A 57671-nucleotide genomic window follows, 5' to 3' on the forward strand; every position below is an offset into this window, starting at 1 on the left:
TGTCAGGCTGCCACCGGGCAATTCATCGTTATTGCCAGTGCTCACGTTTATCCCATCTACCAAGATTGGATTGAAAAGCTGTTAGCTCCCTTTAAAGATCCTAAGATTGCTTTAACCTACGGAAAACAACGCGGTAACGAAACAAGCAAGTATTCAGAACACCAGATATTTGCTACTTGGTTTCCCGATCAGTCGGTTCATGTCAGGAATCAAGACTATCCTTTCTGTAACAATGCTAATGCTGCGATCCGGCGATCATTGTGGGAAGACGTTCCCTACGACGAAACCCTCACAGGCTTAGAGGATTTGGACTGGGCAAAACGGATTATGCCCCTAGGCTACCGCATTGCTTACGTTCCCGCAGCTGAAATTATTCATGTTCATGAGGAAACCCCTAAACGCATTTACAACCGCTATCGACGAGAAGCCATTGCTCTTAAACAGATTTATCCCCAAGAAGACTTCCATTTTTGGGATTTTTTGCGCCTGTTTACCACAAATGTTGTCAGTGACTACTATCATGCATGGCATGACGGTGTTTTCAAACCAAATTTGCAATCAATTCCTATATTCCGCTTAATGCAATTCTGGGGTACCTACCAAGGCTTTGCCCAAAGGGGACTAGTGAGCAACCGCCTGCGACAAACCTTTTATTATCCACGCAGCCTATCACGTTACCAGAACACCTTTTCTTATGACAATCGACGACTCATTGACTATGGCTCCTCTGCAAAATCCTCCGAGCAAGTATATTGACATTTCAGTACCCGTATCCCCATACCTTCCCACCTGGCCTGGTAGCCCAGCAATTGAATTTCACCGTCACCTCGATTTAGAACATGGTGATATTGCTACCGATACAACACTGCATTTTAGTGTACATACGGGGACTCACGTTGATGCTCCAATGCATTTCATCCCAGGGAAAGTGTGGAACAGCTACCTCTGGATGTTCTAATCGGAGAGGTTTACGTTGTAGTTGTGCCCGATGATGTGGATGTCATCACCGCAGAGGTATTAAAGCAGTTAACTCTACCTGCCAACACACAGCGTTTGCTTTTGCACACGCGAAACTCTCGGCTGTGGCGATCGCAAGTGCGGGAATTTCAGCCGGACTTTGTGGCGCTCACAGCAGATGCCGCTGAATGGGTAGTTGAACGGGGAATTAGGTTAATTGGGGTGGATTATTTGTCAGTCCAAGGTTTTTATGATGGTCCGGAAACTCATCAAATTCTGCTAAAATCCGAGGTTGTTATTATTGAAGGCTTGAATTTAACGGATATTTCAACTGGAAAGTATGAGTTGTTATGTTTACCAATTAAGCTCAAGGGAGTATAAGGAGCTCCAGCTAGGGTAGTTTTACGTAACTTATCTGACTAAGTTTGCTACAAAATTTTTAGATATTAGTTTTTAATGAATTATTTTAATACTGAACCGAAAATTATTGCTCTCTTGCCAATGAAAGCTAACAGCGAGCGAGTCAAGGGTAAAAATTTTAAGCCATTGAATGGTAACCCTTTATTCAAGTGGATTTTAAATGCACTTATTGAGCTAAACGAAGTCTCAAAAGTGATTATAAATACAGATGCTCGCTCTATTCTGGCAGAACACGGATTGGTCGATTCAGATCGAGTTCAGATTCGCGATCGCAAACCAGAATTGTGTGGTGATTTCGTCAGCATGAACCGGATTCTGGCAGATGACATAGCAAATGAACCTGCCGATATTTACTTGATGACCCACACTACAAATCCCCTCCTCAGTGGGACAACAATTCGCAAGGCACTTCAGCAGTTTCTGGAGGCTAGGGCTAGGGGAACTGCTGATTCGCTATTTACAGTTAATCGCTTCCAAACTCGCTTCTACCGTCAAGATGGTTCTGCCATTAACCACAATCCCAATAACCTAATTAGAACTCAGGACTTGGAACCCTGGTACGAATAAAATTCTAATCTCTACATTTTTACACCTTTAAGCTTCGCTGCCACCCAAGCTAGGATTGGCAAGCAACCTATGATGTTTGAAACTCCTCCCTTAGAGTCGATTGATATTGACGATCAAGTGGACTGGCAAATGGCTGAAGCAGTTGCCCAGTATCTCTACCCTTCTTCTGTTGTACAAGCGGCATGAGCAATGAAAGTATTAATTACCTGTCCACCCATGTTAGGTTTGATGGATGAATTCAAACCACTTTTTGCAGCGAAAGGCATTGAAGTTGATTGTCCTCCAGTAGTGCAAACCCTATCCGTGGAAGAACTAAAGTCCCTCATTCCTCAGTATGACGGTTGGATTATTGGCGACGATCCTGCCACTCGCGAAGTGTTTGAGAACGGGAAATCTGGGAAGCTAAAAGCAGCAGTAAAGTGGGGTGTTGGGGTTGATAATGTGGACTTTACAGCAGCGAATGATAATGGTATCTTAGTAGCAAATACCCCTCGTATGTTTGGTGCGGAAGTAGCCGATATTGCCATGGGCTATGTAATTGCCCTAGCACGACAGACTTTCATGATTGACCGAGCCGTTAGAGCAGGAACATGGCTAAAACCAGCAGGCATTTCTCTAGGGGATAAGACGGTTGCTTTAGTTGGGTTTGGGGATATTGGGCGCAATACGGCGAAGCGGCTGTTAGCAGCTGACATGGGGGTAATTGCTTACGATCCTTATTTCCAAGCAGTGGAGGGATTAGAAGCAGTACAACCTGCTGCTTGGCCCGCACGCTTGGAAGAAGCCGACTTGATTGTGCTGACCTGTGCGTTAACTAGTGAAAATCATCATATACTGAATTCAGAAACATTTGCTAAGGCAAAGCGAGGGGTGCGGGTGATCAATGTTGCCCGAGGTCCATTGATTGATGAAGCAGCATTGGTGGAGGCATTGTCTTCACGACAGGTGCATTCGGCAGCCTTAGATGTTTTTGAAATGGAACCATTACCGGAAGCCTCTGCGCTACGGCCTTTTGAACAGTGTATTTTTGGCTCCCATAATGCTTCTAATACGGTGGATGCTGTGCGTCGTGCTAGTTATCAGGCAATGCATTTGCTATTTGATTTTCTTGGATGTGCCTAGGAATTGAGATCGTGAAAAGTGCTTTAATTACTGGAGCTGCGGGTGGCATTGGGCAAGCTTTGTGCCAGGTTTTTAAAGAAGCTAATCACTTTGTGATTGGTCTTGATGTAGTTTCAGCGGCTGCATCCTGCGATGTTATGATTGTCGGCAATTTGCAGAAAATGTGCAGTGATGCAGCTTATTGTTCAGAAATTGTTGAGCAAGTGCGATCGCACTTGCAAAGCAGAGGTTTGACTACCTTAATTAACAATGCAGCAGTGCAAATCCTCAAGCCCACAAACCAACTCACAGTAGAAGATTGGCATCAGACACTAGATGTTAATTTGGTAGCTCCTTTTGTGTTAACTCAGGCATTGCTGCCAGAGTTGGAACAAGCGGTCGGCTCAGTAGTAAATATTGCCAGTATTCACGCCAGCCTTACCAAGCCTGGGTTTGTGTGTTATGCAACCAGTAAGGCAGCTTTGGTCGGTTTGACTAGAAGTATGGCAGTGGATCTCAATCAGAGAGTACGGGTCAACGCGATTTGTCCAGCAGCAGTAGCGACACCAATGTTAATGGCTGGGTTTGAAGGGAAGAAGGAAGAGTTTGAGAACTTGTCTCAAATGCATCCTTTAGGGCGGATTGCAGAACCAGCAGAAGTAGCAAAAGTGGCATTGTTTCTATCTTTGCCTGAAGCAAGTTTCATAACCGGTGCAACTTTAAGCGTTGATGGTGGCATTGGAGGACGTTTACACGATCCTATATAGGTTAACAATAAAGATTTATTCGCATATCTAAAGCCCAAACTAGTTAACCAGCTAATTAGCCCTTTTACGGCTGAATTGATTATGCTTCAAAAACAATTACGAGTAGCAATAGATTCAATTGTTGAGTATCTTAATAATTACTCAGATCCAGTGTACATTCAATGGTACTTTAATGAGTCTAAGCGACTTTTAGACTTTAAAAAAATTCATAAAAAAGAGGACTGTTTTATTATTGGTAATGGTCCTTCCCTTAATAAAATTGATTTATCATTACTGAACAAGTATTATACGTTTGGCTTAAACAAAATCTACTTAATTTTTGATAAAGTTAATTTAAATATTAGCTATCATGTTGCAGTAAACTCTTTGGTAATCGAGCAAAGCGCGAGAGAGTTTTAAAAGTTAAACTGTCCATCATTTTTATCAGCTAGAGCAGCTGATAATGTGGTTGATAAAAGGGATCATATTTATAAAATATTTACAGCAGGTAGTCCTTTCGTTTTTCAGACAGATGCATCGAAGTTAATTTGCGAAGGATACACTGTAACTTATGTAGCAATGCAGCTAGCATTCTATATGGGCTTTAAGAGAATTTTCTTGATAGGAGTCGATCATAACTTTACTGCTGTAGGTAATCCTAACGAAAAACAGTTCCTAAAAGGAGATGACCCAAACCATTTTACTCCTGGGTATTTTGGGAATAAAGAATGGCATCTGCCAGACTTAGAAGGCTCTGAATTAGCCTATCATATGGCTCGATTTAACTTTAATAGATCTGGTAGAGAGATTTATGATGCTACAGTTGATGGTAAACTACAAATTTTTACAAAAATTACCTTTGAACAAGCTTTAGATATGTGTAAAAAAAAGGTAGTGGTAAAGATGTAGTGATGTAGGCGTTGGTCTGGTCAAGGTAACGGGAGCTAAAATCACGAATTGTGTACCACTACCGTTTCGCCGAGTCGTTTTTCATCCCCCGCTAAAGTACACGGGCTTTCAAACTCCCGTCTTCTTTTAGGTAAGAATATTAAAATAAGCGGACTTAATGGAATCAGCATGAACAGTAATCTTACCTTTCTTGGTCTCGGCGTTATGGGTGGATATATGGCAGCTAATCTTGCCCGTAGTGATTACTCCACCAGTAATTACCCCACTATGGCTTGGAATCGCACCCCCGATCGTCCAGGAGTCAAGATTGCTGCTGATGCTGGAGCCAAGGTAGTTTCATCCATCCGGGAAGCCGTCGAGTCAGCTGACATAATTTTTTCTTGCTTGGGGGATGTCCCAGATGTGGAAGCGGTTATGCTGGGAGCTGAGGGAGTGGCTGAGTATGCCAAACCCGGTAGCCTAATTGTGGATTTCACCACCATTGGACCAAATGCAGCCCAGGAAATCAGTGGGGAACTAAAGAAGCACAACCTACGTTTTCTCGATGCACCAGTTTCCGGTGGGGATATCGGAGCCAAAAATGGTACCCTAACAATTATGCTTGGAGGTGAGCAGACGGACTTCGAGGAGTGTAAACCCCTACTGGAAATCCTTGGCAAAACCATTCGCCTGTGTGGTCCGGTAGGCAGCGGTCAAGCAGTTAAACTGTGCAACCAGGTGCTTTGTTCTGTCCATATGGTAGCCCTATGCGAGGCAATGAAGTTGGCAGAACATCAAGGAATTGACCCTAATTTAGTTATTGAAGTTTGTAGCACAGGTGCGGCTGGGTCATGGGCGTTATCCAACTTAGGGCAACAAGTGGCTGAGTCTGACTTTGAGCCTGGTTTCATGATTAAGCACATGGTCAAAGACCTCAGGCTTGTACTCGAAAGCCTCCAGTCTTCTAGTCTGGATTTAGCTGGAGTTGAATTAGCTGACCGTCTTTTCAAAGTTGTTCAACAACTTGACACTGGTACAGGAGGTGAACAGGGAACTCAAGCAATGATCCGTGCTTACGGTGAACTCAGAAGCTGAAGGATGATGGATTTAGTTATACTGCTATCCACTTAAGCCGGGACAGTAGATTAGTTATTGGGAAATTGGTGATGGCTAGGAAAATCTGTCCTGCTTTCAGCTAGTAGCGGTGATACCAAGTATTTCTTGAGATTTTTCCAACACTTGATCAGGGTCAAAGGGTTTAGTGAGGTACATATCTGTGCCGACTTCTTTGCCCTTTTGTTTATCAAACTCTTGTCCCTTAGCCGTTAGCATGATCACATAAACATCGTTCATATACAGAACATTTTTGATCTGATTACAGACATCAAACCCACTCATTTTCGGCATCATTAAATCCAGAAATACCAGATTAGGTTGCTCTGACTTAACTTGCTCTAGAGCATCTTCACCATCCTCAGCGGTGAGTAATTCTACCCCTTCATCTTCCAGGTCTTCCAGGGTTTGCTCGATCAGTAGTCTCATATAAGGTTCATCATCAACGATCAAGATTTTTTTAGTCATAGAGCAGTCTGCTGGGTAAAGCATTACCTGTTTCTACACCAATTAATTTACTTGATCAAGTTAGCTATTCCGGATGCTTTGCTGCTAAGTTAGAGCATTTACGCATTTATTAATTAATTAAAAATAAGTATTCAAGCGGACAGGATGTGAGAGTAGCTGTAGCTAAAGTAGGACAAAAAAGTCCCCACACCAAATGGTAATGGGGACATACTGGAGTTGTTCTAGTTGCCGGAAGCTAATAATACCCTGTATAAAAACCTGATCAAGCCAACAGTCTTTTCAGTGTTTAAAACACAACCCTTGCATCTGAGGAAAACTTTTTTATAACACTACTTTAGAAGACTACAGCGGAATTGGTTCTGGTAAAGACGTCTATATCTAACCCCCTATTTAATACTGCAACTTCCGATCCATCAACGGATAAAAAGCCAGTGAAGGCATCGTAACTTACATCAGTGCTGCCTACAACTACGATCGCATCACTTCCTACCTCGAAGTCGAGGATAATATCCAAGTCTCCTTCTAAGAACTGATCTGCGAAAAACTCGTAGATATCGCTGCCGCCGCCACTGATCAGAACATCGGATCCTTCATTGCCAACAACAACATCATCTCCTAAGCCGCCTCGAACAATATCATCTCCCAGACCGCCGAAGACAAAGTCAGTTCCTCCAGCACCCATGATGTTATCGTCTCCTGCTCCAGCCATGAGTATATCTACTTCATCGCCGCCAGCTGCTACATCATTACCGTCGCCAAAAATAAAAATGTTAGTTTGATCTTCTTGTCCTACGGCGAATACACCTCCACCTTCTTGAGGGCTATCAAAAAACATTGCACCCTCAAAGTCGCTTATAAATAGCGGAGCTGTGCTACCTGGACTTAATGTTGCTGCCATTTAATTCTCTCCTTGTTTTAGCTTGAATTTTCTCTAACAGTTGATGTAGGGTGGGCAGTGCACCAGACAGATAATGAAGCTTGCAAAGCGCGTTGGTAGGCACTGCCCACCCTACGATTAATGACAATGGTGCAAGATCTCGGTTAATCACGTTGTATTCAGGTAAATCGTTAATTGTTAATGGTAGTTCATGGGAATTAATGGGAATTAATGGAAGTTACCATCAACAATTAACTATGAGTAAACAGTCTCAAATACTACCTGATTGGATGAGTGTTTAACCGGAATTGATATCAACTATAATTTTTTATAATTGAATAAAAATTATAAAAAATTATAAAAAAGTTAGACTTGCTTGATTAAAATCAAGTGTTATACGGAGCGATTATAAATTCTTATTCAAGGATAAAAATTATAAACAAATTAGACTTACTTGATTCAAATCAAGTTTTACACAGGTCATAGCTTGTCCGGTGAATCACTTCATATTCACGGCAATAGTTAATGCTTAATGGTTAATTTACTCTTGACAATTAACCATTAAGCATTAACCATTTTCAATTTTTAATTTTCAATTAAGGTAATCAAACGCCTCTTACGAGTAATTGCTCCTGCTTTCTCCAGTTGCATCAAAGCTCGTGATACAGTTTCGGGAGTCAAACCTAGCTCAGCAGCAATTTCTTTGAAGGGTTGGTCTAAGCTGAGAACGGTTTGATTACGGAACTGAGCTAAGTAGTGTAGATATTGAAGTACCCGGTCGTGAGCAGTCCGAATTTCTCGCCACTCTAAACGGACTCTGAGGGAGTGAATGTGTCTAACCAAAATGGTCATGAAATTCTCGGCCAAGTCAGGATAAAGGCAAAGGCTTGACAAAAGAAGTTGCTTGGGATAAACAATTACTCGTGAAGCTACCTTAGCAATTGCTGTGTAAGGATAGACCGTTGAGAAAAGAGCACTTTCAGCTAAGCTCTCACCGGCTCTAACAACCTGGAGTGTAACCATTTTCCCTGATTTAGTGTAGTGAACAATTTTGAATCGCCCTGTTTCCACTACAAAAAAAGACGATGCGGAATTTCCCTGGTAGAATAGCTTCTGTTCAGCAACCAGATTCTGGAATATGACACCCTGACTTAGAGCAGGGGGAAGGCTCTCAGGTTTCAATAGATTCATCAATAAGGCTTCTAGTACGGCAGGACATGTGAATAGTTTAAGCAATCATTTTTGGCGATGTCTGTTGGAAAAGATCGCCAAAAATCAGAACTTGAACACAGAAAATGTCCCAAGCAGCAACTAGGAGGAGGAAGATCGGGGGTGCATCTCATATTTGTAAAAAAGAAGGGGAAGTGTGGGAAGTGTGGGAAGTGTGGGAAGTGTGGGAAGTGTGGGAAGTGTGGGAAGTGTGGGAAGTGTGGGAATATTATTATAATTTTTGCCTAATTGCAACAGTGAGATGCAGCCCCTTAATAACACCCCCTAGAAGTATATTTACTACCTAAGTACTGATATAGCACTACGCATTAAGATTAGGACATTCCTAAACTCCGAAACTTAGTCATAGCTTACTTCTGACTTCTGACTTCTGACTTCTGACTTGCGCGTAGCGCTATAACAAGTAACAAGTAACAATTTATCTAAATACGAAATGATTTACTATCGGAGATATTAGGTAAACTGATGTGCTTTTAAATTGGTCATTCCCTGTTCCCTGTTCCCTGTTCCCTGTTCCCTTTGAGTAATTTAGATATCCCAAACTCAATGCTGAACATCGTATCAGTTAATCAGCTCAAATACATCTACTGTTTGCCGTTTTCCTTTGATTGAAACCTGACCCAATTCCCGATAGCTATACTGGTGCTTGGTCGCTTCATAGACACTACCACTGACGAGGATCTGACCCCCGTTGGCCATAGCTTGTAATCTGGCAGCGATATTGACTTCATCACCAATGGCTGTATAGTCCATATGCTGGGGAGAACCGATGTTTCCCACCACGACTTCTCCTGAACTAATCCCAATACCGGTTAGAAAATTCTCCCGGATCCAGGGGGTAGGCATAGTCTTAAGTTGATGTTGCATAGCAATAGCAGCTGCGATCGCTTGTCCCTGATTATCCTTTAGCTTAGAGGGCGCACCAAACATAGCCACAATCATATCCCCCACAAATTTATTGACTGTTCCCTCATGGCTGAAGATGACATCCACCATGGAGGTAAAATATTCGTTCAGGTATTCAACAATTTTATGGGCTTCTAATTCTTCACACCGAGTTGTGAAATTCCGAATATCAGAGAACAATATAGTAATAGGCTTCTTGGCTGGAGTCAGGGAGATATTGCCCTTGGCATCAATAATAGCTTGGACAAGTTGGGAAGGAATATAGCGTTCTAGTCGGCTTTTAATCCGCTCCTCCTGTAGTTTATTTCTATGGAGCAAGGCATTTTCAATAGCTCCTGCTGCTTGAGCTCCAAGAATCGTTAAAAATTTTAAGTCTTGAGCTGTATAATTAACTGGTTTCTCACTACAAAAGTTAATCACCCCCAGCAGACCTTTTTGGGTTTTTAGAGGAGCACAAACCAGAGAGTTGATAGACTTCACACTAGCAATAAACCTGGGATCATCTTGAACCTGATTTACAATCTCAGCCTTACCAATTCCTAACCCATTCTCTATATTACTATTGCTCAGTTGAAAAAATTCTGTTGGATTATACTGTTTGCCAAAAGCGGAGATTATATCTAGTTGCTCAGTTTCGGAATTAATTAACAAAACTGAACCACAATCTCCTGGAATCAGTCTTCTCGCTTCATCCAGGAAAAGCTGAGCAATAGCGGACAGCTCTAAACAGGATGGAATCCGTTCCGAAACTCTATAGAGTAAATTAATTTCTCGGTATTGATCTAAGATAGCACTGCCTAGATCTTTTTTTTCTAATTCTTGATTAGCCAAATAATTCAGCAGTTCTTTAATTGCGATCGCTTTCTGATCTCCCTTGACCCAGCCAATCACCTGACCTCTTGCTTCAACGGGATATTTATTGGCTAAGTTACAACCTCCCAATACCGGAATTTTCCTAGGATTATCCAACAGCAACTTTCCATGGATATCCTCAATCTGGACAGTGGTGTCTATGGCGTCAATCAGTTGACTTATGACCCCTAGCGCTTTTGGCTTAGAAATAATTTTTTTGAGACTGACAGATGCCATACTTTGTGCTACTATTATAAGTTGGCTTAAAAGTATCTATTCAAATTACTCCTCACCCGTTCTTCTCGAAGCATATTCTCATAGAGGATAGCATTAGATATGGCTGATGTGGCTTGAGATGCTAAAGCACTGATCAATTTCAAATCCCTGGCTGTATAGTCTACAGGTTGTTCACTACTGAGCTGAATCACACCAATTACCTGATCTTTGGTCTTGAGTGGGACACACATTAGGGAACTGATCGGATAATCAGATGGCACAAACCTGGGATCCGATGAGACATCGTTAACGATTTCTCCTACACCAGTCATAATCACACTGCGAACAATACCTGCTATCGATTGCTTCTGGGGTCTATACCCCATTTTTGGCTCAAAGCTAGCGAGTACTTCCAGTTGGGATTGGTCTTGGTCTAGCAAAAAGAGAAATCCCCGATTTACTGGAATTAATTCCCTAGTTTGATTAATCACAATTTGAGCAACGTCTTGAGGCATTAAGTTGGCAGTTAATTTCCCCGATAGATTGTAGAGTAAGTTTATTTCTCGATAGTTATCTAAGGTTTCTATAGCAATTGATCGGCGTTCTAGTTCTTGATTGGCTAAATAATTGATTAGAGCGGCAATAGGACGAGCATTCTCTCCTCCTCTAACCCACCCTAAAGTAGTTCCTTTCAGGTCTATCTTGTATTTTCCAGATGAATCATCAGGCTCATCTCCGAATAACAGTTGCTCATCAATGTCTTGAATACTAATATCTCCTCCCAGGGAAGTTATCAGGTTATTGAGCAGTGACGAGATGTCTTTTTTTGCAATTATTTTTTTAATTTTAATAGCGGCCATGCATGTATTAGTTTAGTATTAATCATCTAATAAAATAAAAAATGTCGTGGCTAAGTTATGTTCAAAACGCACATTTTTAACCAACGATTGTTCTTTCACAATCCCTGATTTAACCAGAATCATGTCAGGTTTTAAGGAAATTGCCTTAGAAATACAATCTTGCCCATTGCTGGCAGAAATTATACCGATTCCTCTTTTCCGTAATGCCTGAGTAATCATTTCAGCTTGAGGGAGATTTTCCTCCACTATCAAAACTTGCTTAGTCGGCTTTTCTTGAGAGGTCAGTCGAACAACCTCTTTGAGCAGTTCTTCGAGATTAATCGGTTTGCTCAAACATCGCTCAACTCCTAGAGCATTTTGCTCTTCAGTGATGGACAAAATGATAATCGGAATATCCATACTGTGCAAGTCATTTTTAACCACCGCTGCTGTCTCAAACCCATTCATTCTGGGCATCACTACATCCAAGATAATTAGGTCAGGACGTTCTTGTTTGATCTGTTCAATTGCGTCCCAACCATCTTTGGCTTCCTGAATTCTGTAACCTTCTGCTCTAAGATGCTGCTTGAGTAGTTCTCGAATCGGAGCTTCATCATCCACAATCAAAATGGTTTTATTCCTGGAATTTCTGGTAATTGTTGAGGTGGTCATAGATGACTTTAGTTGAGTGAGCAGGGTTTCAGCAGCTATGGTTTTTACTCCAGGTTCAGACTCAACCGGGATGGGTAACCTAAAGGAGAAGTTACTCCCTTTGCCCAGTTCGCTTTCGACCCAAATTTTTCCTCCATGATGTTCCACAATTTCCTTACAAATAGGGAGTCCTAACCCAGTACCTTGAGGTTTTTCAGTTAGAGTATTACCCGCCTGTTTGAATTTTTCAAATATCAGCGTCTGCTCGGCTTCAGAAATGCCTATACCGCTATCAATGATACTAACGGTAATCTCTGAACCAGTTCGCCTTACTTTACAGTATACAAACCCTTTATCCGTAAACTTAGCTGCATTAGAGATTAGATTAATCACCACCTGAATTAGTCTGTCTCGGTCACCAATTATCTGAGGTAAGCCCTCGTCTATACTCTTAATTAATTCCACATCATTCTGTTCAAACAGAGCAGTCGTCGCAATGATTGCTCGTTCTAGGACATCTACAACTGAGAGGGGTTGCATTTTCCACTCTACTCGACCAGCTTCTAACTTAGCCAGATCCAGGACATCATTGATCAAAGCTTTGAGACGCTCCCCTTCGGAGATAATGATATTAACATTTTCTGACACTTGCTTCAGGGTGCGCTGAATCTTGTGGTCATTGGTAGGAATTAAGGGAAATAGGGTTTTTTCCAGTTTTTTCTGAATCAGTTTGGCAAAACCCATTACTGAGGTTAGAGGAGTCCTCAATTCATGGGAAACTGTGGAAATAAAGTCTGTTTTCATCCGGTCTACTTCTTTTTCAAAGGTAATATCTCGGATCAGAATCACCGAACCCATAAAGCCATCCTGACTATTAGGATTATCTGTAGCCTTAGTATCTTTTAGAATAGCAGTGGCTACCGCTTTGCCAATCCGTTGATTGGTCAGTTCTACTTCAGCGGTAAAGACTTGTTGAGGGTTAGTCTTGGTAAGAGTGACTAGGTTTGCGATCGCATTCCCCAACACTCCCTGACACCCTTGACCGATTAACTCGATTTCCTCCAAATCAAACAAGCTCACCAAAGCTGGATTGATGCGAGTAATTTTGCCCTTGGTATCTGTTACCAGTAATCCATCTGCTAAGCTTCTAATCATCGCATCCACGTAAGCCAGAGTATGCTGTAATTGAGTCGTGGTGGTTTTGAGACACTGAGCTTGTTCACTGACAATTGTGTACTGTTCTTGAGTAGTGGTGTATAAATCTGCCTGGTTGATGGCGATCGCTAACTGATTGCTCACGGCTTGTAATAGCTCCAATTCCAAATCACTACAGCTCCAAGGCTTGCGGCGCATACAAATTAAATAGCCAGGAGGATGCAACCCCCGAATCATGACTGGTAACGCTAGATAGTTACCTGTCTGGCAGTAGATGAGTTGATCACCGCTATCATGGAAGTGAACCATCTGTCCTTGGCTTAAGCGATCGCATAAATCATCAGAAGATTCGATACTTATTAATCCCACTTGGGAGGGTAAATCAGCTTTTCGATGTTCACACAGAATTTCCAAACATTGTTGGTCTTGGTGATACCAGCCAAAAGTCACTCGGTCGAGACGCAAGAGGGTAGCAATTTCATTGACAGTAGTTTGCACAGTTGTTTCCAAATCCAGAGATTCACGAATACGAGTAGTAAGCCCATTCAGCAGCGCCTCCTGCTGAGCCCTAGCATTGGTCTGCTCGAAAGTTTGAATCTGTAGTAAAGCAATAACCATGGCGATGATCAGCATCACTCCCAACACCGATGCCAACAGATTGAGAGAATTGAGTTGTCGCTCCACATTAGCCCGGGGAATCACCAAAGCCACAGACCAATCCGCGTGTTGCAGAGGAGCATAGGCAACATACACCCACTGACCATCCAGTTCCAGTAGCGTTACCGACTCTACCGACTCTTGCGGGTTGGCTATTTTCCTAGCCTCCATCGCCTCCATCATCTCTTGAGCAATTTGCTTTAGATTGGGGTCAGGGGAGTCTAAAAAACTCCTACCAAATTGAATTACCTTTGGATCTCGATGGGCAATGGGTACTCCTTTCGAGTCCAAAGCAAAGGCATAACTCCCTTCGCCTAAGGTAGTATTGGTAATCACCTCTGAGAGTCGGTCTAAGGAAACCGGTCCAGCAAATTCTCCTATGGGGAAAGACAATAGACCAGGCAACTTTCCTGGTTTTGGCTGGTAAGTATCCCCGAGTTCCACATTCTCGTTGGTTAGGTTGGGCAAAGCCAGTTTTTCTGGAATAATTTCCGTGTCATTGTTGGGGGGAACTGACCAGATAGGAGCCGCAATATTGACTTGGCGAATAGCAGTAGAACGAGAGACTACCGGATTATCCACAAAGGTTTCTCCTTGCATCGCTCGTTGAAAGTGAATGCGATCGCTAAGATTCTTCCCCTCAATAAAACCTGCACGAGTGGTGTAGTAAGAGCCATTTCCCTTAGCCATGACAAACATATGAAAATCGGGCAATCGTTCTTGCTCGAGTTGCAGATAGGGTTGGGCAACCTCCCAGTCCAAAGACCGAACTTCGGGAGTATTCGCAATTGTTTCCACCTTCGCCATCAGAACCGCCAACCATTCATCAATTTGATGTCCCGCCATCTTGACCTTCAATTGAGCATTATCCTTCAGACTCTCAAGAATCAGACTCCGAACCACCCAATAACTGGTGAAAGCTGCTGTTCCCACTAGCGCAATGGTGCCACTAATTAACAACCGGGGAACAGAACGCCTTGGCTGCCATAGGGATTGATAACTATTGTGCTTAAGCCACCACTGGCGTCTAAACCAAGTTCCCATATCTCTTATGCAAAATCCTTCCTGTTGTTCCTGAGAAACTCCAGCAGCTTTGGCCTGGGGTTGGGCTAGGATAGTGGGGTCGGAGCAACTGGTGTCCACCTCTGATGCTAAAGGAATACCGCTCACCTGACAGTACCCGTGTGGGTAAACCTTGAGTGGGGAATTATCCGGAGGTGAGTTTCTCTGGGAACTAGCATTAAAACGATTAAGTCTCACTGTTCCGAAGATAGTCCTTAGGCTGGGTTGCCTACTGGTGGGATAAGATGACCATTGTTTACCTCCCCTTTCTCCCCTGATGCCCTCTGTTCCCCCTCTTGCATCGGAGTACAAATTATCCCTATTGTGGACAATACCCCAATCACTTCCAGGCTGGGGATTGACCTGGGTAGAGTACCTACCCTGCCTTCTTGGGTACAGTGCTTCTGGCTGATTGTCTCCCCGCCAATCCAGATAACCTTGTAGCAGTTGCCGCAACAGTTCCATACCATTGATCCAGAGGTTTTCTTCTATCTGGTAATAGGTGAGACGGTGCGCTTCCTCAGAACAGAGCCAATTAAGAATTTCTTCAAAGTACTCACGAGCCTGGAGAAATGGATTGAGCTGAGTGTATTCAGATGTTTCCATAATAAAATCGGATATAGCTTTGATATGATCTCGCCTAATCTCTACCAGGAAAATTATAGTCAGTCCGGGTAATTTTTTTTTTAGTGGTTAGTCGTTAGTGGTTAGTCGTTAGATCAAGTCCGGTTAATCACTTACTAAATAGTTCCTGTTTTGGAAATGGGCAATCGGTAATTGATAATCGTAAACTACCAAGTACCAATTACCAAGTACCAATTCCCCGATAAGAGATATGATAATTAGTCAAACCCATTGGGTATAATCGGTAATTTTTCCGTAATTATGAATTCAAACTTACGAATTATAAGTGTTCTTACGGTTGAGTTGTGGTTCTGTTATTTGATGAACTTAAAATAGGGCATACATACTAACTAATACCAATTTAATTTATTCGAGCTACAGATGCTGAACAGGTGTAGGTTATTCGGTTAGTCGGTTAGCCGGTGCTCGGGTTATCTTCTGAACCTTGGCCTTTCGGCCACGCTACGCGAACAACCTACCCTACAAGGGACCCTATCCGGCGAACAAGCAAATTAATGTGTAGCAATAGTTTTTTAAATTGGCATAATCGATTGTAATCCATGGACAATTGTAAACTGTAAGATAACAACAATTTAAAATTAATTGACTAGTTATTTTTTTAAAATTTATTGCTTTTATGAATAGTTATACTTTCCAAAATTCACCATCATAACCTACCAGATTAATCAAACAAATATATGCAAAAATACTCTTAATATAGTATTTTATTTGATAAACCAATTCAGCCAATACCACTCAAATTAGAACTAAACAAAGAAAAGGTAAAACTGGGCAAGACGCTTTTTCATGACCCCCAACTGTCACAGGATAACACTATCTCCTGTGCTAGCTGCCACAATCTAAATACCGGTGGTACAGACCAAATAGTGCGTTCAATTGGGATCAAGAATAGGATTGGCTTGATTAATGCACCCACAGTCTTCAAAATCTGATCAGCAATGCCATTAAATTTCAAGCACCAGGGAAATCCCCCCAAGTCAAGGTTTCAGTAAAGCCCGTAGACAACAGTGATGTTTGTGGTGGGGAAGACAGGGGGATGCTCGAATCCAGGGACAGTGAGCATGGGATATTGCCAGAGGTAGGAAGAGTTTCTAGTATCAATGCAACTGGGTTTCAGGAGAATGGGCGGAATAGTTTGGAGCATGGTGGTAACTACTGGCTGTTTGGGGTGCATGACAATGGCATTGGCATGGAACCCGATCAGCGATCGCATATCTTTGAGATATTTCAGCGTCTGCACAGCAATAAAGACTATCCTGGCACTGGTATTGGTCTAGCCACCTGCAAGAAGATTGTGGAAAATCACGGGGGACAGATTGGGGTAGAGTCTGAGCCTGGAGTGGGAAGTACGTTTTACTTTACCCTTCCTGCACAACACTGAACACTAAGCACTGAACACTAAGCTTTGCAATCATCTTATTCTTCCAAGGCGAGTAACAAGGGGATTAACATGGCAAGAACACAACTTGGTATAAGCAACCCCCAGAAATTATGGCGTTGCGTCAGTCTTTGAATGAATAGGAGTAGAGTGGGCATCCTGCCCGCCCGAAAATAAGCATGAAACTGGCAAGATGCCAGTTCCACCAAGATGCCTATTCCACCTCACTCTTAAAATCATTCCATTATTAAGGAACCCCCGGAAATTATCGGTATTTAATCGAATATGATACTATAGGAAAAACTTTTTCCTGATCGGTGTAATAGCTTGTAGGAAACGGTATCGCCTTGAAATTTTAAAGCTCTCTAATCTCCTTTCTATAAAAGATATTAGAGAGCTGATTATCGCGTCATGGCTAATCGTTAATTGGACGACCATTACCCATTACCAAAAGCGAATAAAAATTTGTGGCAGACATCCGGGAGAATTGAGTTCAGTTTTATCCCATAGTATTCATACATGGTATTCATCGCTTTGGAGTTCGCCAACCGGAGCAGTTAAACCTCAAAAACCTTAGATAAAAACTAATGGAATCAGGTATTACAATTTTCAGTTTTGGATTGTTTCTAGTAATTTTTTTGTGGATTGGGGCTCTAGCTGCTAAATCTTCCGATAATACAGAATCAGACTACTTACTTGGCTCACGCTCTTTTGGGAAAGTCTTTGTCGGTCTGAGTGCTGGAGCAACGGGAAACAGTGGATGGATTATGATCGGAACCGTGGGAATGGCTTACTCCATGGGAGTTTCTGCTCTGCTGATGGTAATTGCCTGGTTCTTAGGTGATTTAACCTTTTGGACTTTTTTCCCTGATAAAATAAACCAGATGTCCAGAGAGCAAAACTCCCAAACTATTCCGGAGTTCCTAGGCTCTACAGTCAAAAAACCTCAAGGCAGACGAATAATCACGTTGATCGTTGCTGTGATCACTGTTGTATTTATCGGAGCCTATACTGCCGCACAATTTGCTGCAGCTGCCAAGACCCTTGATGTATTTTTTGGAGTTGACCCTACGATTGGAGCTTTGATCGCAGCAGCTTCGATTCTAGTCTACTGCGTAACGGGAGGACAAGCCTTGCCCTTCTAAGCTACACAACAGTTTAATCCCTTTTTAGTCGGTATTGTGTTGGCTGGTGTTTTTTCTATCATTGCCTCTACAGCAGATTCCCAACTTCTGGTTTGTTCCAGTGCCATCGCTAGAGATATTTCCCCGGCGTTGCATCGGAGGATGTCCCGTAAATATGGCGTGAAATACGAGCAATTCATGACCTTAGTGGTGGGAATACTCGCTGTAATTGCGGCAATTTCTATTTCCTCCACAGTGTTTTCATTGGTTCTTTTTGCTAGTGGAGCTGTGGCCAGTTCCCTCGGTCCAGCCATGCTGATTATTTTATTGAAAAGGCGCACTCATTATTTAGCCTTGAACTCTATGATGTTGGCGGGATTGAGTACTGCTATCCTCTGGCGAGTTTTAGGATTTCATAACATCCTATCCGAAGTTTGTCCAGGCTTTATTGTAGCCGTATTGGTGCATGAGCTGTTAATGAAGAGTGTTTTCAAACCCAAGGGTCATGCTATGGGTGAGACGTTAAGGAAATAAGGTTTAAATTAGGTGGGTAAATTGTTAATTTAAAATTAACGAACAACCAATTCGTACAAAAGATATAGGAGATCATAATAGTTAAATCTAATCGGGTGCATCTCACTTTTGCCTAATTTCATTCATTGAGATGCACCCAAACCTAATAGAGCTGGCTGCTGAAGTTATGCACATAGATAATATGTTGCGATCCCATGAGGTTAGCCTAGTCGAGGGCAGCATTAAAATAGCATAAAGATAGCATTAAAATTCCATAACTTAATGAAGTTTTTATAGTACAGCACCCAGTGCGAAGATTTAATAATTCTTAAAGAAAGAAAATATTCAAAAACCTGTAAACTAGTCAGAAATAGGGAAAGAATGCGATGTTTACAAATGTCCTCCCAAAACCAACCCTAGACTTGGAGTATCCGCCCAAAGACCTGTTTGAAGCGATTGAAGACCTCAAGCAAGAATTAAACGCAGTTATTCTGGCTCACTATTACCAAGAGCCAGATATTCAAGATATTGCTGACTACATCGGCGATTCTCTCGGTCTTTCTCAACAAGCGGCGGCTACAGAAGCAGATGTCATCGTCTTTGCTGGGGTTCACTTTATGGCAGAAACTGCCAAAATCCTTAACCCCAATAAATTGGTACTACTCCCAGATTTAAACGCAGGTTGCTCCCTAGCTGACAGTTGCCCTCCCCAAGAATTTGCGGCCTTCAAAGCAGACCATCCTGACCATCTAGTGGTATCTTACATTAATTGCTCCGCTGAAATTAAGGCGATGAGCGATATCATTTGCACCAGTTCTAACTCAGTTAAGATCGTCAACCAAATTCCGAAAGACCAGCCGATTATTTTTGCTCCAGATAAGAACTTAGGTCGCTATGTCATGGAGCAAACCGGACGGGAGTTAGTCCTGTGGGAGGGGAGTTGTATTGTCCATGAAACCTTTTCTGAGAAAAAGATCGTGCAACTGAAAATACAGCATCCTGAAGCTGAGTTGATTGCCCATCCAGAATGCGAACCCCCTGTCCTGCGTCATGCCAGTTACATTGGTTCCACAACCGCCTTATTAAAGTATAGCGAGCAAAGTTCAACAGAAGAATTTATCGTGGCTACTGAGCCAGGAATTATTCACCAAATGCAAAAGAGGGCACCCCATAAAAATTTCATCCCTGCTCCAGGTATGGATAGCAATTGTGCCTGTAACGAATGCCCTCACATGCGGCTCAATACTTTGGAGAAGCTGTATCTAGCCATGAAGCAGAAAACACCAGAAATTACTATGCCGGAAGACATCCGAGTAGCCGCGTTGCGACCAATTCAACGGATGTTGGAGTTATCAGTGTAGTGCTGTAGTGCCCCTGAGCAGCTTGACCAAATTACTTGAAAAAAGTATAAGTTATAAGCTTTAACTTATAACTTATAAGCAATTTGTGTTTTGAAAACGAATAACTGCTTAGGAATTAATCACAGATTAGTGACATATGATCTATCGTGCAAGATTTTAAATCATCCCCTGACGAGTCTTCCCGATCTGCTAACACTCCCTCCCAATTTGACATCATAGTGGTGGGCAGTGGTGCGGCTGGGCTTTATGCAGCCCTTTGTCTACCTGCTCATTTGCAGGTAGGTTTGATTACCAAAGACACCCTGAAAACAGGCTCTAGCAACTGGGCCCAGGGAGGAATCGCTGCTGCTATTGACCCATCTGATTCCCCAGAGCTTCACCTCGAGGATACCCAGCGAGCGGGTGTTGGTCTTTGCGATCGCGAGGCGATCAAGTTTCTGGTAGAAAATGCCTCTGCTGCCATTGACTCTCTGGTCAAGATGGGGGTAGCCTTTGACCGCAAAGGCAAAAAGCTAGCCATGACCCTAGAGGCAGCTCACTCTCGTCCCCGCGTCCTCCATTCCGCAGACACCACAGGTCGAGCAATTGTGGATACGCTCACTGCCAAAGTTTTAGAGCGTCCAAATATTCAGGTGCTATCTCACGCAGTGGCTTTGAGTTTATGGCTCAATCCAGGAACTGGTCATTGTCAGGGGATTAGCCTCCTCTATCAAGGTCAGATATCTTGGCTAAAAGCTTCTGCGGTAATCCTAGCCACAGGTGGTGGCGGTCAAGTGTTTGCCCAGACCACTAACCCAGGCGTAAGTACAGGAGATGGAGTAGCACTGGCTTGGCGGGCTGGGGCAATTGTTAGAGATTTGGAGTTTTTCCAATTTCATCCCACAGCTTTAACCAAACCAGGGGCACCTCGCTTTTTGATTACAGAAGCTGTCCGGGGAGAGGGGGCACATTTAGTAGATCACAAAGGCGATCGCTTTGCTTTTAATTACCACCCAGCCGGGGAGTTGGCTCCTAGAGATGTGGTAAGTCGGGCAATTTTTAGTCACTTAGAAAAAACCTCCGCCGATCCTAGCCACGCCCATGTTTATTTAGACTTGCAACCCATTGAGCCAGAGCGAATTCGCTATCGTTTCCCCAATATTATTAACGTATGTCAACATTGGGGCATTGATATCTTAAAGCAGCCCATTCCCGTTGCACCTGCTGCCCATTACTGGATGGGAGGAGTGGCTTGCGATCTGACCAGTTGCACTTCAATTCCAGGGCTATATGCCATTGGCGAAACGGCTAGTACAGGGGTTCATGGTGCCAATCGCTTAGCGAGTAATTCCTTATTGGAATGCTTGGTTTTTGCCGCCCAATTAGCTGAGATTGAAACAGCTCCTAATTCAGTTCTGGCGGAATCCCTACCTTTGAGAAAAGAGAAAGGTGAGTGGGAAAGGGAAATCGAGAAGATAGCCTCAGTAAGGCAAAGTTTGCCCTACCTGATGTGGCAAAGTGCAGGAATTTGTCGCTCCCAGGAAATGTTAGAGTCAGCCCTTGCTCAAGTTAATTCCTGGCGCTCTGAATTGGCTGGTTTTCAGGTGAGTCAATACTTGCTTGATTTACTGCCCAACCAAACAGTTAAATTTGAGTCACCATTAGCCGAGCAGCAATTGCGAACGGCTGCAGAAACCTTCAATCTCCTGGATATTGCCCATTTAATTCTCAAAAGTGCAGCATTGCGCACAGAAAGTCGGGGCGGACATTACCGCAGGGATTATCCCCAAACCTCACCCAGTTGGCAAGTTCACACCTTATTACAGGGCGATCGTTGGTGGAAATCTGCACAACTTTCTCTAAGGTTAGAATCCAATCAGATAGCGGTATGAATACCACTTATCTCTTTTCCCACGAGACTGCACAGGAATTGCTGTAGAACTGTTAATTAACGTTGGAGCTTGTAAGGATTTTCTGGGTCTACCAAATTGGCGATGTAAAACTGTCAGTAAATAATTAATCTAATCTTGATTGGGCGGGAGTTTTAGTTTTTGATAGAATGATTTTTTAGAAATTACCTTCCCAATCATACTTAGTGGGCTCATACTTAGTGGGCAATAAGCGCGGTTTTATGCATACTAGGTTCGGTAGAGCCGTTTTTTTGTACTCCATCCGAAATGCTTGATCTGAAATCATTCCCAAATAACCAGGATTTTTGACTTTTAAAACACGAAATTACTTTGGAATAACCATGACAATCTCACAACCTGCAAAACAATATCCTCTCTCAAAAGACGAAGCTTTGATTTACGATTGGCGCATCCATAGTATTCGCCAAGCACTGAAACAAAAAGGAAAAGCCACAGGTCCTTTGCAAATCTTCGATTTGCAAGAATTGGATCACTTAGACCAATACCACTACTTTGGCACCAAAGCTTGCGATCGCGCTATCGATCGTTTGGCACTATCCCCCAACTCGCGAGTTTTGGACATTGGCAGCGGTATTGGTGGGCCTGCTCGATACATTAGTTATAAAACGGAATGTCACATCCAATGTGTGGAATTAAGAAAGAATTTTAACGAAATTGCCCAAGAACTCACCCAACGAGTGGGACTTGACAAACGCATCCAATACCTCACAGGCAATATTCTAAGTCCCCAAGTCATTGACGCCCTGTTGCCAGGCTCATTTGACAGCATCATTTCTTTTCTGTCATTTTTACACATTGAAAACCGCGATAAAATACTGGAAATTTGTTTTAGCTCTTTGAAGGAAAACGGCCTGATATATATCGAAGATTACGTCGCCAATGGCCCTCTTCCCCCAGAGGTTAAAACCACTCTAGAAGAAGTGGTTCAATCCTCTTATTTACCAACCCGCGAAACCTACCGAAATCACCTCGAACGTGTAGGATTTGGTGACATTTGTTTCATCGATTTAACAACAGGATGGAAACGTTGGGTAAAAGAACGCTATCAAAAATTACTCCAATCAAAAGAAGAATCAATCAAACTAGTCGGTGAAGACGTTTATGAACACCGTAGTCAATTTTATCAAACCATTAGCGACTTGTTTCAAAGCGGCAATATTGGTGGCTCTTCCATCGTTGCAAAAAAACCTTGTGTTCCAAAAATAAACCAAGTACCTGATACATATTTATCCTCTGTAACCCCTGTGTATAGTGAACAATACCATTTCTTCCTCGAAGATGGTTCTCTACTTGCTCTAAGATATTTCAAAACTGGAACAATCGAGCATTACTCAGCCTGGTGGAGCGACACCAAGGGCTACTCCCTGGAACTTATCAATACCTCCGAACACCAACGCTCAAATCAACACATATCTATCACAAACAACGATGGAACCGGAAGCATTTGTTTGCCAGAAGCTAATATAGAAATTCAATTCCAAGTTGCCGCCGAATTCACTTGGGCGGTTCCCGCTGAAAAAAATCATCGTGCCGTCATTCACCAACCAAAACTCCTGTGCACAGTGTACACAGGCGATCGCACTCAAAAAGGTATAGGTTATTGCAAAATTTATCAGGGAGATTACCCCAAGTTTTGGGGCTACCACTTTGTTCACGCCTTTTTCCCTGATTACGGAATTGTTTGGAGTGCTGAAGCTACATTCGGCCAAGAAAAATACAATTATTTCAAGCTCCTGAACACCTCCCAAACAGAAAAAGAAATATTGTTAAACGGAGAAGATTCTTACCATCGTCAAACCAGTGCCCACGCCCGCATCCAAGACAAAATACATCACTTTAAATTCGACAATAATGCTTTTGCCACTTGGTCGAGCATCCTGCGAAATCAAACATCGACTATGGAAAGTAAGCTATGCTTGGAATACAGACCCGCCATTCTAGAAATAGACAACCAAGAAGTTGGCGAAGGAATTTGTTTAAAAGAATCTTGTTTTGGCACAATTACATAAACATAGGAAAGAATGTTTACTAGTATACCCGCATTGATCACAAGGAGTGCGTTCGCCTTTGGCGCGCTCTGAAGAGCGATCGCTAAATTCATAATCTTCTGTACTACAGACTGCAGTGCGGAAAGTGGGGGAATAAAGAATAACTTAGTTTTTAAAATTGTGGATACCAAGAATAACCAGGATGAATACTATTAACATTCCCCCCACCTTCAAAGTTACAGAAAAACAATTCCAAATACTCGCTACTGCTAACCGAGAAAAGCGCCTCGAACGTACTGCTAATGGAGAATTAATTGTTAGGCCCCCTACAGGAGGCAATACGGGAAAACGCAACGCACAATTATCTGCACAATTTGTGATTTGGAACAATCAAACCAAACTCGGAGTTGTTTTTGACTCTTCTTGTGCTTTTCGTCTTCCTAATGGGGCCGAGCGCTCTCCTGATGTCAGTTGGGTAAAAATAGAACGCTGGAATCAACTCACACCAGAACAACAAGACACTTTCCCACCCCTTTGTCCTGATTTTGTCCTTGAGTTACGCTCCCGTACGGATACTATGGAAAGCTTAAGACAAAAAATGCAGGAATATTTAGACAATGGCATAAGCTTAGGCTGGTTAATCGATCCCAAAAATAGAATCGTAGAAATTTATAAACCCCAACAAGAGGTTAAGGTGTTGAACTCTCCTAAGACGCTATCTGCAGAAGAGGTATTACCTGGCTTTAGTTTAAATTTTGAAACAGTTTGGTAGTTAGTATTAAGTCATCGAATTGATGGCTCAAGGGAATAGGAAACAGGCAACAGGCAACAGGCAACAGGCAACAGGCAACAGTAGGAAAGAACTCGGAGTATTTTTTTTTGTTATAAATAATCCGCAGTATTTTTTATGATATATTTGTAAATGCTATACTTTAACTAGTAGTGATTCTATCTTAGCAGCAATTGAAGCCGCCTTACCCATTGATTCTCATGCCGATACTATTAGCGATCGCTCTTCAGAGCGCGCCAAAGGCGATTAGCCCGAAGGGCTACGCTACGCGATCGCACTGTAAAATTAAGGTGGATGAGGTGTTTAAGGAGATATGCCAGCTAAAGACATTTACCAAGAATGTGTCAAAAATGCTCTCATTTTGGTGATCTGTTGATAAAAAACAATCGAGTTCGTCTTTTGGTTTTTGATTCTGAAGCGGAGGATATTATTAGATGGACACTTTAGAGCGATACCGGCAGATTATTCAAAAAATTATCTCTGACTACGCACAAATTCCTTATTCTTATGGAGAAATTGAACGAAATAGCGTGTTTGATTCTAATCGCGATCGCTACCTATTAATGATAGTTGGTTGGGAGGGAGTACGTCAAGTTCACGGCTGTATCATTCATGTGGAAATTATCGATGGCAAAATCTGGATTCATCGGGATGGGACAGAGGATGGCATCGCTGGGGAACTCCTACAAGCAGGCATTCCTAAAGAGCGTATTGTTCTAGGCTTTAAATCACCAGGAGTGAGGAAGCACACAGGGTTTGCAGTTGCCTAAAGTCACCCTGAATTCCATACGGTTTTGGGACAATTCCTTAACTATCGCTTTGCCCTCAAAGCAGAAGATCCAGAGAGATTATTGTATTTAGCTATTCCTCTTGAAATTTACGAGACATTCTTTGCCCGTCGCTTCGTTCAACTTATTACCCAAGAATATCAAATAAAATTGCTTGTATTCGAGCCAACTAAGGAGGAAATTGTTCAATGGCAAAACTAGAGCAATATCGGCAATTCGTCAAAGAGATTCTAACCGAATACAGCAGCCACAAACCCGCTTATGGTGAGGTAGAAGTGGAATTAATCTTTGATACCGAAAGAGACCGCTACCAGCTTGTCCATGCCGGATGGAGTAATCGTCGCCGTATTTATGGTTCCACAATTCACATTGACCTTAAAGATAATAAGATTTGGATTCAAAATGATGGTACAGAAGTTGGGATTGCCAACGTCTTAGTTGAACGCGGTGTCCCTCACCAAGATATTGTTCTGGCCTATCATGCCCCTTACCTTAGGAAATTTACTGAATTCGCGGTAGGGTAAGAAATCATAACTTAGCTTTTTAAATTGTCGATACCAAGAATAACCAGGAGGTTTTGATGGTAACTTCTTTAACTACTCCCGATGCCACCTTAGCAGCAATTGAAGCCGCCTTACCCATTGACCCTCAGCCCTATACTATTGGCGATCGTCCCACCGGTTTGATCGTTGTGGATGTGCTCAATGGCTTTTGCACTGTTGGTTTTGGTCCTTTGGCTCCAACAGAACCAAATCAGCAAATAGCCACCATGGTATCAGAAAGCGATCGCCTAGCAAAAGCTTTCACCGCCAAAGGTTGGCCAGTCTTAGCTTTTCTAGATACCCACGAACCAGGCAAACCAGAACCTCCCTATCCTCCTCATTGTGAAAAAGGGTCTGGGGAAGAAAAGCTCGTTCCTGAACTGGAATGGCTAGAAACTCATCCCCACGCTACTTTAATTCAAAAAGACTGCATCAATGGTTTTATCGGTTCCATTGATGTAGATACTGGCAACAATAGTTTAATTAGCTGGATAAACCAGCACAAACTGGAAGCCTTAGTAGTCGTAGGAATCTGTACCGATATTTGCGTCATGGACTTCGTGGTTACTATGCTATCAGCACGCAATCATGATATGGTACCAACGTTAAAAGACATTACCGTTTATACCGAAGGCTGTTCCACCTTCGACCTCTCGGCAGAGATGGCAGCCCAGCAGGGTTTGCCAAAGACGGCAATTCATCCCCAGAAAATTGCTCATCACGTTGGTTTATACACTATGGCAGAGCGTGGAGCGTTCATTGCTTCTACAATTTTGATGTGACCAATCCCAAGTTCAAAACTAAGTAAAACTAACCTTTTTTTAACAGCCTTCATGTCTTTTTATCTTCTTCCTTTTAGCTTCTATGTTACCCCGTAAGTTTAAGTATAAATAACCATGCCCTCACCATTCCCTGGAATGAATCCCTATTTAGAAGATTCAGCCTATTGGTCAAGCGTACATCATTGGCTAATTACGGAAATTGCTCGCTTATTAAACCAACAGTTAGCCCCTAAATATGTAGTTGCGGTAGAAGTGCGAATCTACGAAACTAGTGGAGAAAAGTCCACGCTTATTGGTATTCCTGATAATGTCATTGCTAAAAGCTCTGAAAATACGATCAGATATCCCGAGTCTAATGTAGCTGTTGCAGTTCCTTCTACCGAACCTTTAACGATAGAACTTGCTCTGACAGAAACTATTAAGCAAGGATATCTAGAAGTTAGGAGAGTTGGTACCGGAAAAGTGGTTACGGCTATTGAAATTATTTCTCCTATCAATAAAAATGTAGGAGAAGGTCGGAAAAAATATGAAAACAAACGTCAGCTTATTTTAAATAGTAAAACAAATTTCGTAGAAATAGATTTACTACGTCAAGGTAATTCACTGATTAATTTAAATCAGAATATCGAGCGTGACTATCACATTTTAGTTAGTCCTAGTCATCAACGGCCTCAAGCCTATCTATATGCTTTTAACCTTCAAGATGTGATTCCTGTTTTTCCTTTACCTTTATGTCCAGAAGATCCAGAAATGCTTCTAGATTTACAAATGATTTTACATCAAGTTTATGACCAAGGGCGCTATGATTTAATGATTGACTACAAACAAAAAAATATTCCTGGTTTATCAAAAGCTGATACAATTTGGGTAGAAAAAATTTTAAAAAACAAGGATGAAGTTAAAAAAACATTAAATTAAATGATTTATTGGATAACTTGAGATAATAACTCGTTAAACTAAAAACTAAAAAAAATAACCAGGTTTTTTGGTAAGACTTATGGCGATATTACCTCCCCCAATAGTGTTAGACCCTCTACTGCATCAATGGCTCAAAGAAGATATTGGTAGAGGCGATCGCACCACCCAAGGTTTGTTCACTCAAGAAGCTAGTTCTGGAAACGGACAATGGATCGCTAAGGAAGCAGGTGTAATCACGGGATTGCCAATAGCAGCGCGGGTGTTCTATTTATTAAATGAAAAGGTCAGCTTTATCCCGCTAGTAGCAGAAGGAGAAAGTTGTCAGCCAAGCCAAGCCATCGCTCGTTTTCACGGACCATTTGATGCTTTGTTGATGGGAGAGAGGGTAGCTTTAAATCTAACGATGAGTCTGAGTGGCATTGCTACCCTAACCCGTCAGTATGCCGAAAAAATTGCTGATTTGCCTACTCAGTTGGTGGATACTCGCAAAACTACTCCAGGCTTAAGACTATTGGAAAAATATGCAACTCAAGTGGGAGGAGCCATTAACCATCGCATGGGCTTAGATGATGCGGTGATGATTAAGGATAATCATATTCAAGCGGCTGGGGGAATTGGGGAAGCGATCGCTCGAATTCGTAATACTATTCCCTATCCTATGACCATAGAAGTAGAGACAACAACTCTCGCGGAAGTAGAAGAGGCGATCGCCCACAATGCTGATCTTATCATGTTGGATAATATGCCAGTTGAGCAGATGGAGGTAGCAGTTAAGCTAATTCGTGTAAGCAACAACAACATTAAAATTGAGGCATCGGGTAATGTGACCTTAAAGACGATTCGTGCAGTGGCCGAAACAGGAGTAGATTACATCTCCAGCAGTGCTCCCATTACTCGCTCTAGTTGGTTGGATTTAAGTATGAGATTGGGGAGTTGAGATAAACAATAAATTGAAACGGGCAAGATGCCCGTTCCACCAAGATGCCCGTTCCACACAGGGGAGCTGGGAACAGGGAACGGGAAATAACCAATTTCAATACACATCAGCTTACCAATTATAAAAAATATTCCTACAGATTAATAATCCCCCCATCTCCCCATCTCCCCATCTCCCCATCTCCCCATCTCCCCATCTCCCCATCTCCCCATCTCCCCATCTCCCCATCTCCCCATCTCCCCATCATCATCCCTAGCAGGCATAAATAAAATTGGTATCAGGGTTAAGGAATTGGCAAAAATTCATACTCCAAGCTAGAACTATTACTTGGTTCAATTGTCACCAATTTGACCGGTTGATAGCGATCGCCTGATGGAAAAAAACGAATCGGAGCAGCAGCACCTCTAGCAAAAAAGTTCGGTGCTGAAAGTTCCTGTTGAACTCCGGTGCGAGTAGGATTACGTCTAATCGCCGCACTTAGGGCTTGGACAGCATCATAAGCCATGGCTGTGCGCCAGTTAACATCAATACCCCAAAGCTGATCAGCGGTTTTGGGAAATTCCGAGCGAGGGTTGGCTAGGGGATGCCAGGGTAATGCTACTACCATCCCTTCAGCATCTTTACCTGCTACTGTCAATGTCTTAGTACTGTAAACTTGATTTCCCGCCAAAATAACTAATTGTTGACCCAAGCTATTGCGGTGTTTGCTATTGATTTTAACCACATTTAGTACCTGATCAATGCTGCTAGAATCAGCACCTAACATCAGAACTTGAGCACCACGATTAATCGCTTGTTTAAAGCTTTTAGCAGCACTAAAATTTTTCTCAGACACGTCAAACTCACTAACTACTCGTCCTCCTTCCAAGAAGACAGCGGTTACAAACTCTGATTTAAGAGACTGACTAGACTCACTTTGAGAATTGTAGAAAACAGCAACATTATGCTGCTTGAGGTCTTGCACCATGTGTTTAGCTAATGCTCTACCTGCCAGGAAATCATTCGGTACACTACGAAAAACAAAGTCGCTAATTCCTGATAGGTTTACTGAAGTGCTAATGGGAGAAATTGTTACTAATTTACCGGATTCATAGCTATCTGCTGTAGCTTGGGTCACCTTGCTGTTGAAATTACCAACAACTGCCAAAATCTCTGGCTTACTCACCAACTTTAATGCTAATTTTTTGGCCACCTCTGGATTATTATCATCATTAGCGATCAGTACTTTGAGAGGAATACCTTTAATTCCACCAGCTTGATTGATTTCCTGTTGGGCTTGAGCCACACCCCGAAGTATATCTTTGGCAGTATTTACGTTATCACTAATGGACACAACAGCAGCAATGGTGTAAGAGGGTTTGTCCCCAATACGAGCATTATTAAGGTAGATGAGAGCTTCTGGATCATCACGGTGGAGGTCTAAGGATTCCGTGAATTTAACAACTGCCTGGTCGTAGTTACCAGCAGTAACCGCTTCTACTCCTAGCTGTTTTTCCAGTGTTGTTGAATCAGAAAATAAAATATGGTCTCCCCCACTAAGGTAATTTGGTATGCTTGTTTTATCTGAAGACGTATTGTTCGATACCAGCATAGATAAGGGAGATGTGGTCACTTTAAACCACCACAGACACCCAGATACCAAAGCTAAGGAGATCATTAATGATAGCCCAAGAAGCTTAGTTTCGTTGTTCTGATACATACGCTATTGCTAATTTTTATACAGGCTAACCCAGTTGATTATCCGGAATAATGCTTAATACTAATTTGTTTTGTAATCTTTCAAGGTAATTGATGAGTGGAATGGTTGACGGTTAACGGTTGACGGTTGAGGGTCAACGAAAAACCATCAACGGTGGTTCACATAGTGACCCTGTAGAATACAACTGAATACAACTGAATACAACTGAATACAATTAAATACAACTAGTTAACAAAAGCCCTTGTTGGATACTCCTGATTAGGGAAATAACTTAGCTAAATAACTTAGCTAAATAACTGAGCTAAATAACTTATGGTACAAGATTTGACCACTGATCAGGTGACAAAATGGCAAAAATATTGATCAGTTATTCCAAAATTGGGCAACGCTCTTATTTCTATATTGCCCGGTTTCTACTTGCTAGGAATCGGCACAAAGTCATAACCAAAGCTGGAACGATTACCTGCTTCAATCTTGACAAGCTGGACAGCCTGGTTGCGATCGCCTGATGGTAAAAACCGAATTTTGCTGGATACTCCTTGGGGCTGAAAACCTGATCCGGATAGGGCTTTTTGTACACCGGAACGGCTTTGCTGCTGTTTGAGGGCTGCGATTAAAGCTTGAGTAGCATCGTAAGTTAAGGCAGTGCGCCAGTTCACATCTGCACCCCATAATTTCGTGGCGGCTTGGGGAAAGGGGGAATTTGGAGCGCCCAAAATATGCCAGGGGACTGCCAACACCATACTAGCCGCATCCCTACCACCGATTTGCAAGGTCTTGGGTTTGTAAAGACTATCCCCTGCTAGCATCGGTAGACGTCCATCATTGACCTGCACTACTAGTAACCCTTGGTTAAGGGTGGCGGAATTGGGAGCTAATATCAACACTTCTGCACCTTTCTCGATCGCCTGTTTGACATCAACACCAGCATTAAAGTTAGGTTTGGCAAAGTCAAACTCTCCCACTACCTCGCCACCATCAGCAAACAGGGCAGTGGTAAATGCATCGGCAAGAGATTGGCTGTAGTTGCTCTGGGAATTAAAAAAGACAGCTGCTTTGCGTACATTTAATTGATTGAGCATGTAGCGAGACAGGGCGCTACCAAAAAAGCGATCGCTAGGGATAGTCCTAAAGACATAATTACCCAGTCTTGAAATAGTTACTGAGGTACTAGTCGGAGAAATCACCACCAACTGATTCTCTTGATAAACCTCTGCGGCTGCCAGGGTGACCTCACTGCTAAAATGACCAATAACCCCCAAAACATCTGGATTATCCACAAAAGCTTTAGCTATTTTTTTAGCAACCTTGGTATCATTGTCATCATTAGCAATTAGCACCTTCAATGGTACATTATTAATACCACCGGTAGCATTGATTTCCTGTTGGGCTTGGGCAACACCCCGTAACATTTCTTTGGCTGCATTTACCTCTACACCAATAGGTATTGATATCGCAATTGTATAAGACTTAGATGTACCGATCCGAGCATTATTGAGGTAAATCAAAGCTTCTGGATCATTTTTCTTAGCTTTGAGCGATGCCTCCAGTAAGGAAGCCGCTTTCCCATAATTCCCAGAAGCAAATGCTTTGACTGCTGCCTGTTTGTCTGGTGTTACCTCTGTTGATATTAAGGTTCTATCTCCGGCACTAAGGTGCTCTGCGATGATTATCTCAGGCTTAATGTTTGTAGTTTTTGGAGTTACCTTAGCCCTAGGTTCATCTTCCTCCGTTTCCTCCGGAAATGGCAGTGTGATTATCTGACTTTTCTGAAGCCACCATAAGCCTCCCAACACCATAGCTACCGTAATCACCATCGATAGCAAAAGAACACTCGTTTCGTTTTTCATCGGACATAAGTTCCGTTGTCAGTTACCCTGCATCATTCCATTAATCAGCAACGCCCCTGCTATAGTATTCGAGATAACAGTTGATATACCAGCCGGAAAAGTGCCGTCAGAGCGATCGCTGCTGCTGCTGCTAGAACTGATATTATGATAACTAACTGGATTGACTGCTGGACTCGCAACACCGGGAAAAGTATCAACAGTCCCAAGCTGATGCCTCCTATAATCACTAGGTCAATTTTTTCAATAAACCTGCGATATTGAGCATAAATTAGCCCTCCCAAACTCATTCCCCATAAAAGCATACCCAGTGGGTTGGAGGAGACTATCTTAGCAAAAGCAGTTGCAGCAATGAATAATAAAGCTCCCTCAAATCCAGTAAAAGCAGCTGCTCCTAGTACCTCAAGTAGAGATAATTTTGCTCTAAGGGGTTTGGATAGGGGTGAGTGGGTTTGTGGTTGCCTGTTGTGGGACCCGGAGGGTGGGGATACTGGTAGAACTGATCCGTGAGGGCGTTGAGGGGTTGTCTGAGCAATAATGTTTAAACCATTTATGGCATCAAGAACCTCCATAGCAGACTGAAAGCGTTGATGGGGCATTGGCATAAGTAGTCGATTGAAAATACTCTCAAGTTCATTGCTGATTTGGATATAACTTCTCCAGTTCCATTCATGGGTAACAGGTTCGTAGAGTTCATTGGGTTCTCTGGCAGTCATCAAAACCATCACAGTCACTGCCAGAGCATACAAATCCGTTGAAGGGTAAATTTGAGAACCGGTCATTTGCTCCGGTGGTGCAAATCCGATGGAATAAATACCAGTAGACCTCGCCGCTGTTGTTCCTGGGTTTACCTGTTGCTTAACTGCACCAAAGTCTAATAGATAGAGAAGCCCATTGCGATCGCGCATAATATTGGAAGGCTTGATATCGCGATGAATGGAGCCATTGTCATGGACAAATTGGAGGACTTTGAGAATTTCTGTTAACACTTCTATGGCTTTGGCTTCAGAGAATGCTCCTAAGGTGTTGAGTTCTTCCTCCAAGTTTTGTCCATCAATATATTCCTGTACCAGATAGAAAAACTGGTCTTGTTTACCCGGTTTCCGACTCGGCACCGTCAACGGAAAGTAGGCATACAAATCGGGGATTTGGGGGTGACGCCTGCCCAATTTCTCTAAAACCGTTGCCTCCCGCTCAAACAATCTGTGGGCAGTTTGTAGTTCCCTCTGGCTAATTCTCCCAGACGGTTGGAACTGCTTAACGACACATTGACGCAAGGTAGGGGTATAGCGATCGCGTGCTAGAAATGCCGCTCCAAATCCTCCTTTGCGCAGCAGCTGGGAGGGAATGTAGCGACTTGCTACAATCAGGGGCATGCCGCAGCTATTACAATACCTTTGCTCCGTGGTGGTTAGAGTGGTTCTGTTATCTAGATCATCAAAGTAATTATGGGGATTTGGGCAGCCAGGACGGGTGCAGAAAATTTCCATGTTTTAGAGGATCACTACGAAATACAAGGCGCTACCAGCTGACAAGCTCTAGCAAGTCACTGCTTGTTGTGTTTATTTTAGTCGTTAGATATTAGTGAACTCACGCCATTTTGAAGAAGCCCCTGGAATTTTCTGCATTACTGATCAGATCTTCTCGTAGGCAGCGGAATAAATCTCGTCACTTGTTTTCAACCCTGTCTTGATGCAGTCGCTCATGGGGGAAACCCCCAAGACCGCGCTGCATCGCTTTCAACCCCCAGCTTCAGCGTGGGGGCTATCCACTTCTAAATTTTTAGGATTAGTTACCATCCCTGATAGTGCCAAGGATTGCCCGTGCCATGCTACTGAGCCAAACAAGGGCAAAATCTGCCTACAGAAGGCTTCTGTTGCTTTGGAAAGGTAACGATTGGGGTTAATCACCAAAGACAATACCCGTTTAACCACTACTCCCTCTATTTTTGCCCTGTGTAGCACCCCCATTTGTAATTCTTTTTCAATAGCTGTAATCGATACAAACGCAGCTCCTAGTCCTGACTGTACTGCATTCTTAATCGCTTCAATGGAGTTAAGTTCCATCTCCACCTTAAACCGTTTAGCATCAATGCCACTGCGACCTAATACCTGGTCAATTACCTTACGGATGGTGGATTGGGAGTCCAAAGCAATAAACTGTAACTTATACAGGTCTTCTTTTTGGATCTTCTCCAAATTAGCCATGGGATGAAATGCAGGCAAGATTAGTACTAGCTCATCTTCAGCATAAGGACTAATGGTCAAGGTTTCTTGAAGTTCTGGGGGAACTTCACCACCAATAATGGCTAAATCCACTAGTCCATTGGCTACACCCCAGGAAGTGCGGCGAGTGGAGTGAACCTGTAATTGTACTGTCACCTCAGGATAGCTTTGTCGGAACATACCAAGCATCCGAGGTAGTAGATAGGTTCCGGTAGTTTGAGATGCACCAATAATTAAGGTCCCACCTTGGAGACTTTGTAAGTCGTCAATGGCTCGGCAGGTTTCCTGGCATAGAGCCAGAATTTTTTCCCCATAGTCCAACAGCAGGTGTCCAGCTTCCGTCAGTTGGGCACGGCGTCCACCCCTGTCAAATAACGGCACCTCTAACTGTCGCTCTAAATTTTGTACTTGCAGGCTGATAGCAGGTTGGCTTACGTATAGACTATCAGCAGCACGCTTGAAACTCCCCTCAGTAGCGATCGCTTTGAGTATACGGAGTTGATCGAGAGAAAAAGGTAGGTCAGACATAGGGCTAAACCATTAACAGAAAGGAGCGAGCTGAAATCGAAACTAACATAACCAGGACTCAAGTTCCTACTCCGTCTTGATGCAGTCGCTCATGGGGGGGACCCCCAAGACCGTAATGGTGCTTTTTCCGTAGGCGAATTAAATTCGCCACGGGTCGCACCTCTGCATCGCTTTTTTGCTATAATAGAGCGTTATTTCCCATCTATCACCCTTGCCTATGGTATTTCCAAATTGGCTGAGTGTCAGCCACTTTGTCATGTTTGGGTTGCTATTGACTTTTGCGATCGCTCATAGTGGTTTAGCCGCCCTGCGTTCTAAGGGTGAACAAATAATTGGTCCAAGGCTTTATCGTATTGTCTTTGCTTTAGTGAGTCTTCCGCTAGCAGTTGTATTAATTATTTACTTTTTGAACCATCGATATGATGGTATACAGTTGTGGCTCCTTCAGGACCTGCCAGGTATTAAGTCATTAGTATGGGGGCTTTCAGTCATTTCTTTCTTGTTTCTTTATCCAGCTACGTTTAATTTATTAGAAATTGCTGCGATTCAAAAGCCCCAAGTCCATCTGTATGAGTCTGGCATTATGCGGGTTACCAGGCATCCCCAAATGGTAGGACAAGTAATATGGTGTATTGCCCATACCCTCTGGATTGGTAGCACCTTTACCCTATTGACCTCCGTGGGATTAATTCTCCACCATCTTTTCGCTGTCTGGCATGGAGACCGCCGGTTGTTGGCACGGCATGGAGAAGCCTTTTGTGCACTCAAAGCTCGCACATCCGTAATCCCTTTTTTGGCAATTATCCAGGGACGTCAATTCCTGAGATGGCAGGAGTTTGTTCGTCCGGCATACCTAGGAGTCATCGGTTTTACTGGGCTGTTGTGGTGGGTACATCCCCTCATGATTACAGCTGTAGCCCAAGTAAATTGGTAATTAGGACATTTCTGTTGCTCAGATGATCCCGATTCGATGTAGCATGATCCCAAACAAATCTAAAAACCCTTATATTTCAAAAAATCATGGTATTGTCTGTTGATGAACGGACGTTTTCAAAAACAGTTTTAGACTCTTCTGAGCCAGTTATCGTTGATTTCTGGGCTCCCTGGTGTGGAGTATGCCGGTTTGTTCACCCCATACTTGAGGAATTCCAAGCTCAAGGAAGCAATGATGTCAAGGTTGTCAGAGTAAACGCCGATAACAATCTCAAGCTTGCCAATACCTATCGACTCAAGACCCTACCGACATTGCTATTCTTTGAGCAAGGTCAGTTGGTCTCACGAATAGAAGGTTTCCAAGGTCGGGATGAGCTGCTCAGGGAAATTGCCAGGCTGCTCAAATCACACTGCCAATACCCAGATTTGACCAAGGAGTTGGATAAAAGGCAGCGCCAAGGTTTGAAAGCTTTTTCGGCCAATATCCCCTCTAGAGAAATTCTACGTCTTAGGTCTTAGGTCTTAGGTCTTAGGTCTTAGGTGCAAGAGGGTAATGGTACACAAGGAAAGCTGTTGACACCCGACCTGCTTTACCCGGCGCTAGGGAACTGGGTCAGAACACCCTTAGCCATTCAACCTAAAAGCCTAAAACCTTCACTTAAACTAATTAGCTAATTAGCGACTCTTAACCTAATTAGCCATTGAATTGGTCATCGGTAACCAGGTTGTGGGTTTACCATTTCCCATGACCAATTTCCCTTTCCCATGACCAATTACCAATTACCAATTACCAATTACCAATTACCAATTACTAATTGGTTTCTGACTCTTGTGCCTGAACTGTCCCTGTGAATTGATAAAAGTTATATTATACCACTTTCATGGCTAGGAATTGGGAAAGTATCCGTGCCAAAAAGATAAATTTTTGTTAATTAAATTTTCTTATTATTTTCATCAAATATTGGGATTATCTGATGATTACTCGTTTTGATCAGATATTTTGTAATGAAGATTACTAAAAAGGTTAAGATTTGTATCAGATATGAGACCTTAGTGGCCTATTCACCGGATGGCGGCTGTTGGTAGTAGTCACCGCAAACCAATGCCAACCGTGAGTCCATGGTCTAGGCTGCTATAGTGCAGTTGAGATTAAAGGATCTGGCCTTCTACAGACAAACAAAAAGAAAAACTTTAGACATCAGCGGTTTACAGTTTGCCAAAATAGTAACGAAATCTGAAGTAGGCTGTCTTCAATGGAACCGCTTTATCAATATGCCTGGCTAATCCCAGTGTTTCCCTTGGCAGGGGCAATGCTGGTTGGTCTGGGGCTAATTTCCTTCAATAGAGCAACAAACCGTCTGCGGCAGCTGTTAGCTGTATTTATTGTCTCCTGGTTGGGGGCGTCCATGGTGTTCTCCTTTGCTATACTCTGGAGTCAATTTCATGGTCATGAACCCTATCAACGCACCCTGGAGTGGGCTGCTGCTGGCAATTTTCACCTAATGATGGGCTATACCATCGATCACTTAACCGCACTGATGCTGGTAGTGGTGACCACCGTAGCTTTTCTGGTCATGATTTATACCGATGGCTACATGGCTCATGACCCCGGTTATGTGCGCTTCTATGCTTATTTAAGCTTGTTTAGTTCCTCTATGCTCGGTTTGGTGGTTTCTGCCAACCTGTTGCAAGTTTATATTTTCTGGGAACTGGTGGGAATGTGTTCCTACCTGCTCATTGGATTCTGGTATGACCGTAAGGCAGCAGCAGATGCTTGTCAAAAAGCTTTCGTGACTAACCGTGTCGGAGACTTTGGTCTGCTGTTAGGCATGTTGGGACTCTACTGGGCAACTGGCACCTTCGACTTTGATGCCATGGGAGCCAATCTGGAAGCCTTTGTCGAATCCGGTTACCTGGGTGCAGGCATGGCAGCTGTGTTCGCTGTCTTAGTGTTTCTCGGTCCGGTGGCTAAATCCGCACAATTTCCCCTCCACGTTTGGCTTCCCGATGCCATGGAAGGCCCAACCCCAATCTCTGCCCTAATTCACGCCGCAACTATGGTAGCCGCTGGGGTGTTTTTGATTGCGAGGATGTACCCCGTGTTTGAAGGGATTCCAGTCGCCATGACTGTGATTGCCTGGACGGGAGCATTTACCGCTTTCTTAGGGGCAACCATTGCTATTACTCAAAATGATATTAAGAAAGGGTTAGCCTATTCAACTATGTCTCAATTGGGTTATATGGTAATGGCAATGGGCATTGGAGCCTATGGTGCTGGCTTATTTCACCTGATGACCCACGCTTATTTCAAAGCCATGCTGTTCCTCTGCTCTGGGTCAGTAATTCACGGTATGGAAGCTGTGGTTGGCCATGACCCGATTTTGGCTCAGGATATGCGGTTAATGGGAGGCTTGCGTAAGTTTATGCCCATTACCTCCCTGACATTCCTAATTGGAACCTTGGCAATTTGTGGAATTCCACCCTTCGCAGGGTTCTGGTCAAAAGATGAAATCTTAGGCAGTACTTTTGAGGTAAGTCCAATACTTTGGGGAATTGGCTGGCTGACCGCTGGAATGACTGCTTTCTATATGTTCCGGATGTATTTCTCCACCTTTGAAGGGGAATTTCGGGGCAATGAGATGGAAATTCGTCATCAACTCAAAGAAGCTGCTGGTGTAGCTGTACCTGCTTTTGGTCCTGGTGCTATGGATGTACGGGAACTTGAGGCTCAGGCTGACGATGATCACCACGACCACCACCACAGTGAGTTTCCCCATGAGTCACCCTTAACGATGACACTACCGTTGTTAGTGTTAGCCGTGCCATCGGTACTGATTGGTTTGGTGGGAACTCCCTTTAACAACTACTTTGAGGAATTTATCCACCCAGCCAGTGAAACCATAGCCGAAGTCGTGGCAGAAGCAGAAGCCTTTGACTGGTCAGAATTTCTGATTATGGGCGGCAGTTCCGTGGGAATCGGTCTGATTGGGATTTCCGTTGCGGTACTGATGTACTTACAGGGCAAGATTGACCCCAATGCGATCGCTAAAAAAATCCAGCCCCTATATCAGCTGTCTCTCAATAAGTGGTACTTCGATGAAATTTATGACCGGCTGTTTGTTCAGGGAAGCCGTCGATTAGCACGGCAAGTTATGGAAGTAGACTACCGTATCGTTGATGGTGTAGTCAACCTGACTGGCTTTTTCACCCTGCTCAGTGGTGAAGCACTGAAATACGTAGAAAACGGTCGTGCCCAATTCTATGCTCTAATTGTCTTCCTCGCAGTACTGGGTTTAGTAATTGTCTCAGGTGTGACCTGACCTGCTTTGTTAATTGTTAGTTGTTTATACACAATTAACAATTAACAATTAACAATTAACAATTTGCAATTTTATTTTGACCAATGGTGACTGACTAGTTGACTATGACAGATTTCCCCTGGCTAACAATAATTATTCTGTTTCCGATTGCGGCATCGCTTCTGCTCCCGTTTCTGCCAGAAAAAAATGGGACTTGGGAGCGTTGGTACTCTTTAATTATCGGGCTAATTGATTTTGCCCTAATTGTCTATGCTTTTGTGACCCAGTACGACCTGAGCAACCCAGAACTGCAACTGGTCGAAAAATACAGCTGGGTGCCTCAAATGGACTTGAATTGGTCAGTAGGTGTAGATGGCTTATCCATGCCTCTTGTTTTACTGACTGGCTTTATTACTACCCTAGCGATGCTGGCAGCTTGGCCGGTAACCTTCAAGCCTAAGCTATTTTACTTCCTGATGTTGGCAATGTACGGTGGTCAGATTGCTGTATTTGCTGTTCAAGATATGCTGTTGTTCTTCTTGGTATGGGAACTGGAGTTAATTCCGGTTTACATGCTACTGTCAATCTGGGGGGGCAAAAAGCGTCTCTATGCAGCTACCAAGTTTATCCTCTACACCGCAGGGGGTTCCCTGTTTATCTTGCTAGCTGCCTTAGGCATGGCATTCTATGGAGATACCGTAACCTTTGATATGCGATCGCTCGCCCTCAAAGATTACGCCCTAAATTTCCAGCTACTGCTTTACGGAGGCTTCCTGATTGCTTACGGGGTCAAGCTACCCATCTTCCCTCTACATACCTGGTTACCAGATGCCCATGGGGAAGCCACAGCACCGGTACACATGCTCCTGGCTGGCATTCTGCTGAAAATGGGGGGATATGCCCTAATCCGCATGAATGCTGGCATGCTACCCGATGCCCATGCCGTGTTTGCTCCCGTATTGATAATTTTAGGGATTGTCAATATTGTCTACGCTGCCCTTACCTCCTTTGCCCAGCGTAATCTCAAGCGTAAGATTGCTTACTCATCCATTTCCCATATGGGATTTGTCTTAATTGGTATTGCTTCCTTTACCGACTTAGGCATGAGTGGGGCAGTGATGCAAATGATTTCCCACGGTTTAATTGGTGCCAGCCTATTCTTCTTAGTAGGAGCTACCTATGACCGTACCCATACCTTGATGCTCGATGAGATGGGGGGTGTTGGTAAGAGAATGGGCAAAATGTTCGCCATGTGGACAACCTGTTCCATGGCATCCTTAGCATTACCCGGAATGAGTGGGTTTGTGGCAGAAGTGATGGTGTTTGTTGGCTTTGCGACCAGTGATGCTTACGGTTCCTTTTTCAAGGTATTAGTGATCGTCCTGGCAGCTGTCGGGGTTATCTTAACACCAATTTACCTGCTCTCCATGCTGCGGGAGATTTTATATGGTCCGGAAAACAAGGAATTAGTCGCCCACGAAGCCTTGATTGATGCTGAACCTCGGGAAGTGTTTATTATTGCCTGTCTGTTAGTACCAATTATCGGCATTGGTTTGTATCCGAAAATTGTGACTCAGATCTATGACGCTACCACAGTCCAGCTAACCGCACGACTCCGCAACTCTGTACCAACCTTGGTCAACGAAGCACCAGTAGCACTAGAAAATGCTCCAATAGTTTCTGTCGCTCCATCCATTGCTCCTCGTTAGGGATTGATATTTTACAGTTGACTAGCTTGTAGAGTGGGCAAAAACAGTTCTATTGTTTTGAGTCTTCTACACTAGATTAGTTTGCCCACCCTACTAGTGATTAACAAATTAGCAGCTTTTAATGTAGGGGTAGTATGAACCAACCCCTACATTTTTTTGTTGCCAAAGCCCCCAGCTCCCTTATATCATGTCAGGATAATTACCCTTAATAAAAATCTCCCCCATCTCCCCATCTCCCCATCTCCCAACCGGATTTGATATTAGAGAAGCTCTTGCCAGCGATCGCTTAACCAAAACTGATCTTAAAATATAAGAAACTTGTGCGGGAAGTAGCTAAATCATGACATTAGCCACCACAGCTGTTGAAACTAATCCCATTGTGCTGAGGATGCCTCCAGCATTGGATATGGATGATGACCAATTTTTTGAGTTTTGTCAGGTTAATCGAGATTTACGTATTGAACGCACATTAGACGGAGAAATAATTGTTATGCCCCCAACAGGAGGTGAAACATCTGACAGAAATTCCGACATTAATTTTCAGCTACGGTTATGGAACCGCCAAACAAAGCTAGGGAAAGTTTTTGAGTCTTCTTGTGGCTTTAAGCTGCCCAATGGGGCAGATCGTTCTCCTGATGCATCTTGGCTCAAGCTGGAGCGGTGGGAATCCCTGAGTAAAGAACAAAGGAAAAAATTTATTCCTCTGTGCCCAGATTTTGTGATTGAGTTGCGTTCCCCCAGTGATAGGGTAAAAGACCTCAAGGACAAGATGGAGGAGTACATGGACAATGGTGCGAGGTTGGGGTGGTTGATTGAGCCAAATAGTCGTCGGGTGTATATTTACCGTCCTGGTGCTGATGTGGAGCAATTGGAAAATCCCGCTACGGTGAAGGGGGATGATTCAGTGCTGCCTGGTTTTGTCATGGTTATGGAAGAAATTTGGGAAGGTTGAGGGGTAGTACTTTCAGCCTACTCCCTTCGCTCCTCCTTATCCAAAACTGACCTTAGTTATTTTTGCAGTCTGTGATTAACCTCGTCTACTGATATACTCAAAGCGTCAGCTATCTGTTCCACACTCACCCCTAATCCTAATAAATGGGAAATAGCTTTCTGTAGTGCTTGTTCAGTTTTCTGTAGTGCTTGTTCAGCTTCCTCATAAGCCATGTCCAGTTCTTGAAAATTTAATAGCTTTTTACCTAACTTTGGATCGAAAAACTCTAATTTTCCCTGATTCACTTGAAGTTCTAAACCTAAGACTTCACTGTAAATCGAGAAATCTTCATCTCCTAAAGGTTTGCTAGCTATAGGCTCATAGTTTCCCTCCACCAGACGTAATCCTTTCAGGGGTGGTTGGAGATAATCTTCCACAGGGTCATACTGCATGTATTCTAATACTCCCATATCTTGGTATGTTTGGCGATTAAACCTTTGATCAGTTCCCTTAGTACTTATTGAAGTTACTTCTAAGATCCAACTCGGAAACTTTCCGCCTTCTTCCCAAACTTTGTAGTGTTTTCGTAGTTTATTTTCTACTCCGAAAATTACAAATACATCAGGCTCAATTACCGCATCATATATGCCTTCTAGGTAGTAAATCGATAAGTTACCGGAAACATAAACATCGTCTCGATTTTTGAAATAGTTTTTCAAGGCTTCTACGCCATAAATGATATAATCTCGGTTAGGGTCACTTTCTGCCATTGGTGTACCATTAGTATTGCGGTAGAAAAATTTAGGTTTTAATTGCTCATTAGTCATTGGTCATTCAGCAAGGGAGTAGGGAGCAGGGAATAGGGAATAGGGAATAGGGAACAGGGAATAGGTAAGGGGGAATAACCAATTTAAATGTGACGGTTAACCTCTGCCACTGATAAATTTAGTGCTTCAGCTATCTGTTCAACAGTCAAGCCTAAGCTTAATAACTGGGAAATAGCATTCTGTAGCCCTTCTTCCGCTCGTTGTCGGGCTTGAGCTTCGGCAGCTCGCTCTAACTCCGCTTGTTGTCGGGCTTGAACTTCAGCAGCTCGCTCTAACTCCGCTTGTTGTCGGGCTTGAGTTTCTGCGGTTTGCTCTAACTTTGCTCGTTGATAAGCTATCTCCAGTTCTTGAAAATTTAATAGCTTTTTCCCCAGCTTCGGATCAAAAAATTCTAGTTTTACCTGATGCACTTGCAGCTCTAGACCTAACACTTCACTATCAATAGAAAAATCTCCATCCCCTAAGGGCTTGCTGGGGATAGGTTGATACTTTCCCTTCACCAAACGTAATCCCTTAAGTGGCGGGTTAAGATAATCCCCGGTAGGATCATACTGAAAGTATTCTAATACTCCCATTGTTTGGTATAGTTGGCGTTTTGTGGTTTGATCACTATTCCGGCTGCTTTTTGAGGTTATTTCTAATACCCAACTGGGCAATTTTCCTCCTTCTTCCCAAGCCTTGTAGCTTCTTCGCTGTTTGTTTTCCACGCCAAAAACCACAAATACATCAGGAGAGACTACCTGATCGGGTTCTCCTTTCTGGTAGTAAATAAATAAGTTACCCGAAACATAAACATCTTCCCGATTTTTGAAATAACTTTTTAATGCTTCTACTCCATAAATTAGATAATCCCGAGTAGGATCACTTTCTGTCATAGGTTTACCATCACTATCGGGGTAGAAAATTTCGGTTTTGAGTTCGTCAGTTATTTTAGTAATAGGTACTTTAGTCATAGGAAAGACACCTTCTGATTAAAATTGAAACTAGAAACTTGAAACTTATAGCTGATAGCTTACATTAGTGAACCTTTTCTCTATGGGGAAGAAGGGTAATGGTGAAAACACTTTCCCCATTACCCAAAGGTGTAATTGCAATCACACCGCATTACAGAATCTCTAATTACCTTAATTTGACCATCAGTAGAAAAAACAGATCACCTGTCACTGGACATTTTAGCCACTCTATGATACCGCTGCTAGCATTGACCATCAAAAAGTGTGTTAAGTGTCGGAAGTGTCGGAAGTGTCGGAAGTATGCCAGGATTCCTACTCCCTACTCCCTGCTCCCTACTCCCTACCCAATTTAGAACTGCTATAGAATAGATACACGCTATGTTGAATCGTCGAAGGTTACTAAAGTTAAGTGTTCTTTCAGCTGCTAGTGCCTTGGGTATGTCAGCAGTTTGCTCAAGGGTGAGAACTGAGGTTAGTAGTAGTGAAATGCCGGACTATAACAGCACTGGAGTGAAGTTATTACAGCAGACAACACCCCTTGAGGATGGCTTTTTCTTTCCAGCGGAATGGCAGCCCCATGAATTCACGATCATGGTGTTTCCTCCAGCTCAGAATTGGAAAGGGTATGGTCTGAAGAAGGCAAGGCGGGAATGGGCAGCAGTGGCGAATGCTGTCAATGAGTTTGAACCCGTTTCGATGGTTGTTCATCCTCAAGACAAAGGTGTGGCTAAGGGCTTGTTGAGTTCAGATATCGAACTGATTGAGTTTCCCGTAAACGATGGCTGGGCAAGGGATTCCGGTCCGATGTTTTTGGTGAACGGCAAGGGTTCACGTCGGGTAGCTGGGTTTACCTTCAACGGTTGGGGTGGTAAGTTTCCCCCCTATCACGACGATGCTTTACTAAAAGCGCGATTGTCTAACTATTTTGAGACTACCATGTACTCATCCTCTTTAGTGTTGGAGGGCGGTGGTGTCACATTAGATGGTGAAGGTACTATTATCACCACTGAAGAATGTTTACTTAACCCCAATCGCAACCCCACCATGAGTAAGTCTCAAGTTGAGAGACTTTTGAAGGACTATCTCGGGGCTGAAACGGTGGTTTGGCTAGGTCGTGGTATCGTGCCTGATCCCGTCACAGATGGACATGTGGATGGGATTTGCGCATTTGCAGCACCTGGATTGGTCTTACTCCATAGCACTGATGATGCTAATGATCCAAACTACAAGATTTGTCGGGATGCTAAGCATCGATTACAACAAAGTACTGATGCTCGTGGACGTAAGTTTGAGATTGTTGAGATTCCTCTTGGCTTAGATGTTGCTCATATGAATTTTTATATTGCTAATAATGCTGTGATCGTTCCAGTTGCTGGTGACTCCAGCCAAGATGATGCTCCCCTTGCTATTCTGCGTGAGGTTTTCCCTGGGCGGAAGGTTGTTGGTGTAAATAGTCTGATTCTGGCTGAAGGTGGAGGAGGGGTTCATTGTATTACCCAACAGGTACCTGTGGCTAAGTAAGCATAGAGCCGTCAGCAGTCAGCAGTCAGTAAATTTTGGGGCAGGAAACAGGCAAGATGCCTGTTCCACCAACATGCCTGTTTTACACAAATAACTATTTAAGCAATATTTAACAAATAGTCTCTGATTTTATGACAGTTTTATATTATTAATTCCTAGATAATTTTCTTGATAATCTGCTCAAACTACAGGTTATTAACTTCAGCCTTTCAAAAGATACCATCAAATTCACCAGCCTCAAATCTTTTTCTCAATTCCTGGCGCTGAATTTTGCCGATCGCTGTTTTCGGAATCGTCTCTTTGGGAACGGGAATCAGGTAATCTGGATTTAACCCAATCGTGTTCACAACGGTTTTCCGAATTTTCGCCATGCACTGCGTTTAAGGAATTATCGTCAGTATCAGTAGCACTGAAAAAGATTGCCAATCTATCAGTATTGTCCCCAATTATCCGAACATAATCTCACCCACCAGCGGGTCAAACAGCTTAAATGACATACACCCACCAACTCAGACAGAGGTTAAATTTCATCGGGATTAATACCCATCTGTCGTAACCGTTCTGCTAATTGTTCAGCTCGTTGTTGAGCCAGTTCAGCTCGTTGGTGTTCCTGTTCAGCTCGTTGTTGAGCCAGTTCAGCTCGTTGCCGTTCCTGTTCAGCTCGTTGCCGTTCCTGTTCAGCTCGTTGGCGTTCGAGTTCGGTTCGTTCTGCCTCAGTAGGAATCCAATTCCCCTGTTGATCATACCAACGTAGCCACAACCGATTCAATCCCCGATATTCCCCAAGCCATAGTCCTAAACCCAATTGCAACTCAGGGATCCAAAATTGGGAATTGTCTATGGTTTGGGGTTGATAGCTGCCGCCATCTAACTTAAAAAGTTGTAATTCGTTACTGACTCGGTCAAAGGTAACATAGTAGGGAATCGCTAAAATTTGCTCGTACACTTCCCATTTGGTTGGTGCTTCTCCCGTTCGTTCACTGTAACCAAGGTCTTGATCTCTGGTGCTGGCAGATAGCAATTCTATGGCCACAATTGGTCTGACCTCTTCTTGCCAGATTACATAACTCATTCTGAGCTCTCTTTCCTGGTAGAATCGGGAAATCCCCACTACAGCAAACCAATCCGGTCGTTTGTACCAAGCGGTATGGTTAGGGTCATAATATAAATTTAAGTCACTGGCGACAAACACCCTTTCGCTCTCATAATTGGGAGGGCGAAATGTCTCACTACACAGTTGTGGCTGCCAAAGATGAAATTCGTCAGGCAAACCCGGCTCCTCGGGATCTTCACTGGGTAAATCATACATGGTGGGCAGGGTTTCTTTGGCCGGATGAGGGAGAATAACCTGCTCAAATAAGGGTTTGGCAACAGACATGAGATTACCTCAATTTTTTCCGACTCATGACTTTGATTTTAGCAACTGTCGCTAAGCATTTAGCCTTTGCCGCCGATCGTAAGGGGCAAGTCGTAAATGGGCAGATAAACTAAAGACTGAGAACCTAGACACAGAAGGTGATACAGCACCCGTAGACTCAATTTGTAATAAAGAAATTCCCTATATACAAATTGAGTCTACCAGGCTCAAAAAACCCCTGGATAAAGGAGATGGCGACCTCCCTTAAACAGCTATTGAGTCAGCTCTTTATGCTGTCTGCTTTTTCAATGTGCCGCCAGCTGCAATAACACCCAAAGCAATAAGAGAAAGGGTAGAAGCGGGTTCGGGAACGGCACTAGATGCTACAATATCAGTCTGAACGATCCGACTATTGAGGGATTGTACATCGCGAGCATTGCCATTGGGAAAGAGCGTCTGAAAATTGTCAAGTTGCCCTTGGGACAATTCGAGTGTTTCGTTCAGCACAACCCATTTTACGCCCTCAGTAAAGGGTGGCGTTGTCAATGAGCCAGTAAATTGATATGAGGATAGATCATTGGGTAATAAACTACTCAGCTCAAAGTTATTGATGGGAATCTTAGTACTCGTTTCTTGTGGCGGTAAATTTGAAAATATTGGGTCTAGCAATACGTTGAATTTACCTTCTTCAATCCATCTGGCAACTACTAATAAATCACCATCATCACTTTCATGAACCAGGTGCAATTCCCCTGGAAAAGCTTGTCCATCCAGTGTGTTCTCACTGGGCGAATGGAAGTGAAACTGCTTAAGTTCAAATTCTTCAGATTCAAACTCCAGAATACCTGCACCATCCTCTACAACTGCTTCAATAGTGCCGAACTCGTCGGGTGAACCAGTATTAATTATTGCTAGTTCAGTGTCATCACTGTAGGTGAAATTTAGGGAAGGTAGACTATCTACTTTGTTTTCAGAGCGTATGTCAATAGGACTTTGTTCGAGTTGTGCATGTGCAGGGGTCTCATGACTGGCTAAAATTACCAATCCAAGTCCAACAGATACAAATAACACTTCTTGCCTCATGTGCCAAATTGTCATTACTAATGTATGTACTACTGGGTACAGACCAGTTGGATAAAATGCCTGAACCTATTGCTTAGATTAAATTACAGCGACATCGAAAGTTGCTCCGTGTACGCTTAAGTATTGATAATACCAAAAAGAACGTGCCCCCGCAGCTCAAATATCCAAACCCCATGTCAAGTTGCGTAGGGTGTGTTAGGGACGGGCTCCCCTTGATTTTACGCCTCTTGACATCGGTTGAGACAGCCCGGCCCGTAACGCACCACCGGGTCAAACTCCCTGTTCCCGACTCCCGACTCCCTACTACTCCCTAATTCCTTTCCTCTATACTGATAAATAAACCACAAAACTACCAATATCATGCTGGATTGGTTAGCAGTTTGGGGAATTTCTAGTGCCGGGGGCTATCTCGCCAAAGAAGTGATCGGTCCCTTGGCCAAAGACGCTCTAGAAGACTACACCAAAGACTTCTTCAAAGAGTCTATCAAAGAGTATACTGGACTATCGGATCAAAATACCCAGAAAAAACTCTTCGGTAAAGCCTTAAAAGAATTTGTAGCTTTAGTGGAAAGAGAATTGGAAGATGCTGACCTATCCAAGCAAGAATTGAAACAGTATACTAAACCCCTCAAGCAGTATATTAAGGATAAATCCATTAAAGCTATCCTAGGCAGTGCCTTTAGATATGGCTGTCAGCAACTAGATACTGAGACATTAGCTAAGACTTGGATTGAGCTTAAGTTATTACCATTACCGGAAGAATTTCGTTGGAAGTATATTGCTAGACAGTATCTCAAGCAAGTACACACTATCATCCGGGAATCCGATCAGTTACGGCCTATCCGGGATTCCCAAACCTTGGATGCGATCGCGTAGCGTAGCCCTTCGGGCTAATCGCAGAAAACACTAAAGCTACAGCAGGCATTATCCCAGACTTTGACTTAAGCACCTATCAAGAAGCACTCCTAGAGCGCTACGGTAATCTCAGCTTGGATAGTTTAGATACCAATGCTTGTGCCTATAATGAACTAAAACTCTGGAAGATATTTATCCCCCAAAATGTGCGAGAGGTTCATGACCTGATGCCGTCAGCTCTTCATGAACTTCCTAAAGATTATTATAGACAACTGGGAGACAGTGGTCAACTAGACAGGGATATTGATCAAGAGGAGTTAAAACGAGCTAAAGACCTTTATCATCAACAGCCGGTTAAATCCGTATTGGATGTTATTAAAAACTCTCAAAGTTATCGCTATTTAGTGGTTTTAGGAGACCCAGGCTCTGGTAAATCTACCTTGCTGCAATATTTAGCATTAAATTGGGCAAGAACGGATATGACTACTGCCCTTTCTCTACCAATTCCGTTACTGATTGAATTACGCACCTATATCCGGAATCGCGATAACGGACAGTGTAATAATTTCTTGGAATTCTGCCATCAAAGCAGTGGCTCCATCTGTCATTTCAATCAACATCAACTTCATGACCAGTTAAAGGCTGGTAAAGTATTAGTGATGTTTGTTCGCGTAGCGTGGCCAACGGCCATGGCTTGGATGAAGTCTTTGAGCCAGGCAAACGAGAAGATGTGATTACCGATATTCATCGCTTTACCAATACCTATCCTAAGGTAAGAGTAATTGTTACATCTCGCGTCATTGGTTATAAACCCCAACGGCTACGAAATGCTGAATTTCGTCATGTTATGCTCCAAGACTTGGAGTCGGAACAAATTCAAACCTTTATCGAGAAGTGGCATGAGTTAACCTTTACTAATCCAGCCGATAAAGTTAAGAAACGGGAGCGCTTACAAAAAGCAATTGAGACATCCTCCCCGATTCGACAACTGGCGGTAAATCCCCTATTACTAACCATGATGGCAATCCTGAACCGCAATCAAGAATTGCCTCGTGACCGTTCTGAACTCTATAACCAAGCGTCTCGATTACTGCTCCATCAATGGGATGTGGAACGAGCATTACTAGAAGATAATCGTGTTGAACCGAAGACTATTGATTATCAAGATAAGCAACAGATGCTGGGAAAAGTGGCATATTTCATGCAGGGCAATCAAGCAGGGTTAGCGGGAAATCTGATTAGTGGAGAGGATTTAGAAAGGATTATCAAAGAGGAGCTGAAATTACGAGACGTTACTAATCCCAGAGCCGTTGCTAAGGTAATGATTAATCAGTTGCGCACTCGCAATTTTATATTGTGTTTCATGGGAGCTGATTACTACGCCTTTGTGCATCGGACATTTTTGGAATATTTCTGTGCTTGGGAATTTGTCAGGAAATTTGAGAAAAAACAGGATATTTCTATAGAAAACTTGAAAACTGAAGTCTTTGGTCAGCACTGGCGGGATGAATCTTGGCATGAAGTGCTCAGGTTGATTGTGGGCATGATTGATTCCAACAAAGCTGGAGAGATTATTGAGTATTTGATGGCACAAGATGGAGAAGGGTATGAGTTTGGTAATTTATTTCTGGCAGGGGATTGTTTGTCTGAAGTTAGGAATCGGTATGAAATTCAATCAACGGATACTGAATTACTGAATTGCTTCAAAGACTTAATTCACTATGATCTAAATTATGATTATGACCCATATGGATATCAGGCCAATTTAGTCCGTGATCTTCATACTCAAGCTGTTGTAGCAGTAGCCACCCATTGGCAAGACCATCCAGATACCTTACCCCTACTTCAAAAATGGGCTCGCTCTGATACTGATTTGTTCGTGCGAGGTACAGCAATTGAACAGTTAGCTCTAGGTTACAAAGACCACCCAGATACCTTAGCCATACTTCAAGAATCGGCTCGCTCTGATACTTATTGCTATGTGCGACTTAGAGCAATTGAACAGTTAGCTCTAGGTTACAAAGACCACCCAGATACCTTAGCCATACTTCAAGAATGGGCTCGCTGTGATCAGCATTGGTTGGTGCGAGCTAAAGCAATTGAACAGTTAGCTCAAGGTTGGCAAGATCAGCCTTGGTTATTTGAATTTTTATGCTATCGCAGTCTCAATGACCCCTTTGAGCGTGATCAAGACCAGGATTACGACAATGTCAATCCTCGACAAGTAGCCCTTAATGCCATCCTCGAATATTATCCTAACCATTCCCAAACCCGGTCTTTATTGCAGGATAGAGCAGAGCATGAACCCGATTATCGACTGCGATGGTTTGCTCAAGAGAAATTAGCAAAATTACGGTAGTTCTGATAGTAATCAAGTACACAGGATTTTTTACCTGTTCCCTGTTTCCTAAAATTCTCAACTTGTTTACTTCACCCAATTGATAACTGCTATCTATTATCAATAAGCTCTTAAAAAGGCTTGATAATTATTATGAAATATAGTAAATTGCTTAACAGCAAGTAAAGCACTCCCAAAGTCGAAAACCTTGGGAGAGTCATTTTAGGTTACATTAAATCCAGTCTAGCATCCCTGTTTGAATTGTAAAAATATAACCATGGGAATAGATTTGAATGTATAATGTATAATTAAGAATGTATAATGTATAATTAAGAATTTGTAAGCAGGTACACAAAAATGATTACACATTTTACAAAAACCAAAGCCTTACAATGTAAGGATTACATAAATTGAGAGTAGGTAATTAATTCTGTGTAGGTGTTTAATTCTACATTCTTAATTCTACATTCTTAATTCTACATTCTTCATTCTACATTCTTCATTCTAAATTCTACATTTTTAATTCGAGAACAATCGCTCCAATAACGGTTTAGGAATTGTCTCGAAATCCTCCAACAACAAATCCATAATGGCCAGATGGCGCAAGTGACCAGGAGTCAGAGGGTAACAGCGACGACTGGTGTTAAACCAGCCGTTAACAGTGTGAACGGAACAAGAGCAGATTAAAGCCATCTCTTCCCGACTCAAGTCCCACTTACTGTAAAACCGTTGCGGTGTCATACCCAATTCGCAGTAACTATACAGTCGGATTAGGATTTGCTCTCGCTCAGTGATGGGATAGGGATAGGAATTCTCGCCCTTTAACTCCCTCTGTTGTGCAAGCTGTTCAAGGCGCTCCATTGTGCTACGCACACGCTACGCGAACGCTTCGTGATAATCGATGGAATGATAAACAAATCGTTTTTTTGCCATTATTATAGAATTACCTCCATGTAACTTGGGGGGGAGAGCCGCGCTTCCAGGTTGGTGGCCGATGAGCGCGGCTCTTTTTCCAATGAATATATTGTAACCAATGGCTACTATTATTGTCAACAATAAAACCAAAAAAATCAATAAAATTATCAAATTGTTTAATAAATAGTTACAATCTAACGATTAGAAGGGTAATTTTTTTAGCTAATAGCTGTATTCTGGATCATGGCAGTATAAACTTAGTGATTGCCCCAAGTTTAAAATTTACTTGTCAAGGTAGGGAACAGGAATCCCCCCTAATATCAAGTCAGGTTGAATACCCATAATTAGAGGGAGGGTGGGACCCACCCCTAACCCCTCCCAGGAGGGGAAGTGTGGGAAGTGTGGGAAGTGTGGGGAGGGTGGGAAGTCTGGGGAGATAGGGAGATGGGGAGATGGGGAGATGAGGAGATGAGGAGATGGGTAATTGGTAGCGAAGCAACCGTTAACCTTTGACCAACCTTTGACCAACCTTGGCCAAAAGGCCACGCTACGCGAACGACCAACCTTGGCCAAAAGGCCACGCTACGCGAACGACTAACCTTGGCCAAAAGGCCACGCTACGCGAACGACTAACCTTGGCCAAAAGGCCACGCTACGGAACCTGCAACCTTGGCCAAAAGGCCACGCGTGCGCGTTCAACCCAACCTGCAACCTTCAACCTGCAACCTTAAACCTTCGTAGGATACTCTTGAATGTTCTCATCAAAAAACCCGGTCAAGACCGGGAAAATTGCTGAAAAACCAATCAACTTACCAAAGCTTGGCTTTATTACAAAAAATCGTGGAATGTTTGGAAGCCCCGTCTATGAACGGGCAGGGTGCTGACCCTTGATGACCTTTAGACTGAAAAGAGAAAACACTCCCACACCTTGTACCCTTTTTTGAGATCCTAAAAGGTCATCAATTATTAACATTCCCAGACTAGGGCCAGCTCAGAAACCTTCTATGTGACTATCTGATAATGTTACAGGTGAGGGGGCAAGCGGCATAAACCGGAGTCTGGATCAGATCAGGCTCGCCATGTAGCCAATTTAACCAACGAACTTCCTGAGGATGAACCCCCTTAAAGGTTAAGACTCCTGCACCTAATACCACTGCTAAAACATTTACTCCAATCAAACTCCCTGCTACGAGTAATACAGCACTAACCGGCAGAATCGATTGTAGAGCGATCGCTAACAAAGAGCCGGTGGTCACCATCAATACAATCAACGGAAAACCGACAACCAGTAAGCAAACTGCCAAGGTAAATGCCCAAATTAAAAAGCTTTTGACCACTGCTAATGAATCAGTTTGTGTCAAGCTTTGACTTGTGGTTAATGCCATGGTGTTTTCTCCAGTAATCATTAAAAAAAATGAATTGACAGTGTCTGCCCTTGATTGACAGGGTCTGTCCTTGAGTAAATTCTTTGATTTGAAATTTTCTAGGTGAGTTCAAGTATAGGTAAAATTTTGATGAAGATGAACCTTTTGTCAAAAAAGTTTACAGTCAACTCGTCCGACCTATGTATCAAAATTGTTACAATCGTTAAAAGCCGGAAATTATTGGTTATCTTAAGACAGACCGATAATCTACCATTAGACAGATGAATCAATTTTTCATCGCTGATACATAGACCGAAGATATAGACCCAATCAGTTATAGCGTTATAGTTAGATTTATATAGACCGAATCAGTTATAGAGTCGCAAGAACAAGAAAGGGAGCTAGGGTCGGGCATCGGATCAGGATGGGTGAGGGTTTGAATCCGATTTGCTTAACATTTGTTATAATTTGCTTAATATATATTATCCAAATTGAGGAGTTTTATCATATTAAGCATAATTAATGATAATTACGCATAATTACTCATATTAGGTATTTGTGATTAGGTATTTGTGATTAAGACTTCCCCCCCGTCCCTTGGTCAACCCTAATCTTAGGGGTGCTTTGAATCTTAGGGGCGCTTTGCTTGCGCCCTCACGGCTTGGTCTGGGCCCTCACGGTGATCTTAAATCTGGTTTTGAGCAGGGGAGAGGGTTTTAGAGTTTTTGCTGCTTACTCAAAAATAAACAATCACAAACAATAACAAACAATTAGATGGTGACAGCTAAGGAATTTCAAAACATACATAGTCCTATAAACACATCACCTCATCACCATTTATAGCTCGAAGACATGAAATTAGTGTATAGCGTTTCTTATACTTATCAGGTACACTCAATTTTCCTACCCCGACTCCCTACTGCCGACTCCCTACTCCCTACTCCCTACTCCCTACTTCCTACTCCCTACTCCCTACTCCCTACTCCCTACTCCCTACTCCCTACTGCCATTAACCCAGGACGAAAATCCCTTACCTAAGGTAGAACTGTTATAAGTTATACTCAACCCTAACTGTTGGGAAAACTTAATGTAAGAGTTTGTAAAATAAATTCTCGTAGCCCAACTGTAGTTGGTAGTTGAAAGATGACAGACCCACAGCGTTCACCCCGCATTGCACCAGCACCACCGCCTTTGAATGTAGCGTCTAGACCAGTATCTGCTCAAGGCAATCAATCAAGACCTGCACAACCAAGAGCCATGGCTCCAAGAAGCCGTCAAGCCGGTGCCCCAGTAGCCTCACGCCCTCGCCCTGTGGCCACAGCAGCTCAGAATTCAGCCACTAAGGTCCAAGCCAAACCATCCGCCAATCAGCACCAGCAGACACCCAGTAACATCGGTCTGCCTCCTGGACAGTCAAGCTTAGAAAGCATTGTCCGTCAGGCCTTTGAGAAAGGAATTTCTGATATTCATCTAGGTGTTGGTGAAACTCCCCGTTTCCGGAATCGTGGGGAAATGGAGCCAACGGAGTATCCAGTCACAGATCAGGCAACATTTAGCTGTTGGCTCAAGGAAATACTGACTGATGAAGAAATCCGACGCTTTAGAGAAGAGTTGGAATTTGATGGGGCAACTCAGTACGAGTTTAGTCGGGTCAGGATTAATATCTTCGATAGTCTTCTTGGTCCTGCCATGGTCTTGCGGATTATTCCCCTGAAGATATTGACCCTTGAGCAGTTGCGGTTGCCTGCAATCCTGAAAGATGTCTGTCACTACCATAAAGGTCTCATTTTGGTCACCGGTCCGACAGGTTCCGGAAAATCTACCAGCATGGCCGCCATGATAGACTATATGAACAAAGAGATGCCGCGACATATAATTACCATTGAAGACCCCATTGAATTTATCCACCAAAGTCGGAAATCTCTGATTAAACAGCGGGAAGTAGGAATGCATACCCGTAAATTTGACCGGGCCTTGAAAGCTGCTTTGCGGGAAGACCCCGATGTGATTCTGATTGGGGAAATGCGAGACCGAGAAACAGTCAATACAGCTCTGAAGGCTGCTCAAACTGGTCATTTGGTCATGGGTACTTTGCATACCAACAGTGCGGTCAAAACCATTGAGCGGATTCTCAATCTCTACAATCCAGAAGAACAGCCTCCCATGCGGGTGGCTATATCAGAAGCCCTAGTGGCAGTGATTTCCCAAGGGTTGTGTCGTACTACCGATGGCAAGCGTGCTGCTTTCCATGACATCCTGATTAATACTGAATCCATTAAGGATTACATCCTCAAGGGCAAATACGAAGAAATTGAACAACTGATGGCGGACAGTGAATTTGACGGTATGGTTACTGTAAATAAATCCTTGTTCGCTCTTTACCAAGAGGGGCGTATTACTGAGGAAACTGCCTTGGAAAAGTCACCCACTCCCAACGAGATCGCAATGATGTTGCGCGGTCGGATCTAGGGATTAGCCACACTTGTATTAGGGATTAGGAATTAGGGATCAACACTTAACCCCTAATTCCTAATCCCTAACCCCTAAAACCATTACCTAAAACCTAACACTTAAAGTATTAAAATAATTTTGACATAGTACTAGCATATGCTGGATGAAACCCCCTCGCCCCAACTGTTTAAAGGTATTGCTATATTTACACCAGGGGAAGATCTAGTATATAGCATTGACTTTAATAAGCAGAGTCACTGGCATCTGCATCTGTGTGCGAGTTTACAGGAAATACTGGGGTTACCAGAGCCACCTCATTTTTTAGTCCCGGGATATACTGCCACCATTGATCGGTGGATGGACTCTCAAACCAATCAGTTGCGCATGTCAGCAGAAATTCATTGGTTGGTGCAACATCATCAGGCATTGTTAAATGCAGTATTTGGCACAGACAACCTGATTTGGCAAGTAGCCCCTTGGGAGGAAGAGTCCTGTGACCCGGCGGTGCTAGAAACTTATCGCAATCAGTTTCCCCAACTCTGGGAAAACCATGACTTGATCCTGCGCATTGACCGCCCAGAGCCATTATCCTACTGCGATACAGAAGACGTTTTGCCAGAAAGGGTTACTAACCAAAACTCTGGCAGATCTTCACCTCAGGAGCATTTGAGAGCTATGGAAAAGCTGCCCGTTTTATCTAAGTCTACCACTGATAGTACAGACTCACTGACTGTCACCGATGTCACCAAACCTGATTCTTTATCCAGGATATCCTTGCCTGATGTGTCTCACTCCCAGGCACAACCTACCCATAGCTATGTCCTGCGTTTGTTCGTTTCCGGACATAGTACAGAAACTGAGTATACTCTCAAGAGTCTATACCAGTTGTTAGAGAATCATTTAGGTCATCCCTATACCCTAAAAATTATTGATGTTTTCAAGCACCCAGAACTGGCAGAAACTGATCAGATCTCGGCTACACCAACACTACTCAGAGTATGGCCCGAGCCTGTCCGGCGGATTATCGGTGATTTGAATGATATTGATCAGGTATTGCAGAGATTAACCAGCAATATAGTTAACTCCTCAGCACTTAAGCAATAAGCTTTTAATCGGTAATTTTAATCGGTAATAGCTCATATAGCAGTTCTCAATTTGGTATTGAGAACTGCTATATGTTACTTTTGTTTAGCAGCAGCTTTCTTTTTGGTCTTTTTGGTCTTTTTGCTAGCATTGGCAGCTTTTTTAGCCGCTTTGGCCGCAGCGATCGCTTTTAACCGAGCTTCTTCTTTTTCCTGGGCAATCTTTTCGAGATAGTAGTGGTAATCTCCCAGATAGGTGCAGAATTCGCCATCCCGAATTTCCACAATTTTGTTTGCCACTTTCGAGATAAAATAGCGGTCGTGGGAAACAATAATTACTGTACCATCATAGGCCGCGAGTGCTTCCTCCAACATTTCTTTGGCTGGGATATCCAGGTGATTAGTAGGCTCATCCAGAATTAGTAAATTAGCGGGAGAAAGGAGCATTTTGGCTAAGGCCAGGCGGGCTTTTTCGCCTCCACTAAGGGACTCAACCTTTTTATATACCGTGTCCCCAGTAAACAGAAACCGTCCCAATAGGGTACGCACTTCCTGATTTTTCCAGTCTGGGACTTCATCATGGATGGTTTCCATGACCGTTTTGCTTAATTCTAGGGCTTCTGCTTGATTCTGCTCAAAGTAACCAGGAATGACATTGTGTTTGCCCAGTCCTACTATTCCTTCTGTGGGCTGTTCCATTGCCATGATCATCCGAAGTAAGGTGGATTTACCGCAACCATTGGGACCGATGAAGGCTATGCGATCGCCCCGTTCAATCAACAAGTCTGCTCCCAGAAATAAAATCTTGTCATCATAGTCATGGACTAAATCCTTGATTTTGACTACCTCAAGACCACTACGAGGGGCATCAGGGAATTGGAATTTGAGGGTTTTGAGATTAGCAGTCGGGGCTTCTATCCGTTCAGTTTTTTCTAATTGTTTCTCTCGGCTTTTGGCTTGGGTAGACCGGGTTGCACTAGCACGGAAACGCTCAATAAAGGCTTGCTGCTTCTCTATTTCCTTTTGTTGACGCTCGTAGCTACTCAGTTGAGCTGCCTGCATCTCGGCTTTCTGCTGCAGATAAGCTGAGTAATTGCCTAGGTAGGTAGTCGAGACACCCCGTTCGGTTTCTACAATTTGGGTGCAGAGGCGGTCAAGAAACTCCCGGTCGTGAGATACTATTACCATTGGGGTCTTCAGACCCTTGAGATACTTTTCTAACCATTCGATGGTTTCCAAGTCAAGATGGTTAGTCGGCTCGTCCATCAGTAGGACGTCTGGCTTCTGGAGCAGGATTTTGCCTAAACTCATGCGCATTTGCCAGCCACCACTGAAAGCACTCACTAAGCGATCGCTATCCTGTGGCTCAAATC

Annotated in this window: 53 protein-coding genes and 3 pseudogenes (1 of these 56 running past the window's edge); 37 read left to right on the top strand and 19 right to left on the bottom strand. The window is 43.2% G+C overall.

Annotated features, from left to right (window positions below; translation table 11 throughout):
• The 7 genes and pseudogenes from F6K51_RS01830 to F6K51_RS01865 all read left to right on the top strand — a co-directional run.
• Window positions 1-756 (top strand): glycosyltransferase family 2 protein (locus F6K51_RS01830; protein ID WP_293017583.1); only part of this gene is annotated, 756 nt, incomplete at its 5' end.
• Window positions 719-1338 (top strand): annotated as a pseudogene (locus F6K51_RS01840) (cyclase family protein). The gene F6K51_RS01830 and the pseudogene F6K51_RS01840, both read left to right, overlap by 38 nt.
• 75 nt (window positions 1339-1413) lie before the next feature.
• Window positions 1414-1944 carry an acylneuraminate cytidylyltransferase family protein gene (locus F6K51_RS01845; protein WP_293017586.1) on the top strand — a complete coding sequence of 177 codons (531 nt, stop codon included), beginning with the start codon at window positions 1414-1416 and terminating at the stop codon, window positions 1942-1944.
• Window positions 1945-2133: 189 nt separating this feature from the next.
• On the top strand, window positions 2134-3066 hold the full coding sequence (locus tag F6K51_RS01850; protein WP_293017587.1) for a phosphoglycerate dehydrogenase: 933 nt from the start codon (window positions 2134-2136) through the stop codon (window positions 3064-3066).
• An 11-nt stretch (window positions 3067-3077) separates the two neighbouring features.
• Window positions 3078-3812, top strand: a complete 735-nt coding sequence (locus F6K51_RS01855; protein ID WP_293017588.1) for an SDR family oxidoreductase — start codon at window positions 3078-3080, stop codon at window positions 3810-3812.
• 444 nt (window positions 3813-4256) lie between these two features.
• Window positions 4257-4700, top strand: a complete 444-nt coding sequence (locus F6K51_RS01860) for a hypothetical protein (protein ID WP_293017589.1) — start codon at window positions 4257-4259, stop codon at window positions 4698-4700.
• A gap of 168 nt (window positions 4701-4868) precedes the next feature.
• Window positions 4869-5774, top strand: coding sequence for an NAD(P)-dependent oxidoreductase (locus F6K51_RS01865; RefSeq protein WP_293017590.1), 906 nt, complete (start codon window positions 4869-4871; stop codon window positions 5772-5774).
• Window positions 5775-5870: 96 nt separating this feature from the next.
• Here the strand turns inward: F6K51_RS01865 and F6K51_RS01870 are convergent, their stop codons facing one another.
• The 3 genes from F6K51_RS01870 to F6K51_RS01880 all read right to left on the bottom strand — a co-directional run bounded on the left by F6K51_RS01870 (window position 5871) and on the right by F6K51_RS01880 (window position 8328).
• The gene (locus F6K51_RS01870; protein ID WP_293017591.1) at window positions 5871-6260 is read right to left on the bottom strand and encodes a response regulator; all 390 of its coding nucleotides are present in this window, start codon (window positions 6258-6260) and stop codon (window positions 5871-5873) included.
• A 334-nt stretch (window positions 6261-6594) separates the two neighbouring features.
• On the bottom strand, window positions 6595-7158 hold the full coding sequence (locus F6K51_RS01875) for a calcium-binding protein (protein ID WP_293017592.1): 564 nt from the start codon (window positions 7156-7158) through the stop codon (window positions 6595-6597).
• Window positions 7159-7722: 564 nt separating this feature from the next.
• The gene (locus tag F6K51_RS01880) at window positions 7723-8328 is read right to left on the bottom strand and encodes a Crp/Fnr family transcriptional regulator (RefSeq protein WP_293017593.1); all 606 of its coding nucleotides are present in this window, start codon (window positions 8326-8328) and stop codon (window positions 7723-7725) included.
• A 104-nt stretch (window positions 8329-8432) separates the two neighbouring features.
• Between F6K51_RS01880 and F6K51_RS01885 the strand changes: the two genes are divergently transcribed.
• Window positions 8433-8654 (top strand): hypothetical protein, encoded by a 222-nt coding sequence (locus F6K51_RS01885; protein ID WP_293017594.1) that lies wholly within the window; start codon window positions 8433-8435, stop codon window positions 8652-8654.
• Between the two features lie 274 nt (window positions 8655-8928).
• Here F6K51_RS01885 and F6K51_RS01890 read toward each other — a convergent pair whose 3' ends face one another.
• From F6K51_RS01890 to F6K51_RS01900, 3 genes are read right to left on the bottom strand one after another with little or no spacing between them, the layout of a single operon-like run.
• Entirely contained in the window at window positions 8929-10362 is a 1434-nt protein-coding gene (locus tag F6K51_RS01890) for an adenylate/guanylate cyclase domain-containing protein (protein WP_293017596.1), read from the bottom strand.
• Between the two features lie 26 nt (window positions 10363-10388).
• On the bottom strand, window positions 10389-11201 hold the full coding sequence (locus F6K51_RS01895; RefSeq protein ID WP_293017598.1) for a GAF domain-containing protein: 813 nt from the start codon (window positions 11199-11201) through the stop codon (window positions 10389-10391).
• An 18-nt stretch (window positions 11202-11219) separates the two neighbouring features.
• Window positions 11220-15311 (bottom strand): ATP-binding protein, encoded by a 4092-nt coding sequence (locus tag F6K51_RS01900; protein ID WP_293017600.1) that lies wholly within the window; start codon window positions 15309-15311, stop codon window positions 11220-11222.
• 767 nt (window positions 15312-16078) lie between these two features.
• On the opposite strand from F6K51_RS01900, the gene F6K51_RS38280 reads away from it, so the two are divergent.
• Both F6K51_RS38280 and F6K51_RS01905 read left to right on the top strand, forming a co-directional pair.
• Entirely contained in the window at window positions 16079-16282 is a 204-nt protein-coding gene (locus F6K51_RS38280) for a cytochrome-c peroxidase (protein WP_365939893.1), read from the top strand.
• A gap of 104 nt (window positions 16283-16386) precedes the next feature.
• Window positions 16387-16731: an ATP-binding protein gene (locus F6K51_RS01905; protein WP_293017601.1), complete on the top strand. Its 345-nt coding sequence runs from the start codon at window positions 16387-16389 to the stop codon at window positions 16729-16731.
• Between the two features lie 35 nt (window positions 16732-16766).
• On the opposite strand, the gene F6K51_RS01910 is transcribed toward F6K51_RS01905, so the two are convergent.
• Window positions 16767-16937 (bottom strand): hypothetical protein, encoded by a 171-nt coding sequence (locus F6K51_RS01910; RefSeq protein WP_293017603.1) that lies wholly within the window; start codon window positions 16935-16937, stop codon window positions 16767-16769.
• Between the two features lie 378 nt (window positions 16938-17315).
• Between F6K51_RS01910 and F6K51_RS01915 the strand changes: the two genes are divergently transcribed.
• The 13 genes and pseudogenes from F6K51_RS01915 to nadC all read left to right on the top strand — a co-directional run bounded on the left by F6K51_RS01915 (window position 17316) and on the right by nadC (window position 28381).
• On the top strand, window positions 17316-17873 hold the full coding sequence (locus F6K51_RS01915; protein ID WP_293017605.1) for a hypothetical protein: 558 nt from the start codon (window positions 17316-17318) through the stop codon (window positions 17871-17873).
• Window positions 17874-17897: 24 nt separating this feature from the next.
• A pseudogene (locus F6K51_RS01920) lies at window positions 17898-18386 on the top strand (hypothetical protein); the annotation flags it as partial.
• A 365-nt stretch (window positions 18387-18751) separates the two neighbouring features.
• Window positions 18752-19726: a quinolinate synthase NadA gene (gene nadA / locus F6K51_RS01925; RefSeq protein WP_293017606.1), complete on the top strand. Its 975-nt coding sequence runs from the start codon at window positions 18752-18754 to the stop codon at window positions 19724-19726.
• Window positions 19727-19872: 146 nt separating this feature from the next.
• Window positions 19873-21597: an L-aspartate oxidase gene (gene nadB / locus F6K51_RS01930; RefSeq protein ID WP_293017608.1), complete on the top strand. Its 1725-nt coding sequence runs from the start codon at window positions 19873-19875 to the stop codon at window positions 21595-21597.
• A gap of 359 nt (window positions 21598-21956) precedes the next feature.
• Window positions 21957-23645 (top strand): methyltransferase domain-containing protein, encoded by a 1689-nt coding sequence (locus tag F6K51_RS01935; protein WP_293017610.1) that lies wholly within the window; start codon window positions 21957-21959, stop codon window positions 23643-23645.
• 181 nt (window positions 23646-23826) lie between these two features.
• Complete coding sequence (locus F6K51_RS01940) at window positions 23827-24396, top strand: Uma2 family endonuclease (RefSeq protein WP_293017612.1); 570 nt, start codon at window positions 23827-23829, stop codon at window positions 24394-24396.
• 218 nt (window positions 24397-24614) lie between these two features.
• A complete protein-coding gene (locus F6K51_RS01945; RefSeq protein WP_293017613.1) occupies window positions 24615-24782 on the top strand; it encodes a hypothetical protein in 168 nt (55 codons plus the stop codon).
• 66 nt (window positions 24783-24848) lie between these two features.
• Window positions 24849-25184, top strand: coding sequence for a XisI protein (locus F6K51_RS01950; protein WP_293017614.1), 336 nt, complete (start codon window positions 24849-24851; stop codon window positions 25182-25184).
• Between the two features lie 21 nt (window positions 25185-25205).
• Window positions 25206-25403 (top strand): annotated as a pseudogene (locus F6K51_RS01955) (element excision factor XisH family protein); the annotation flags it as partial.
• Window positions 25391-25726, top strand: a complete 336-nt coding sequence (locus tag F6K51_RS01960) for a XisI protein (protein WP_075903795.1) — start codon at window positions 25391-25393, stop codon at window positions 25724-25726. The pseudogene F6K51_RS01955 and the gene F6K51_RS01960, both read left to right, overlap by 13 nt.
• A 56-nt stretch (window positions 25727-25782) precedes the next feature.
• On the top strand, window positions 25783-26526 hold the full coding sequence (locus tag F6K51_RS01965; RefSeq protein WP_293017618.1) for an isochorismatase family protein: 744 nt from the start codon (window positions 25783-25785) through the stop codon (window positions 26524-26526).
• 114 nt (window positions 26527-26640) lie between these two features.
• Window positions 26641-27444, top strand: a complete 804-nt coding sequence (locus F6K51_RS01970) for a DUF4058 family protein (RefSeq protein ID WP_293017619.1) — start codon at window positions 26641-26643, stop codon at window positions 27442-27444.
• A 79-nt stretch (window positions 27445-27523) separates the two neighbouring features.
• On the top strand, window positions 27524-28381 hold the full coding sequence (nadC, locus tag F6K51_RS01975; protein ID WP_293017621.1) for a carboxylating nicotinate-nucleotide diphosphorylase: 858 nt from the start codon (window positions 27524-27526) through the stop codon (window positions 28379-28381).
• Between the two features lie 283 nt (window positions 28382-28664).
• Here nadC and F6K51_RS01980 read toward each other — a convergent pair whose 3' ends face one another.
• The 4 genes from F6K51_RS01980 to F6K51_RS01995 form a co-directional block, all read right to left on the bottom strand.
• Window positions 28665-30080: an ABC transporter substrate-binding protein gene (locus F6K51_RS01980; protein WP_293017623.1), complete on the bottom strand. Its 1416-nt coding sequence runs from the start codon at window positions 30078-30080 to the stop codon at window positions 28665-28667.
• Window positions 30081-30493: 413 nt separating this feature from the next.
• Window positions 30494-31930 carry an ABC transporter substrate-binding protein gene (locus F6K51_RS01985; RefSeq protein WP_293017625.1) on the bottom strand — a complete coding sequence of 479 codons (1437 nt, stop codon included), beginning with the start codon at window positions 31928-31930 and terminating at the stop codon, window positions 30494-30496.
• A gap of 59 nt (window positions 31931-31989) precedes the next feature.
• Window positions 31990-33417 carry a serine/threonine-protein kinase gene (locus F6K51_RS01990; RefSeq protein WP_293017626.1) on the bottom strand — a complete coding sequence of 476 codons (1428 nt, stop codon included), beginning with the start codon at window positions 33415-33417 and terminating at the stop codon, window positions 31990-31992.
• Window positions 33418-33666: 249 nt separating this feature from the next.
• Window positions 33667-34680, bottom strand: a complete 1014-nt coding sequence (locus F6K51_RS01995) for a LysR family transcriptional regulator (RefSeq protein ID WP_293017627.1) — start codon at window positions 34678-34680, stop codon at window positions 33667-33669.
• 217 nt (window positions 34681-34897) lie between these two features.
• Between F6K51_RS01995 and F6K51_RS02000 the strand changes: the two genes are divergently transcribed.
• The 5 genes from F6K51_RS02000 (at window position 34898) to F6K51_RS02020 (ending at window position 41573) form a co-directional block, all read left to right on the top strand.
• Entirely contained in the window at window positions 34898-35614 is a 717-nt protein-coding gene (locus tag F6K51_RS02000; protein WP_293017629.1) for an NnrU family protein, read from the top strand.
• A gap of 86 nt (window positions 35615-35700) precedes the next feature.
• Window positions 35701-36132, top strand: coding sequence for a thioredoxin (gene trxA / locus F6K51_RS02005; protein ID WP_293017631.1), 432 nt, complete (start codon window positions 35701-35703; stop codon window positions 36130-36132).
• A gap of 734 nt (window positions 36133-36866) precedes the next feature.
• Window positions 36867-38933, top strand: a complete 2067-nt coding sequence (locus tag F6K51_RS02010) for an NAD(P)H-quinone oxidoreductase subunit 5 (protein ID WP_293017632.1) — start codon at window positions 36867-36869, stop codon at window positions 38931-38933.
• A 104-nt stretch (window positions 38934-39037) separates the two neighbouring features.
• Entirely contained in the window at window positions 39038-40621 is a 1584-nt protein-coding gene (locus F6K51_RS02015; protein WP_293017633.1) for an NAD(P)H-quinone oxidoreductase subunit 4, read from the top strand.
• A gap of 340 nt (window positions 40622-40961) precedes the next feature.
• Window positions 40962-41573: a Uma2 family endonuclease gene (locus F6K51_RS02020; RefSeq protein ID WP_293017635.1), complete on the top strand. Its 612-nt coding sequence runs from the start codon at window positions 40962-40964 to the stop codon at window positions 41571-41573.
• Between the two features lie 56 nt (window positions 41574-41629).
• Here the strand turns inward: F6K51_RS02020 and F6K51_RS02025 are convergent, their stop codons facing one another.
• Entirely contained in the window at window positions 41630-42379 is a 750-nt protein-coding gene (locus tag F6K51_RS02025; RefSeq protein WP_293017636.1) for a Uma2 family endonuclease, read from the bottom strand.
• An 83-nt stretch (window positions 42380-42462) separates the two neighbouring features.
• Window positions 42463-43332, bottom strand: coding sequence for a Uma2 family endonuclease (locus tag F6K51_RS02030; protein WP_293017637.1), 870 nt, complete (start codon window positions 43330-43332; stop codon window positions 42463-42465).
• Window positions 43333-43710: 378 nt separating this feature from the next.
• On the opposite strand from F6K51_RS02030, the gene F6K51_RS02035 reads away from it, so the two are divergent.
• A complete protein-coding gene (locus F6K51_RS02035; RefSeq protein ID WP_293017639.1) occupies window positions 43711-44853 on the top strand; it encodes an agmatine deiminase family protein in 1143 nt (380 codons plus the stop codon).
• 209 nt (window positions 44854-45062) lie between these two features.
• Here the strand turns inward: F6K51_RS02035 and F6K51_RS02040 are convergent, their stop codons facing one another.
• From F6K51_RS02040 to F6K51_RS02050, 3 genes are all read right to left on the bottom strand, one after another.
• Complete coding sequence (locus F6K51_RS02040; protein WP_293017640.1) at window positions 45063-45224, bottom strand: hypothetical protein; 162 nt, start codon at window positions 45222-45224, stop codon at window positions 45063-45065.
• 149 nt (window positions 45225-45373) lie between these two features.
• A complete protein-coding gene (locus F6K51_RS02045) occupies window positions 45374-46231 on the bottom strand; it encodes a Uma2 family endonuclease (RefSeq protein ID WP_293017642.1) in 858 nt (285 codons plus the stop codon).
• Window positions 46232-46498: 267 nt separating this feature from the next.
• Entirely contained in the window at window positions 46499-47308 is an 810-nt protein-coding gene (locus F6K51_RS02050) for a carbonic anhydrase family protein (RefSeq protein ID WP_293017643.1), read from the bottom strand.
• Window positions 47309-47653: 345 nt separating this feature from the next.
• Between F6K51_RS02050 and F6K51_RS02055 the strand changes: the two genes are divergently transcribed.
• From F6K51_RS02055 to F6K51_RS02065, 3 genes are all read left to right on the top strand, one after another.
• Window positions 47654-48169 (top strand): hypothetical protein, encoded by a 516-nt coding sequence (locus F6K51_RS02055; protein WP_293017645.1) that lies wholly within the window; start codon window positions 47654-47656, stop codon window positions 48167-48169.
• Window positions 48170-48282: 113 nt separating this feature from the next.
• On the top strand, window positions 48283-48882 hold the full coding sequence (locus tag F6K51_RS02060; protein ID WP_293017647.1) for an NACHT domain-containing protein: 600 nt from the start codon (window positions 48283-48285) through the stop codon (window positions 48880-48882).
• On the top strand, window positions 48825-50507 hold the full coding sequence (locus F6K51_RS02065) for a HEAT repeat domain-containing protein (RefSeq protein WP_293017649.1): 1683 nt from the start codon (window positions 48825-48827) through the stop codon (window positions 50505-50507). The genes F6K51_RS02060 and F6K51_RS02065 overlap by 58 nt, the downstream gene beginning before the upstream one ends.
• A gap of 498 nt (window positions 50508-51005) precedes the next feature.
• Here the strand turns inward: F6K51_RS02065 and F6K51_RS02070 are convergent, their stop codons facing one another.
• Window positions 51006-51359, bottom strand: coding sequence for a hypothetical protein (locus F6K51_RS02070; RefSeq protein WP_293017650.1), 354 nt, complete (start codon window positions 51357-51359; stop codon window positions 51006-51008).
• Between the two features lie 432 nt (window positions 51360-51791).
• Here F6K51_RS02070 and F6K51_RS02075 point away from each other — a divergent pair, with 432 nt between their 5' ends.
• Together F6K51_RS02075 and F6K51_RS02080 are read left to right on the top strand one after the other, a co-directional pair.
• Window positions 51792-51914, top strand: coding sequence for a hypothetical protein (locus tag F6K51_RS02075; protein ID WP_293017651.1), 123 nt, complete (start codon window positions 51792-51794; stop codon window positions 51912-51914).
• A gap of 17 nt (window positions 51915-51931) precedes the next feature.
• Window positions 51932-52132 carry a hypothetical protein gene (locus tag F6K51_RS02080; RefSeq protein ID WP_293017652.1) on the top strand — a complete coding sequence of 67 codons (201 nt, stop codon included), beginning with the start codon at window positions 51932-51934 and terminating at the stop codon, window positions 52130-52132.
• Window positions 52133-52411: 279 nt separating this feature from the next.
• Here F6K51_RS02080 and F6K51_RS02085 read toward each other — a convergent pair whose 3' ends face one another.
• Entirely contained in the window at window positions 52412-52786 is a 375-nt protein-coding gene (locus tag F6K51_RS02085; protein ID WP_293017653.1) for a hypothetical protein, read from the bottom strand.
• Between the two features lie 831 nt (window positions 52787-53617).
• On the opposite strand from F6K51_RS02085, the gene F6K51_RS02090 reads away from it, so the two are divergent.
• From F6K51_RS02090 to F6K51_RS02100, 3 genes are all read left to right on the top strand, one after another.
• On the top strand, window positions 53618-53803 hold the full coding sequence (locus F6K51_RS02090) for a hypothetical protein (protein WP_293017654.1): 186 nt from the start codon (window positions 53618-53620) through the stop codon (window positions 53801-53803).
• 105 nt (window positions 53804-53908) lie between these two features.
• Window positions 53909-55234 carry a PilT/PilU family type 4a pilus ATPase gene (locus F6K51_RS02095; protein WP_293017655.1) on the top strand — a complete coding sequence of 442 codons (1326 nt, stop codon included), beginning with the start codon at window positions 53909-53911 and terminating at the stop codon, window positions 55232-55234.
• Window positions 55235-55372: 138 nt separating this feature from the next.
• Window positions 55373-56320 carry a circadian clock KaiB family protein gene (locus F6K51_RS02100; RefSeq protein ID WP_293017656.1) on the top strand — a complete coding sequence of 316 codons (948 nt, stop codon included), beginning with the start codon at window positions 55373-55375 and terminating at the stop codon, window positions 56318-56320.
• Between the two features lie 74 nt (window positions 56321-56394).
• On the opposite strand, the gene F6K51_RS02105 is transcribed toward F6K51_RS02100, so the two are convergent.
• Window positions 56395-57671 carry the 3' portion of an ABC-F family ATP-binding cassette domain-containing protein gene (locus F6K51_RS02105; protein WP_293017657.1) on the bottom strand. Its footprint extends 442 nt past the window's final position, so 1277 of the gene's 1719 nt are visible here — the last part of the coding sequence; its start codon lies off the right edge, out of view; the stop codon is at window positions 56395-56397.

This window comes from Moorena sp. SIO3I8, from assembly GCF_010692325.1.
GTDB lineage: Bacteria > Cyanobacteriota > Cyanobacteriia > Cyanobacteriales > Coleofasciculaceae > Moorena.

Excerpts from the sequence above, each read along its gene's own strand:
- F6K51_RS01895 (WP_293017598.1), bottom strand. The coding sequence starts at position 11,201 with ATGGCCGCTATTAAAATTAAAAAAATAATTGCAAAAAAAGACATCTCG.
- F6K51_RS01985 (WP_293017625.1), bottom strand. The coding sequence starts at position 31,930 with ATGAAAAACGAAACGAGTGTTCTTTTGCTATCGATGGTGATTACGGTA.
- F6K51_RS01885 (WP_293017594.1), top strand. The coding sequence starts at position 8,433 with ATGTCCCAAGCAGCAACTAGGAGGAGGAAGATCGGGGGTGCATCTCAT.
- F6K51_RS01995 (WP_293017627.1), bottom strand. The coding sequence starts at position 34,680 with ATGTCTGACCTACCTTTTTCTCTCGATCAACTCCGTATACTCAAAGCG.
- F6K51_RS01865 (WP_293017590.1), top strand. The coding sequence starts at position 4,869 with ATGAACAGTAATCTTACCTTTCTTGGTCTCGGCGTTATGGGTGGATAT.
- F6K51_RS01965 (WP_293017618.1), top strand. The coding sequence starts at position 25,783 with ATGGTAACTTCTTTAACTACTCCCGATGCCACCTTAGCAGCAATTGAA.
- F6K51_RS02055 (WP_293017645.1), top strand. The coding sequence starts at position 47,654 with ATGCTGGATTGGTTAGCAGTTTGGGGAATTTCTAGTGCCGGGGGCTAT.
- F6K51_RS01990 (WP_293017626.1), bottom strand. The coding sequence starts at position 33,417 with ATGGAAATTTTCTGCACCCGTCCTGGCTGCCCAAATCCCCATAATTAC.
- F6K51_RS02010 (WP_293017632.1), top strand. The coding sequence starts at position 36,867 with ATGGAACCGCTTTATCAATATGCCTGGCTAATCCCAGTGTTTCCCTTG.
- F6K51_RS02085 (WP_293017653.1), bottom strand. The coding sequence starts at position 52,786 with ATGGCATTAACCACAAGTCAAAGCTTGACACAAACTGATTCATTAGCA.
- F6K51_RS01970 (WP_293017619.1), top strand. The coding sequence starts at position 26,641 with ATGCCCTCACCATTCCCTGGAATGAATCCCTATTTAGAAGATTCAGCC.
- F6K51_RS02030 (WP_293017637.1), bottom strand. The coding sequence starts at position 43,332 with ATGACTAAAGTACCTATTACTAAAATAACTGACGAACTCAAAACCGAA.
- trxA (WP_293017631.1), top strand. The coding sequence starts at position 35,701 with ATGGTATTGTCTGTTGATGAACGGACGTTTTCAAAAACAGTTTTAGAC.
- F6K51_RS01850 (WP_293017587.1), top strand. The coding sequence starts at position 2,134 with ATGAAAGTATTAATTACCTGTCCACCCATGTTAGGTTTGATGGATGAA.
- F6K51_RS01950 (WP_293017614.1), top strand. The coding sequence starts at position 24,849 with ATGGACACTTTAGAGCGATACCGGCAGATTATTCAAAAAATTATCTCT.
- F6K51_RS01940 (WP_293017612.1), top strand. The coding sequence starts at position 23,827 with ATGAATACTATTAACATTCCCCCCACCTTCAAAGTTACAGAAAAACAA.
- F6K51_RS02020 (WP_293017635.1), top strand. The coding sequence starts at position 40,962 with ATGACATTAGCCACCACAGCTGTTGAAACTAATCCCATTGTGCTGAGG.
- F6K51_RS02045 (WP_293017642.1), bottom strand. The coding sequence starts at position 46,231 with ATGTCTGTTGCCAAACCCTTATTTGAGCAGGTTATTCTCCCTCATCCG.
- F6K51_RS01875 (WP_293017592.1), bottom strand. The coding sequence starts at position 7,158 with ATGGCAGCAACATTAAGTCCAGGTAGCACAGCTCCGCTATTTATAAGC.
- F6K51_RS01915 (WP_293017605.1), top strand. The coding sequence starts at position 17,316 with ATGGAATCAGGTATTACAATTTTCAGTTTTGGATTGTTTCTAGTAATT.
- F6K51_RS02040 (WP_293017640.1), bottom strand. The coding sequence starts at position 45,224 with ATGGCGAAAATTCGGAAAACCGTTGTGAACACGATTGGGTTAAATCCA.
- nadA (WP_293017606.1), top strand. The coding sequence starts at position 18,752 with ATGTTTACAAATGTCCTCCCAAAACCAACCCTAGACTTGGAGTATCCG.
- F6K51_RS01880 (WP_293017593.1), bottom strand. The coding sequence starts at position 8,328 with ATGAATCTATTGAAACCTGAGAGCCTTCCCCCTGCTCTAAGTCAGGGT.
- F6K51_RS02095 (WP_293017655.1), top strand. The coding sequence starts at position 53,909 with ATGACAGACCCACAGCGTTCACCCCGCATTGCACCAGCACCACCGCCT.
- F6K51_RS02015 (WP_293017633.1), top strand. The coding sequence starts at position 39,038 with ATGACAGATTTCCCCTGGCTAACAATAATTATTCTGTTTCCGATTGCG.
- F6K51_RS02000 (WP_293017629.1), top strand. The coding sequence starts at position 34,898 with ATGGTATTTCCAAATTGGCTGAGTGTCAGCCACTTTGTCATGTTTGGG.
- F6K51_RS02090 (WP_293017654.1), top strand. The coding sequence starts at position 53,618 with ATGAAATTAGTGTATAGCGTTTCTTATACTTATCAGGTACACTCAATT.
- F6K51_RS01845 (WP_293017586.1), top strand. The coding sequence starts at position 1,414 with ATGAATTATTTTAATACTGAACCGAAAATTATTGCTCTCTTGCCAATG.
- F6K51_RS01900 (WP_293017600.1), bottom strand. The coding sequence starts at position 15,311 with ATGGAAACATCTGAATACACTCAGCTCAATCCATTTCTCCAGGCTCGT.
- F6K51_RS01905 (WP_293017601.1), top strand. The coding sequence starts at position 16,387 with ATGCTCGAATCCAGGGACAGTGAGCATGGGATATTGCCAGAGGTAGGA.
- F6K51_RS01935 (WP_293017610.1), top strand. The coding sequence starts at position 21,957 with ATGACAATCTCACAACCTGCAAAACAATATCCTCTCTCAAAAGACGAA.
- F6K51_RS01870 (WP_293017591.1), bottom strand. The coding sequence starts at position 6,260 with ATGACTAAAAAAATCTTGATCGTTGATGATGAACCTTATATGAGACTA.
- F6K51_RS02100 (WP_293017656.1), top strand. The coding sequence starts at position 55,373 with ATGCTGGATGAAACCCCCTCGCCCCAACTGTTTAAAGGTATTGCTATA.
- F6K51_RS02025 (WP_293017636.1), bottom strand. The coding sequence starts at position 42,379 with ATGACTAATGAGCAATTAAAACCTAAATTTTTCTACCGCAATACTAAT.
- F6K51_RS01890 (WP_293017596.1), bottom strand. The coding sequence starts at position 10,362 with ATGGCATCTGTCAGTCTCAAAAAAATTATTTCTAAGCCAAAAGCGCTA.
- F6K51_RS01960 (WP_075903795.1), top strand. The coding sequence starts at position 25,391 with ATGGCAAAACTAGAGCAATATCGGCAATTCGTCAAAGAGATTCTAACC.
- F6K51_RS01980 (WP_293017623.1), bottom strand. The coding sequence starts at position 30,080 with ATGTATCAGAACAACGAAACTAAGCTTCTTGGGCTATCATTAATGATC.
- F6K51_RS01945 (WP_293017613.1), top strand. The coding sequence starts at position 24,615 with ATGCCGATACTATTAGCGATCGCTCTTCAGAGCGCGCCAAAGGCGATT.
- F6K51_RS02035 (WP_293017639.1), top strand. The coding sequence starts at position 43,711 with ATGTTGAATCGTCGAAGGTTACTAAAGTTAAGTGTTCTTTCAGCTGCT.
- nadC (WP_293017621.1), top strand. The coding sequence starts at position 27,524 with ATGGCGATATTACCTCCCCCAATAGTGTTAGACCCTCTACTGCATCAA.
- F6K51_RS02050 (WP_293017643.1), bottom strand. The coding sequence starts at position 47,308 with ATGACAATTTGGCACATGAGGCAAGAAGTGTTATTTGTATCTGTTGGA.